This is a genomic window from Xanthomonas sp. BRIP62411 (assembly GCF_003993525.1).
Lineage (GTDB): Bacteria > Pseudomonadota > Gammaproteobacteria > Xanthomonadales > Xanthomonadaceae > Xanthomonas > Xanthomonas euroxanthea.
Genome location: NZ_QEZI01000022.1, coordinates 1 through 57,671, shown reverse-complemented (window position 1 = coordinate 57,671; position 57,671 = coordinate 1). Strand labels below are relative to the sequence as shown.

Genomic DNA, 57,671 nt, shown 5'->3' with positions numbered 1-57,671 from the left:
GCGCAAGGTACCGGCCGCCAGACGCGCGGCGACCACCGGCTGCGTGCGCAGATGGTCCAGCTGCGAGACCACGTTCTCCTCGGTCATGCAGCTCAGCGCTTCCTGGCTGTGCGGGTCGTGTCCGTGATGGGCCGTGACGTGACGCGCCGCATCGGTGTGCTTGAGCCAGGCCGCCACGGACGGCACGTCCTCCAGCGATTCCGGCTTGAGCACGGCCTTCATCGCGCCGCAGTCGGTATGGCCGCAGATCACGATATGCCGCACGCCCAGTACGGCGATGGCGTACTCGATCGCCGCAACCACGCCGCTGACGTGCTGGGAGTAAGGCGGCACCACATTGCCGATATTGCGATAGACGAACAATTCGCCCGGTTGTGCGGAGAAGATCAGCTCCGGCATGACGCGCGAGTCGGCGCAGGTAATGAACAACGTGTGCGGACTCTGGCCGCCGGCCAGTTCCTGAAAGCGCGCACTCTGGCGCGGATACACTTCCTTACGGAAATGACGAAAACCTTCTAGCAAACTTTCCATGGGAGATACCTCTAGGCAACGAATGGCCATCCGCGGCGCAGGCCGCGAATTGCAAAGACGAACAAATCAAAGGAAGCCGGTGCGCTGCACCGGTTGACGCGACTAACGAAAGATCAGGCGCGCGCTGCGTTGGGAGGACGCAGTTGCGGGATCAGGTCGCGTTTTTGAGTTGCCGGCGCGTAGTGCGCGTACCAGGAGGGGAAATAACGTGCGACCACCGGCCATGCCTGGGAGAGCAAGGGGATGTCGTCTGCAGAGTGCGTATCGACCTGGGTCTGTGCGTCCCCGTCGTCCTGCAGATCATCGGCTGCGTCGCGTTCTTCACCAGCATCCGCCATCACCGCCACGCCGTCGCCCACAAGCGCATCGTGGATGCGGTCGTGCGCATCGGCCGCCGACCACGCAGTGAGCGCGAGCAGGCAGGCCAACAGCAATTGGAGGAATCGGGGAAACATGGCTTCGAAACTAACAATTTAGAACGCGCCTGTGCAAGTGGTGCGACGCACAAAGCGCCTGATACGCCGCCGTTCCACCTGGTTGGTTCAGGTCGCAATAAGCTTGAGCTCGCTGAAACGGTGAACCACGCCGCTGTCACATCTGTCATACGGCGCGGCCCGTTCAGACTCATGACACACGCTGACAAAAGACAAACACGTGTAAATCTTTGTCTTTGTTGACAAAAATCAGATTGCAATGCGATCTGAAGTTGTCACATTAACGCAACTTTCACGCCATAGCCTGCGCTCACTTTCTCAGGTCGCAAGGCACATATGAAACTTTCTCCCACCCTGCTGGGCGCTGCCCTATTGCTGGCGCTGGCCGCACCTGCCGCGCATGCCGAAATCGCCATCGACGTGATCGGCGGCTCGGAGATGTCGCTGGAAGGACTGGTCCAAGCTGATGGCAACTGGTTCCACAACGATGTGCAGGATCTCAATGGCCCGATCGGAGCCAATGGCGACAATTCCGAATTCAGCATCCGCCGTGCCGAGCTGGTGCTCAAGGGCAAGGGCCCGGGCAATTTCGAATGGGTGGCCGGTTACGACCCGAGCGTGCTGAAGGAGGTCACCATCCGCGGCACCACCATCCGCAGCACCGGGCGTTTCCTCGACAACAACATCAAGTACAAGTTCGCCGGCAACGCCAACAACTATCTGCAGATCGGCCAGTTCAAGCAGCCCAACAGCCTGGAAGAGCTGTCCAGCACCAAGAACAACGACTTCGTCTCCAAGGCCGCAGTGACCAACACCTACGGCATCTCGCGCCGGCTGGGCGTGGCCTACGGAATGGGCGACAACGACTGGAGCATCACCGCCAGCGCGTTCGGCCGCGAACTGACCCGCAACCAGGCACATGGCAGCGGCTACGGCGCACGCGGCACCTGGGCGCCGATCAACGAGAGCGGCAATGTGCTGCACGTTGGCCTGAGCTACCTGGGTTACGACACCGACGACGACACCCTGCGCCTGCGCGCGCGCCCGGACGCCGACCTGACCACGGTGCGCCTGATCGACAGCGGCGCCATCACCAACGTGGACAGCGTGGGCGTGGCCGGAGCCGAGGCGATGTGGATCACCGGCCCGTTCAAGCTGCAGGGCGAGTTCTTCCAGGAAAACGCCAAGCGCATCGGCAACAACGCCAACGATTACAAGAGTGACGGCTGGTACGTCAGCGGTGTCTGGAACATCACCGGCGAGACCTGGGGCTACAAGGCCGGCGTGCCGACCACCCCGCTGCCGAACGCGCCGGCCTCGGGGATGTGGCAGCTGGCAGTGCGCTACGACACCCTGGACCTCAACGACGGACACCTGGTCTCCAACGGCACCACCCCGTTCGTGGACGGCGTGCTGGGCGGCAAGATGGACGTGTGGACGGTCGGCGCCAACTGGTACTGGCGCTCCAACTTCAAGTTCGCACTCGACTACGCCAAGGTGGAAAGCACCCGCTACAACAGCGCCACGCGTGGCCTGGTCGACGACAACCCGTCGATCATCGAGGCACGTGCGCAGTTCTATTGGTAAGTGCGCGATCGATCCGGCCGCCCTGCCGCGCTGCTGTGAGCGCGCCATGGCGGCGACCCGCCTGGCCCGGCAATGCGCCCGGCCGCAACGCCGTCATCTGCATGTCATCTCTTCGACACCGCGCGGTCATGCCCCTGCCCTGCAATGGCACGACCGCGGGACGTCCTCATCCCTTCGCTACAGGAGCTGTTCCGTGATCCACTCTCTGAAGACCCGTCTGGCCGTCGGCGTGCTCACCGCCTCGCTGGCCTTGTGCGCCCAGGCCGCCGATGTCACCGGCGCCGGTGCCTCGTTCATCTACCCGGTGATGTCCAAGTGGTCGGCCGACTACAACGCGGCCACCAAGAAGCAGGTCAACTATCAATCGATCGGTTCGGGCGGCGGCATTGCCCAGATCAAGGCGGCCAGCGTGGATTTCGGCTCGTCCGATGCCCCGCTCAAGCCGGAAGAACTGGCCGCTGCCGGCCTGGCGCAGTTCCCGTCGGTGATCGGCGGCGTGGTGCCGGTGGTCAACGTGCCCGGCGTGGCGGCAGGCGCCCTGAAACTGGACGGCAAGACCCTGGGCGACATCTTCCTGGGCAAGGTCAGCACCTGGAACGATCCGGCGATCGCCGCGCTCAACCCGGGCGTGAAGCTGCCCGAGGGCAAGATCACCGTGGTGCATCGCTCCGACGGTTCGGGCACCAGCTTCAACTTCACCAACTACCTGTCCAAGGTCAACCCGGACTGGAAGAGCAAGGTCGGCGAAGGCACGGCGGTGCAGTGGCCGACCGGCATCGGTGGCAAGGGCAACGAGGGCGTGGCCGCGTACGTGAAGCAGATCAAGGGCGGCATCGGCTACGTCGAGCTGTCGTATGCGCTGCAGAACAAGATGGCCTACACCGCGATGAAGAACGCCGCCGGCAAGTTCGTGCAGCCGTCCGACGAGACCTTTGCCGCCGCTGCCAACAGCGCCGACTGGGGCAACAGCAAGGACTTCTACCTGGTGATGACCAACGCCTCCGGCGACAACGCCTGGCCGATCACCGCGACCAACTTCATCCTGGTGCAGAAGAAGCCCAAAAACCCGGCCGGCCTCAAGAACACGCTGGAGTTCTTCCGCTGGGTCTACAGCAAGGGCGATGCGCAGGCCAAGCAGCTGGACTACGTGCCGCTGCCGGACAGCCTGGTGACCCAGATCGAAGGCTACTGGGCCAAAAACCTGCCCAAGTAACGCCATGCACAGCAACAGGAACGACGCCGTCTCTCTCCCCGGCGTCGGCACCGGGACGCGGCCCCACGGGGGTCGCGTCTTTTTTGTGATGCCTTCTCCAAAAGGCACTGTCATGCACGTGTAACAAAAACATCATTTCATAGCGTGGTCTGCCGGGTCCCCCGGCCAATCCAGCCTCGGAGCTTCCATGAAACTGCAGTCGGCCAGCCTGACCGCCCTGTCCCTCACCATCGCCCTCGCCCTGGCCGCCTGCTCGCCCGGCAAGGATGCGCAGTCCGGCGATACCGCCAAGGGCGCGCCCAGCGCGGGCGCCACCGCCAGTGACAGCAAGAGCGCCGAGATCTCCGGCGCCGGTGCATCCTTCATCTATCCGCTGGTTTCCAAGTGGTCGGCCGACTACAACGCCGCCACCGGCAACAAGGTGAACTATCAGTCGATCGGCTCCGGCGGCGGCATCGCGCAGATCAAGGCCGGCACGGTGGACTTCGGTTCGACGGACAAGCCGCTGGACAGCGCCGAACTGCAGCAGGCCGGTCTGGGCCAGTTCCCGTCGGCTATCGGCGGCGTGGTGCCGGTGGTGAACCTGGAAGGCATCGCACCGGGCAAGCTGCGCCTGACCGGCGCGCTGCTGGGCGACATCTTCCTGGGCAAGGTCACGATGTGGAACGATGCGGCGATCGTGGCGGCCAATCCGGGCGTGACCCTGCCGGCCACCAAGATCAACCTGGTGCATCGCTCCGATGGCTCGGGCACCACCTTCAACTTCTCCAACTACCTGTCCAAGGTCAGCCCGGAGTGGAAGAGCAAGGTCGGCGAAGGCACCTCGGTGCAGTGGCCCGGCGGCGTCGGCGGCAAGGGCAATGAAGGCGTCGCGTCGTACGTGCAGCAGATCAAGGGCTCGATCGGCTATGTCGAACTGGCCTACGCCCTGCAGAACAAGATGCCCTACGCCTCGCTGCAGAATGCCGCCGGCCAGTGGGTGGAGCCGAACGCGGAAAGCTTCGCCGCCGCTGCGGCCAGCGCCGACTGGGCCAACGCCAAGGATTTCAACCTGGTGATCACCAACGCACCGGGCGAGAAGGCCTGGCCGATCACCGCCACCAACTTCATGCTGATGCACAAGCAGCCCAAGGATGCGGCGCGCAGCAAGGCGACGCTGGACTTCTTCAAGTGGGCGCTGGACAACGGCCAGGCCCAGGCCAGCGAACTGCATTACGTGCCGCTGCCGCCGGAGCTGGTGCAGCAGATCCAGGCCTACTGGGCCAGCGAGTTCAAGTGATGCCCTGCACCCGCTGTCGTGGCGGGATGCGCTGCGGTGAGGTGCCTGCGGGCGCCTCGCCGTTCCTGCTGTCTCACGCTCCCGCGGTTGCGCGGGTGACGAGTCCAATCGAATGAATGCCACCGCCATTCCCGAAGCGATGACCGCCCCGCGCGGCCGCGACCTGCGCGATGCGCGTGCCGATCGCCTGTTCAAGCTTGCGCTGGCCGCCACGGTCGTTTTCGTCCTGTTGGCGCTCGGCAGCGCCGCGCTGTCGATGCTGTGGGGCGGACGCCATGCCTTGCAGATGCAGGGCCTGAGTTTTTTCTATTCCGCCGACTGGAATCCGGTGGAAAACAAATACGGTGCGCTGGCGCCGATCTACGGCACCTTGGTCACCGCCCTGATTGCGATGGTGATTGCGGTGCCGGTGAGTTTCGGCATCGCGTTCTTCCTCACCGAGGTGGCGCCGCGCTGGTTGCGTGGCCCGGTCGGCACCGCGATCGAGCTGCTGGCCGGCATCCCGTCGATCATCTACGGCATGTGGGGCCTGTTCGTGCTGGTGCCGGTGATGACCGAGCACGTGACGCCCTGGCTCAACGATCACCTGGGCACGCTGCCGCTGATCGGCCCGTTGTTCCAGGGCCCGCCGCTGGGCATCGGTCTGCTGACCGCAGGCTTCGTGCTGGCGATCATGGTGATTCCGTTCATCTCCTCGGTGATGCGCGAAGTGTTCCTGACCGTGCCGACGCGCCTGAAGGAATCGGCGTACGCGCTGGGGTCGACCAAGTGGGAAGTCAGCTGGGACATCGTGCTGCCCTACACCCGCTCCGCGGTGATCGGCGGTGTGTTCCTGGGCCTGGGCCGTGCGCTGGGCGAGACCATGGCGGTGGCGTTCGTGGTCGGCAACACGGTGCGGCTGTCGCCGTCGCTGCTGGAGCCCGGCACCACCATCGCCGCGTTGATCGCCAATGATTTCGGCGAGGCCACCGAAACCTATCGTTCGGCATTGCTGCTGCTGGGGTTTGTGCTGTTTATCGTGACCTTCATCGTGCTGGCGATCGCGCGTTTCATGCTGATGCAGCTGTCGCGTCGGGAGGGCAACTGATGTCCTCGGTCTCGCAATCACTGTACAACCGCCGCCGCGTGACCAACGCGATCGCCCTGCTGCTGTCGTGCGTCACCGCGGTGTTCGGCCTGTTCTTCCTGGCCTGGATCCTGTGGACCCTGTTGTCCAAGGGTGTGCCGGGCATCGACGTCAACCTGTTCACCAAGATGACACCGCCGCCGATGCAGGAAGGCGGCCTGCTCAACGCCTTCTTCGGCAGTGCGGTGATGTGCGGGCTGGCGCTGGCGATCGGCACGCCACTGGGCATTGCCGCCGGCACCTGGCTGGCCGAATACGGCAATGCACGCAAGGCCGGGCTGGTGGTGCGCTTTGTCAACGACATCCTGTTGTCGGCACCGTCGATCGTGCTGGGGTTGTTCGTCTACACGCTGTACGTGATGCAGACCGGCGGGCGCTTCTCCGCGTTTGCCGGCGCGCTGTCGCTGGCCTTCATCGTGCTGCCGGTGGTGGTGCGCACCACCGACGAAATGCTGCGCCTGGTGCCGGCGCAGATGCGCGAAGCGGCGCTGTCGCTGGGCATTCCGCAGTGGAAGGTGACCGTGCAGGTGCTGTATCGCGCCGCCTCGGCCGGCATTCTCACCGGTATCCTGCTGGCCCTGGCCCGCATCAGCGGCGAAACCGCGCCGTTGCTGTTCACCGCCTTCGGCAACCAGTACTGGAACAGCAATGTGTTCCAGCCGATGGCCAGCGTGCCGGTGATCATGAATCAGTTCGCCGGCAGCCCCTACGAGACCTGGCAGACCCTGGCCTGGTCCGGCGCGCTGGTGCTGACCGTGTTCGTGCTGCTGGTGAGCCTGGGCGCGCGTGCCCTGCTATTGCGCAACAAGATCTCCAATGACTGACCTCTCCCTCCGGACACCCCACATGAACGATCTCCAAAACGCCATGCCGATGCATCGCATTGCCGTTCCGGCCGCCAAGGGGGCACCGACCGCACAGGCGCCGGTGAAGGTGGCCGCACGCAACCTGGATTTCTATTACGACAAGTACCACGCGCTCAAGGGCATCAACATCGAGATTCCGGAGAAGCGCGTCACCGCGCTGATCGGGCCGTCCGGTTGCGGCAAGTCGACCCTGCTGCGCATCTTCAACCGCATCTATGCGCTGTATCCGAAGATGGAGGCGCGCGGCGAAGTGTTGCTGGACAACGAAAACATCCTCTCGCCGAAGTACCCGATGAACCGGCTGCGCAGCAAGGTCGGCATGGTGTTCCAGAAGCCGGTGCCGTTTCCGATGACGATCTTCGAAAACGTCGCCTACGGCATCCGTCACCACGAAAAACTGTCCAAGGCCGACATGCAGAACCGTGTCGAGCAGGCGCTGCGCCAGGGCGCGCTCTGGGACGAGGTCAAGGACAAGCTGGGGCAAAGCGCGCTGGGCCTGTCCGGCGGCCAGCAGCAGCGGCTGTGCATTGCACGCGCCGTGGCGCTACGGCCGGATGTGTTGCTGCTGGACGAACCGACCTCGGCGCTGGATCCGATTTCCACCAGCCGCATCGAGCAACTGGTGGAAGAGCTCAAGCGCGAATACACCATCGTGATCGTGACCCACAACATGCAGCAGGCCGCACGCGTGTCCGACTACACCGCCTTCATGTATCTGGGCGACCTGATCGAACACGACCGCACCGAAACGATTTTCTCCCAGCCGTCCAAGCAGCAGACCGAGGACTACATCACCGGTCGTTTCGGTTGATGTAAGGCGGGCGCCGCATCCCGCATCGACGCCGCTTCGCCGCACCCTTGCCCGGCACGACATCCCCCTCACCTGCGATGTCGCCAAGGTGAAGGCGGACACCCACCACCGCCACGAATCGAGACCACGATGAACCAGCACCTCAACGACCATATCGTCAAAAGCTACGACGAGGAGCAGCACCGTCTTGTCGCCGAGATCGTGCGCATGGGCGACACGGCGGTGGCGCAGCTGGAAGCCGCATTGGATGTGGTGGAACGTCGCGACGACAACGCCGCACATCGCATCGTGGTCAACGACGAGGCGATCGATGCGCTGGAGCATGCGATCAGCCACGACGTGATGCGGCTGGCGTTGCGTGGCCCGATGGCGCGCGACCTGCGCGAGATCCTGGCCGGCCTGCGCATTCCGGCCGATATCGAACGCATCGGCGATTACGCGGCCAATGTCGCCAAGCGCTCGATCGCGCTCAATTCGGCACCGCCGCTGCCGCAGACGGTGGGCCTGCGTGCACTGGGCCAGATGGCGGCCGACGCCGTGCGCGAGGCGGTGCAGGCATACCGCAACAAGGATGCCGATGCGGCCATCCGCGTACGCGATGAAGATGCACGCCTGGATGCGCAATACACCGCGCTGTTTCGCGAGTTGCTGACCTACATGATGGAAGACCCGCGCAACATCACCCCGTGCACGCACCTGCTGTTCATGGCCAAGAACCTGGAGCGCATCGGCGACCACGCCACCAATATCGCCGAGAACGTGTGGTTCCTGGTCCATGGCGAGCAGCCGCTGCCGCCGCGCCTGAAGCGCGACGACACCAGCACCACCGGCGTCATCTGACCCCTCGCCTGCGACCCCCGCTGGCACGCCGCGAACACGCGCAGAGGCCCTGATCATTACGTATTCAGCAAATTGCGCCTAGGGTGCAATCACACAGGCTGTTCCTGTGACGCAGGAGTACGCAGATGAAACGCATCATCGGATCCCTCATGGTTGTGTCGCTGCTGACGTCCGGTGCAGCGTTCGCTGCGCCGCAACAGCATGACGACCGCGATCAGCGCGCGCAGCACCACGACGCGCGTGGTCCGGACCGTGGCGATGAGCATCGCGACGACAGGCACGATGACAGGCGTGACCACCGCCCTGGCGCGCACAACGACGACCACCGCAACGATCGTCGTGGCCCGCCCTATCGGCGCGGCGAACGTCTGGCACCGGACCATCGCGGCACGCGCGTGGCCGACTACCGCAAGCATCATTTGCATGCGCCGCAGCGCGGGCACGAGTGGCGCCGCGTGGACAACAACTACGTGCTGATTGCAGTGGCCACCGGCCTGATCGCAAGTGTGGTCGCCGCCCGCTGAGGCCAGCGCTTGCGATGCGAGGTTATCGGGCCCGATCCGTGGCAACACGGGTCGGGCTTTTGTTTGCCCGATTGCCAGTGCGGACGTGCGGGCAAGCTGCCGGCTGCCACGATCGGGCCGGTCGTGCGACCTGCTAGGCTATGCCGATGAACGCACCGGTCGACCTGCCACCTGCCCCCTCCTTCCTGCCCATGTCGCGGCGCTTTCGCGGCTACCTGCCCGTGGTGGTGGATGTGGAAACGGGAGGATTCGACTGGAACAGGCACGCCCTGCTGGAAATCGCCTGCGTGCCGATCGAGATGGATGCCGACGGGCGGTTCTTCCCCGGCGAGACCGCCAGCGCGCATCTGGTGCCGGCGCCGGGGCTGGAGATCGACCCGAAGTCGCTGGAGATCACCGGCATCGTGCTCGACCATCCGTTCCGTTTCGCCAAGCAGGAAAAGGACGCGCTGGACCACGTGTTCGCACCGGTGCGCGCGGCAGTGAAGAAGTACGGCTGCCAGCGCGCGATCCTGGTCGGGCACAACGCGCATTTCGATCTGAACTTCCTCAACGCCGCGGTTGCGCGCGTCGGCCACAAACGCAATCCATTCCATCCGTTCAGCGTGTTCGACACCGTGACCCTGGCCGGCGTGGCGTACGGGCAGACCGTGCTGGCGCGCGCTGCACAGGCCGCGGGCCTGGACTGGAACGCCGCCGACGCGCATAGCGCGGTCTACGACACCGAACAGACCGCGCGGCTGTTCTGCACGATTGCCAATGCGTGGCCGGGGCCTAGCGCGGGCTGATCGAGCCGGGAATCGGGAATCGGGATTGGGGAATCGCAAGAGCAGCGAGGCTTCCTGCTTGAGAAATCAGCAGTTAGTGGCGCCGCCGTGTGGCCGTGCCCTCATCCGCCCTTCGGGCACCTTCTCCCGCAGGAGAAGGAAAGCGCCAGGCACCTTGCTCTGCGATTCCCGATTCCCGATTCCCGATTCCCGACTCCCCAATCCCAGCACCTAACCCACACAGATCCGGTCGCGCCCCGCGCTCTTGGCCTGGTACAGCGCGTGATCGGCGCGCTGCATCAGCGATGAGCCGGTGTCGTCATCGCGCAATTCGGCCACGCCGGCACTGAAGGTCACCTGCAGGCCGTCCACGCCGCCCCAGTCGTGGCGCGCATGGAACAGCTCGCGGATGCGCTGGCATAGCGCCTGCGCATCGTCCAGCGTCGTATCGGCCAGCAGCAGCGCGAACTCTTCGCCGCCCAGGCGTGCCGGCAGGTCCGATGCGCGCGCGGCGGCCGTCAGCAGCACGCCGACGTCGTGCAGCACCGCATCGCCGCTGGCGTGCGAGTAGTGGTCGTTGATGCGCTTGAAGTGGTCGATGTCCAGAATCGCCAGCACCAACGGGCGCGTGCTGCGGCGTGCGCGGCTGATGTCGCGCGCCAGTGCCTCGTCGAAATGCCGGCGGTTGGGCAGCCCGGTCAGGGCGTCCTCGTGCGCCTGGCGCTCGAACACGTCGGACTTGATGCGCAGCCGCGTCAGCAGCTCGCTCTTTTCCTGGTTGGCCTGCAGCAGGCGCTGTGCCTGCAATTGCAGATCTTCGGTGCGTATGCGCACCAGTTCGGCCAGGCGCGCGTTATGGGTCTTGTAGCGGCGCAGCAGGAAGCGATACACCAACGCGAGTGCAAACATCGCGCCCAGCACCGCGGCAAAGCGCACGTCCTGGCGCTGCCACCACAGCGGCAGCACCTCGAACGCCCACATCGCCTCGTGCGTGCTCCACGCACCGCCGGGGTGACGGGCCGCCACATGCAGACGGTAGCGTCCCGGCGGCAGGCCGATGAACTCCACGCTGCGTTGCCGGCCACGCTCGATCCAGTCGTTGTCCAGGCCTTCCAGGCGCGTGCGGTACTCGATGCGCTCCGGCAGCAGGAAGCTCATGCCGACGTAGGACACGTTCAGCCGATGCCCGCCCGGTAGCCGTGCCTGCTGCCGCCATGTCAGCGGACGTGCGTCCTGTTGCACGCTCTCGATCACTGCAGGCGGTGCGCGCCGCTCGCGAAAGCGCTGCAGGCGCGCCGGGTCGACCGTGCTCACGCCACCGGCGGTGACCACCCAGATCGAGCCATCGGCACGCTTGATCATGCTCGGCCCGGAGCTGCCGTTGGCCTGCGCGTTGCCCATGCCGTCGATCTCGCCATAGCGCTCGATGACCAGCCGGCCGCGTCCATCGGCAACCGCGTCGAGCAGCGTCAGTGGCGTGCGCAGCACACCGCGATTGCTGCTGATCCAGGCGTTGCCGAATCGGTCGTCGACCAGCTGGAACACCGTATCGACCGGCATGCCCTGCTCCAGGCCCACGCGTGCGAGCCTGCCGTTGCGCATGCGGTACAGGCCGCGATCGGTGGAGATCCAGACAGCGTCACCGATGCGCTGAAAACCGAACACACTCCGCGCGCCGCCCCGGGCTTCCAGATCCAGCTGCTGCAGCTTTCCGTTGCGCAGCACCGCCGCGCCGTCGACCGAGCCGATCCACAGCGCGCCACCGATGCTGGCCAGTGCGGTCACGACCCCGTCGGGCAGGCCTTCGACGGCCAGGGACTGGCGCCTGCCGTCGACCAGCTTCACCACCCCGCGCTGCGTGGCCAGCCACACCACGCCGAGGTCTTCGGTCACGATGGCGCGGATATGCCCGCTGGGAATGCCCTCGGCATCGCCGTAATGTTGCAGCAGACGTCCGTTGCGCAACACGAAGACGCCATCGGCATAGGTGCCCACCCACAGATCGCCGCGCCGATCCAGCGCCAGGCTGAGCACGGAGAGCTTGCGCCCGGATGGTGTGGCCACCGCCACCGGCACGATGCGTCCGTCCGGCAGCATGCGATCCAGGCCGGCGGTGCCGGCGATCCACAGACTGCCGTCGTGGTCTTCCAGCACGGCACGGGCGTAGTCGCCGCTCAGGCCATCGCGCTGGCTGTAGCTGCTGAACAGGGTTTCGCGCAGGCGAAACAGCCCGCCGTTGGCACCGACCCAGATGCTGCCTTCGGCATCCTCGCGCAGGCTGACGATGCGCCCGGTCGGCAGGCTGCGACCGGCCGGCAAGTGCTCCACCCCATGACTGCCGATGCGCAGCAGCCCCTGATTTTCGCTGCCCAGCCACAGGTCGCCGTGGCGATCCTGCAGCATCGCAGTGAAGTGGCCTTGCCCGGGCACACGATGCACCAATTCGGCGGACTCGCCCTGCAGCCGGTACAGCTGCTCGCCGGCGACGACCCACAGCGTGCCGTCCGCTGCGCGGTACGGCCATGCCAGCCCTGGCGGCAGGCCGAATGCGGCCGGGGCACGATGCATGCGTCCGTCCGGCTCGCGGTAGATCAGGCCGTCCAGCGTGCCGATCAGCAGCCGGCCCCGGTCATCGAACGCCATGCGCGGAAAGCTGCTCTGCAGCGGCACGCCATCACGCGGCGGAAAGTACTCAAAGCGCCCATCCGGCCACAGGCAGCCCAGCCCGTGCCCCTCGAACAGCAGCCACATGCGCCCACGCGCATCCATGGTCATCGCATGGATCAGCGCCTGCGGCCACTGCCCTTGCCGCTGCCAGTGCCGCCACTGCCCATCGCTGCCATGACGCACCAGATTGCCGCGCGCATCGCTGAGCCACAGCGCACCATCGCGGTCGACGTACAAGGCACCGACGCCGTTGTCGGGCAAGCCCGGACGCGTGCTGCGGTCGATGATGCTGAATTCCAGGCCGTTGTAACGCACCAGCCCTTCCCAGGTGGCGAACCACAGGTAGCCGTCGCGGGTCTGGGCGATATCGCGCAGCGAGTTGTGCGGCAGGCCGTTACGCGAGCTCCAGCTGTCGATTGCGTAATCGCGCAGTGGCGCCGTGCCGGCCGGTGCAGCCAGTGCCACGAGCGAGCACAGCGCCAGCAGCATGCAGACAACGGCACCGAGCCAGCGCTGCGGCCGCTTGTCTCCCCGTGCCGACGCCTTGGCATCGCATCCGTTCTCGCCCGTCGACCAGGCCCCCGCCCCATCTCTCATCAGACATAACACGCCGTTCGCTGGCGATATGGTAGGCAAAAACGGGCACGCGCGCCGGTGGATCTCCACATGCCTGGACGAAAGTCATCTGCAGCGCGCTACCTGCGCGCCCGGCACTGCAGCGGCAAGTGCACCGGCGCCATGGTTTGCGCAGATCGGCTGCTGCGTGAGTGCGCGGATCGCGCCGCGCCGCACGCGCGATCTCGCCATGCCGATCGACCTGCGCGGTTCGCCATTGGCACGCACGTGCAATTCAAAGTGGTTTGCAACACAGGGCGAACAGTCGCCAGCCGGATGCGGACGACGCGCAGCAAGCGCAGTGCACGTTGGCGCATGCCGAGCCAGGGCATCGGCCGCTTCCGCGCCCACCTAGCGGTGAGCGCAGTCGTTTCGGTCGCCGCTTCAGGCGCCCAGGCGCTGGCGCACGGCTTCGAACAAGGTCACGCCGGCCGCCACCGACACGTTGAGGCTTTCGATATCGCCCGGCATCGGAATCTTGACCAGGCCGTCGCAGTGCTCGCGGGTGAGACGCCGCAGGCCATCGGCCTCGCCACCAAGCACCAGCCCGACATTGCCGCGCAGGTCCACGCTGTACAGCGAGGCCTCGGCTTCGCCGGCCAGGCCGTACAGCCACACGCCCTGCTTTTGCAGGTCGCGCAGGCAACGCGCCAGATTGGTCACCGCCACCACCGGAATACGGTCGGCCGCACCGGCCGAGGTCTTGCGCACGGTCGCGTTGACCGTGGCCGACTTGTCCTTGGGAATGACCACCGCCGTGACGCCGGCGGCGGCAGCGCTGCGCAGGCATGCACCGAGATTGTGCGGGTCCTGCACGCCGTCGAGGATCAGCAGCAGCGCGCGTCCCTCGGCCGCGGTTACCAGCGCCTCGAGCTCGTTCTCGGCCCACAGCCGCGCTGCCGCATAACGCGCGACCACGCCCTGGTGGCGCACCTGGCCACCGACGCCATCGAGTGCCTGGGTGTTGACCCGGCGCACATCGATACCCTTGCGGCGGGCCTGCTCCTCGATCTCGATCAGGCGCGGATTCTTGCTGCCGGCCTCGATCAATACCTCGCGCACGTTGTCGGCGTCGTTCTCGACGGACGAGGCGACGGCGTTGACGCCGACGATCCACTGATTCTGCTTGCTCATTGCGCGGGAATACGAAGCGATAAAGGGAGAATGGTAGGGCCTGCGGCCTGCCACGTCACGGCCGGACCCTCCCTACGAGCACCACGTGCCAACCGCGGCGCAACGGAAGTGGCCGTCGCCGCGACGCGCAGTTCAACGCGCCAGCTCGACAAACGCCGATGCGGCTGCCAGGGTCACGCAGGCCAGCGGTCGGTATCGTGATCCGGATGCTGGCGCGACACCAGTGCAGCCAGAAACGCAGGCGCCTGCGGGTCGTCCTCGGTGCGATGGGCCGGCAACGCGCCCAATGTGTCGACAAACGGCAGTTTGCCCTCGACCCCGTACTGGATCACCGGCGGCAGCAACGCGGGCGTGTCGAAGCTGCCGGCGGCAATGGCCAGGCCGTCGGGCGCCTCGTAGGTCAGCGGCGTTCCGCAGTCGGCACAGAATCCACGCTGCACCAGCGACGAAGACGCAAAGCGCCTGGGCTCGCCGCGTGTCCAGGCGAACTCGGCGCCACGCACCGACACCAGCGGCGCGTAATACGCACCGAAGGCCTTCTGGCACATGCGGCAGTGGCAGATCGAGGCGTCCGACAACCGGCCGCGCACGTGGAAACGCACCGCACCGCATTGGCAACCACCGCTGTACCCGATTGCTGTGTCCATCGTTGCCTCTGCGCCGTTGAAGACGGGTGACCCGTGCGTTTTGCGCGCTTGTTACACGCAACACCCTGCACGCGTGGCCAGCGATCGCTACGCATCGCGAGCGGCCACCAGGCGACGGCTCGCGATGGTGTCACCGTGCTAGTGCTGCTTCTTCCTGCGCTTGGCCGGCTGATCGCGCGGCGGCAGCGGCGGTTCGGGCGAATCGCCACGGTCCTCGGCCAGGCGGAAGTCGATCTTGCGTTCTTCCATGCTGGCCTTGAGCACCAACACCCGCACCGGGTCGCCCAGGCGGAATGCGCGGCCGCGGCGCTCGCCACTGAGCGTCTTGCGGATCGGATCGAACTGGTAATAGTCCTGCGGCAACTGGGTGACATGCACCAGGCCGTTGACCTTGGATTCGTTCAATTCCACGAACAGGCCGAATCCGGTCACGCCACTGATCACGCCGTCGAACTGGCCGCCGACATGCTTTTCCATCCACGCGGCACGATAACGCTCGTCGACTTCGCGTTCGGCTTCGTCGGCACGCCGTCCACGCTCGGAACACTGCAGCGACAACGCCGCCATCTGACGCGGGGTGTAGATGTACTTTTCCGGGCTGGCGCCGGTCAAGGCGTGCTTGATCGCGCGGTGCACCAGCAGGTCCGGATACCGGCGGATCGGCGAGGTGAAGTGCGCATACGCCTCCAGCGCCAGACCGAAGTGACCGTTGTTGTCGGGCGAATACACCGCCAGGCTCTGGCTGCGCAGCAGCACCGACTCCAGCAGCGCCGCATCGGGGCGCGCACGCACCTTCTTCAGCAACTTGGTGTAGTCGCCGGGACGCACCTTGCTCCATGCCGGCAGGCTCAGCTGGAATTCCTTGAGGAACTCCAGCAGGTCTTCGTACTTGCTCTCCGGCGGCCGCTCGTGCACGCGGTACGGTGCAGGCACATGCATGCTCAGCAGGTAACGCGCGGCTTCGACGTTGGCGGCGATCATGCATTCTTCGATCAGCTTGTGCGCGTCGTTGCGCACAAGCATGCCGGCCTGGGTGACCTCGCCGGTATTATCGAGCACAAAGCGCACTTCGGAGGTTTCGAACTCGATCGCGCCGCGCTGCGTGCGCGCCTTCGACAGCACGTTGTACAGCTGATGCAGGCGCTGCACCTGCGGCAGCAACGGGCCGATGAAGGCCTTGGTATCGGCATCGTCTTCGCCGACCGCCTTCCAGACCTGGTTATAGGTCAGGCGCGCATGCGAGTTCATCACCGCTTCGTAGAAACGCGAGCCGGTGACTTCGCCGTCGCGACCGACCTGCATGTCGCAGACGAAGCACATGCGGTCGACCTTGGGCATCAGCGAGCAGATGCCGTTGGACAGCGTCTCCGGCAGCATCGGCACCACGAAACCCGGGAAGTACACCGAGGTGGCGCGCTTTTGCGCCTCGTCGTCCAGTGGCGTGCCGGGACGCACATAGTTGGACACGTCGGCGATCGCCACCACCAGACGGAAGCCGTCGGCATTGGGTTCGCAATACACCGCGTCGTCGAAATCCTTGGCGTCCTCGCCATCGATGGTGACCAGCGGCATCTGCCGCAGATCCACACGCCCGCCGACCATCTGCGGCTCGACCACCAACGGCACCGCCGCGGCTTCGTCCAGCACTTCCTGCGGGAATTCGTGCGGCAGCTCATGGCCATGGATGGCCATCTCCACCACCAGCGACGGCGTCAGCTTGTCGCCGAGCACCGCGATGATCTTGCCGATCGCCGGGCGCCGGGCGTCCGGCGGCGCGATCAGTTCGCACACCACCAGTTGCCCCTCGCGCGCCTCGCCGATGCCGTCCGGTGCGATCTGCACGTTGCGTTGCACGCGCTTGTCGTCCGGGTCGACATAGGCCACGCCATGCTCGTAGAAAAAGCGCCCGAGCATGCGTGACATGCGGCGTTCGAGCACGCGGGCAATCGCACCTTCGCGACGGCCGCGGCGGTCGATGCCGGTGACATTGGCCAGCGCACGATCGCCGTGCATGACCTTGCGCATTTCGTACGGCGGCAGGAACAGGTCGTCCCCACCTTCGTCCGGCTTGAGGAAGCCGAAGCCTTCCGGGTTGGCGATCACCACACCTGCAATCAGGCTGGTCTGCTGCACCGGCGCGTAGCCGCCGCGGCGGTTCTGCACCAGCTGCGCTTCGCGCACCATCGCCGCCAGGCGCTTGCCCAGCGCGTCGATGCGGTCGCTGAGGTTGAGTTGTTCGGCAATTTCCTCGGCGGTCTGTGGGCCGTCGCAGGCGTCGAGCAGCTGCAGGATGGCCTCGCGGCTGGCGATCGGCTCGGCGTAGCGCAGTGCTTCGCGATCAGCATGCGGGTCCTTGAACCCGGCCGCCGGCGCAGGCGCTTCGGCCGGCGCCTGTTGGAAGCGTTCCGGCGGCGGCGCCGGCGGGCCGCTCTTGCGCGGATGCGGTGCACGTGGTGCCGGCGGCGTGGGCAGCGCGGGCGCTACCGGCAGCTCGGGCGAGGCGTTGGCGGCCTTGTCGGCAGCGCGTTTGTTCGCGGACTTGGTCGACGCGCCGGCGGCGGCGCGGACCAGGAAGTCCGGCATCCAGCCCGGCAACTTCTGTTTTTCGGCGGTGGTGGCATCGCCCGGGCTGGTGGACTTGCGGCGACTGGGCCGATCGGAATCTGGGGTGTTTTTCTTTGTCATTGCTTACATGGTACCCCTTGCGGCCGCGACATGGGCAGCACGCCTTGCCCGGTCGGTCGCAATTGCTGCGTGCCAGGCATTGACAAGCCTGCCGGGAGTCTGCAAAATTCGCGGCTCACCTGCCCAGGTGGCGGAATTGGTAGACGCACTAGCTTCAGGTGCTAGCGGGGGCAACTTCGTGGAGGTTCGAGTCCTCTTCTGGGCACCAGTTTAAAAAGACCTCCGAGCAATCGGGGGTCTTCTGGTTTCTGGGGTCTGGAAAGTTGTGGTCGGGGCCCTGCGCCCGCGTTACCCGCCGGCGGGAACACGCTGTCGATCGGCGACCGAAGCTTGATTTGCTCACGCCGTAGCGCGGGAACGGCGCAACCGGCAAGCCTTCCGCGCGACAGCAGCGCCCTTTAGACGCCACTGCCCCGCCCTTCCTCTGCAGCGGAGGGCCGTTATGGCGCCGCCGTAATACCCGCCTCGCGCAGCGCCGTCGCCCAGATCGCGTACCCGGTCTCACTGGGATGGGTGCCGTCGGGCATCAGCGCCTCGGGCAAGGTTCCGTCCGGTTGCAGCATCCGAGGGCCGATATCGAGCAGACGCACCGACGGATCCTTGCCGTAACGCGCGGCCAGCAGCCGGTTGGTCTCGGCAATGGGTGCGCGCTGCGCATCCCCGGCATGGCGACCGCGCGGCATGATCGCCATCAGGATCAGCTGGCTCCTGGGCAAACGACGACGCACCTCGCTCACCACCGCCTCCACGCCCTGTGCGGTCTCGGCCGGCGTGGCCGCGCGCGCTTGCGCGGTGCCGGTGAGGTTGTTGGTACCGATATGCAGCACCACCCAGCGCGGGTCCAGGCCGTCGAGTTCGCCCTGGCGGATCCGCCACAGCACATTCTGGGTGCGATCCCAACCGAAGCCCAGATTCAGCACCGGGCGCCGGCCGTACAACCAGCGCCAGGACTCGGGCCCGCTGACACGCGTGGCCAGCGGCGGGCCCGCCCAGAAATGCGTGATCGAATCGCCGATCATCACCACCTGGGGCGTAAGCGCGCGCGCTTCAGCCAGCGCCGCATGGTGACGTGCATACCAGTCGTAGGAATCCTGCTCCAGCCGGTCGACCGGAATCAGCGAGGTCGCAAAGTCGCGGCCCAGCTGTGCAACCGGCTTGACCGGCGGCTCGCCGAGCAGGCGCGCCAGGGTCGGTTCGATCGCCTCGGCCAGCATGCGTTGACCTTGCGTGTCCGGATGCAGGGCACCGGCCGGCGGACGGAGGCGGGTGTCGTAGAACAGCTCGGTGCGCAGCTTGCCATCGCGCCGGAAGATCGACCCCACATCCAGATAGGTCACGCGCGGATTGTCGCCGTAGCGCACCGCCAGGCCCTGGTTGATCTGCGCATCGCGGCGCGACTTCTCGCCGGAGATGTCGCTGGGCAGCACGCCCACCAACAGGATCTGCGTGCGCGGCAATTTCTGCTCGATCGCCGCGACCACCGCATCGATGCCGAGCTGGGCCTGCTCTGCGGTCTGGCCGAGATGGCCGGTGTTGTTGGTACCGATCAGCACCAGCGCGACCTTGGGTTGCAGACCGTCGACCTCGCCATTGGCCAGCCGCCACAGCACGTTCTCGGTGCCGTCGCCGCTGAAGCCCAGGTTGAGCGCGCCACGGCTGCCGTAGAAGGTCTGCCAGGTCGGCTGGAAATCTTCGTCAGGCGCCTTGGCCTTTTCGTAGTTCTGGGTGATCGAATCGCCGATCAACAGCAGCGGGGTGTCAGGGTGCTGGCGCACCTGCTCCAGCACCTGCGCATGCCGCTGCGCCCACCACGCCTCGTGCAGGCGGTCGGTGGGCACGATCGAAGGTGGCGGCGTCTGTGCGCTTGCCGCGGCGCAGACCAGCAACAGGCCACAACACACCAGCACCGGCGCGATGGCAGACAGCGAAAGACGAGGAAACACAGCGTGCAAAGACCGGAGCATGCGCGCACCAGAGGCTGGAGAAGCCACGATTGTGATCCGCGCGCGCCGCGCACCACAAGCGTGGACGCAGCCACCCGCCATGTCAGGCTGCGACGTGCCTGTGGTGTGTCGGCGCCAGGCCACTGACACGGCGCATCTGTGATGCCGGATCGCTCACGCTTGCGTAGGAGCGCGCTTGCGCGCGATGCGGCGTCATCGATAACGCTTCATCGCGCGCAAGCGCGCTGTTACCTGGCAGTGGGAAGCAATCGCCTCCATCAAGGCACCGGATCGAGCGCTGCGCACCTCGGGCCAATGGAGTCGGCACCCGGCGGCGCGCTGCCGAACTAGTTACTCAGCGCAGGCCGGTCTCGGCGCGCGCAATCACCAGGCGCTGGATTTCCGAGGTGCCCTCGTAGATCTCGGTGATCTTGGCGTCGCGGAAGTATCGCTCCAGCGGCATTTCCTTGGAATAGCCCATGCCACCATGGATCTGTACCGCCTGATGGGTGATCCACATGGCCGCCTCCGAGGCGGTGAGCTTGGCCACGGCCGCTTCGGTGCCGAACTTCTGGCCCTGCCCCTTCAACCAGGCCGCGCGCAGCGTCAGCAGCAACGCTGCGTCCAGCTTGCACTTCATGTCGGCGATCTTGGCCTGGGTCATCTGGAAGGTACCGATGGCCGCGCCGAACGCCTTGCGCTCCTTGACATACGCCAGCGTGGCTTCGTACGCCGCACGCGCGATGCCAACCGCCTGCGAGGCGATGCCGATGCGCCCGGCATCGAGCACGCTCATCGCGGTCTTGAAGCCCTCGCCCTCCACGCCCAGCACTTCATCGGGCTGGGCGATGTAATCGGCGAACTCGATCTCGCAGGTGGCCGAGGCGCGAATGCCGAGCTTGGGCTCGGTCTTGCCGCGATGGAAACCGGCGCGATCGGCATCGACCATGAAGGCGGTGATGCCGCGCGCGCCCTTGTCCGGCTCGGTCACCGCAAACAACACGATGTACTTGGCGACCGGGCCGGAGGTGATCCAGCTCTTCTTGCCGTTGATCACGAAGCTGCCATCGGCCTGCTTGACCGCGCGGCACCGCATCGCCGAGGCATCCGAGCCGGACTGCGGCTCGGTCAACGCGAATGCGCCAATCTGCGCACCTTCGGCAATCGCGCGCACGTACAGCTGTTTCTGCGCTTCGCTGCCGTTCTTCAGGATACCGGTGCAGAACAGCGAGTTGTTGACCGACACGATGGTGGAATGCGCGCCGTCGGCAGCGGCGATCTCGATCATCGCCAGTGCATAGCTGATCGGGTCCATGCCGGCGCCACCGTACTCGGCCGGCACCTCGATGCCCATCAGGCCGTTCTCGCCGAGCAGGCGGATGTTCTCCAGCGGGAACTCGCCGCTGCGATCGAACTGTTCCGCGCTGGGCGCGATCTTTTCCTGGGCGATGCGGCGCGCCACATCCTGGATCATCAATTGTTCTTCGGTAAAGCTGAAATCCACGTGGCACCCCTCCAGGCCTAGGCTGAGCGCCCATTGTAGCCCCAACCATTCGCATGCGTATGTAGTTGACCCCACACCCTGCCCGGTCGAAAATATCTCCATATCGCGATATAGAGATATTCATGGATCTGGAAGACTGGTCGGCGCGCCTGAAGGTATTTGCCGACGCCACCCGCGTCCGCCTGCTGACCTTGCTGGAGCAGGAAGAACTCACCGTGGCCGAGCTGTCGGCGATCACCCGCCTGGCGCAGCCGCGCGTGTCCACGCATCTGGCCAAGCTCAAGGAAGCGGGGCTGGTGCGCGACCGCCGCGCCGGCGTGTCGGCCTATTACCGTTTCGACGAGGTGTCGCTGGACCCGGCGCAGCGCGCCCTGTGGCTGGCGCTGAGCACCGGCAGCGACGATCCGCTGCTGCGCCAGGACGCCGAGCGCGTGGCCGCGGTGCTGGCCAACCGCGCCGCCGACCAGAACTGGGCCGATTCGGTGGCCGGCGACATGGAGCGGCATTATTCCCCCGGTCGCACCTGGGAAGCGCTGGCGCGCACCGCCCTGCCCTTGCTGGAAACCGGCGACGTGCTCGACATCGCCTCCGGCGACGGCGTGCTGGCCGAGCTGGTGGCACCGCATGCCACCCGCTACATCTGTATCGACACCAGCGCGCGCGTGGTCGCCGCGGCCAGCGAGCGCCTGCGCAAGCTGCGCAATGTGGAAGTGCGCGAAGGCGACATGCATGCGCTGCCGTTTCCCGATGCCAGCTTCGACCTGGTGGTGCTGATGCATGCGCTCACCTACGCAGCCAAGCCCGCGCAGGCGGTGGCCGAATCCGCGCGCGTGCTGCGCCCCGGCGGCCGGCTGCTGCTGTGCAGCCTGGCCAAGCACGAACACCGCGCCGCGGTGCATGCCTATGGCCACGTCAATCTCGGCTTTGCGGCCAAGGAACTGCGCAAGTTCGCCGAGAAAGCCGGGCTGGACGTGTCCAGCCTGGAAACGGTGACGCGCGAGAAGCGCCCGCCGCATTTCGAGGTGATTTCGTTGATTGCGGTGAAGCCGGGGATCGGGAATCGGGAATCGGGATTGGTTGAAAGCAAAGGCGCTGCTTTGCGGAGAGCTGAATCATGACGCATGTATCCAATCCCCAACCTCCAATCCCGTTTGCACTGCCGTGGCTGCATCCGGAGCGCGCTGCCAGGCTCACTGCCGCGCTTGCCGAACGCATCCTCATCATCGATGGCGCAATGGGCACCATGATCCAGCGCCACGATCTGCAGGAGCCCGACTATCGCGGCACCCGCTTTGCCGACGGGTACGACAGCACGCAGGTACACGTGCATGGCCCCGGCTGCGATCACGCACACGCGCCGCAGGGCCACGACCTGAAAGGCAACAACGACCTGCTGTTGCTGTCGCGCCCGGAGATCATCGCCGGCATCCACCGCGCCTATCTGGACGCCGGGGCCGACCTGCTGGAAACCAACACCTTCAACGCTACCTCGGTGAGCCAGGCCGACTATCACCTGGAACATCTGGTCTACGAATTGAACAAGGCCGGCGCGCAGGTCGCGCGCGCGTGCTGCGACGAGGTCGAGGCGCTGACCCCGCACAAGCCGCGTTTTGTGATCGGCGTGCTCGGCCCCACCAGCCGCACCGCCTCGATCAGCCCGGACGTCAACGACCCCGGCTATCGCAACACCAGCTTCGACGCATTGCGCGACACCTATCGCGAGGCCATCGACGGCCTGATCGACGGCGGTGCCGACACATTGATGGTGGAAACCATCTTCGACACACTCAACGCCAAGGCCGCGTTGTATGCGATCGAGGAAGTGTTCGAAGCGCGCGGCGGGCGCCTGCCGGTGATGATCTCCGGCACCATCACCGACGCATCCGGACGCACCCTGTCCGGGCAGACGGCCGAGGCGTTCTATGCCTCGGTCGCGCATGGCAAGCCGCTGTCGGTGGGCCTGAACTGCGCGCTGGGCGCCAAGGATCTGCGCCCGCATGTGGAAACCTTGTCGCAGATCGCCGACGCCTATGTCAGCGCGCATCCCAACGCCGGCCTGCCGAATGCCTTCGGCGAATACGACGAAACCCCGGAAGAAATGGCGCAAACCTTGCGCGAGTTCGCGCAGGCCGGCCTGCTCAACCTGGTCGGCGGCTGCTGCGGCACCTCGCCGGATCACATCCGCGCCATCGCCGAGGCGGTGGCCGACCTGCCGCCGCGGCAGTTGCCTGGCGCGCAGGAGCTGGCCGCGTGATGCGGCAGGCACACCCTCATCCGCCCTTCGGGCACCTTCTCCCGCAAGCGGGAGAAGGGCAGCGCATGGCTTGGCTTGCCACAAGAACGCCCCGTGCGCAGCACAGCACCCTTCTCCCGCCCGCGGGAGAAGGACAGCGCATGGCGTGGCTTGCCACAAGAACGCCCCGTGCGCAGCCAAGCACGCTTCTCCCGCTCGCGGGAGAAGGTGGCGCGCAGCGCCGGATGAGGGCCGCAGTGTCTCGCGCCCCATGGCCAGGCCGCGAGGAACGCCCACGCACCAAGACCAATCGCGCCGCCGTCAACGTCCAGCAGAGCCTCGCATGAGCACTCCCCGCTACACCCGCTTGTCCGGCCTGGAACCGCTGGTCATCACGCCGGACCTGTTGTTCGTCAACGTGGGCGAGCGCACCAACGTCACCGGCAGCGCGCAGTTCCGCAAGCTGATCAAGGAGGAGCGCTACGAAGAAGCAGTGGAAGTGGCGCGCCAGCAGGTCGCCAACGGCGCGCAGATCCTCGACGTCAACATGGACGAGGGCCTGATCGATTCGGAAAAGGCGATGACGCGCTTTCTCAACCTGATCATGTCCGAACCTGACATCGCGCGCATTCCGGTGATGGTGGATTCGTCCAAGTGGAGCGTGATCGAAGCCGGCCTGAAGTGCCTGCAAGGCAAGAGCGTGGTCAATTCGATCTCGCTCAAGGAAGGCGAGGCGTTGTTCATCGAACAGGCACGCAAGGTGCTGCGCTACGGCGCCGCCGCGGTGGTGATGGCCTTCGATGAAGTGGGCCAGGCCGACACCTGCGCGCGCAAGGTCGAGATCTGCACGCGCGCCTACAAGGTGCTGACCGAACAGGTGGGCTTCCCGCCGGAAGACATCATCTTCGACCCGAACATCTTTGCCGTGGCCACCGGCATCGAGGAGCACGACAACTACGCGGTGGACTTCATCGAAGCCACCCGCCAGATCAAGCGCACATTGCCGCATTGCCATATTTCCGGCGGCGTTTCCAACGTGTCGTTCTCGTTCCGCGGCAACGAAATGGTGCGCCAGGCGATCCACTCGGTGTTCCTGTTCCATGCGATCAAGGCCGGCATGGACATGGGCATCGTCAACGCCGGCGGCATGCCGATCTACGACGAGCTGGACCCGGAACTGCGCGAACGCGTGGAGGATGTGATCCTCAATCGGCGCAAGGACGGCACCGAGCGGCTGCTGGACATCGCCGAACGCTACAAGGGCAGCAAGGGCGCGGCGAAAGTCGAGGACCTGGCCTGGCGCGAGAAGCCGGTGCGCGCACGGCTGGCGCATGCGCTGGTGCATGGCATCGACGCATTCGTGGAAACCGATACCGAGCAAGCGCGCCAGCAATCCACGCGCCCGCTGGATGTGATCGAAGGGCCGCTGATGGACGGCATGAACGTGGTCGGCGACCTGTTCGGCGCCGGCAAGATGTTCCTGCCGCAGGTGGTCAAGTCCGCGCGCGTGATGAAGAAGGCGGTGGCATATCTGCTGCCGTTCATTGAAGCGGAAAAACTGCGTACCGGCGATGTCGGCAAGTCCAACGGCAAGATCATCATGGCCACCGTCAAGGGCGATGTACACGACATCGGCAAGAACATCGTCGGCGTGGTGTTGGCCTGCAACAACTTCGATGTGGTGGATCTGGGCGTGATGGTGTCGGCGCAGGTGATCCTGGACCGGGCGCGTGCGGAGAATGCCGACCTGATCGGCCTGTCCGGCCTGATCACGCCGTCGCTGGAAGAGATGTCGCATGTCGCGCGCGAGATGCAGCGACAAGGTTTCGAGATTCCGCTGTTAATCGGTGGCGCCACCACTTCGCGCGCGCACACCGCATTGAAGATCGACCCGCATTACACCGCCCCCACCGTGTGGGTGAAGGATGCCTCGCGTGCGGTAGGCGTTGCGCAATCGCTGATCTCGCGCGACCTGCGCCAGGCCTTTGTCGCCGCCAACGATGCCGACTACGCGGAGATCCGCGCGCGCCATCGCAATCGCGGCGACGCCAAGCGCCTGGTGCCGCTGGAAAAGGCACGCGCACAGCGTTTCGATGGCGACTGGGACAGCTACACACCGCCCGCCCCGCGCCAGCCCGGCCTGCACGTGTTCGACGATTACCCGCTGCAGGAGTTGATCGAGCTGATCGACTGGACCCCGTTCTTCCAGGCCTGGGAACTGGCGGGCAAGTTCCCGGCGATCCTCAGCGACGCGGTGGTCGGCAGCCAGGCCAGCGAGTTGTACCGCGACGCACGCAAGATGCTGCGCACCATCGTCGCGGAAAAATGGCTGACCGCCAAGGCCGTGTTCGGGCTATGGCCGGCCAATGCCGTCGGCGATGATGTCGTTGTGCTGACCGATCCTGCGGAATCGGGAATCGGGAATCGGGAATCGCAAGGCGATCCTTCGGCGCCGGACCATTCCCGATTCTCCATTCCCCATTCCCTGCACTTCTTACGCCAGCAGGTCGACAAACCCATCGACCGCCCCGACTTCTGCCTGGCCGATTTCATCGCGCCCAGAAGCAGCGGCAAGCAGGACTGGATCGGCGCGTTTGCGGTCACCGCCGGCATCGGGATCGACCCGCATGTGGCGCGGTTTGAAGCCGCGCACGACGACTACAACGCGATCCTGCTCAAGGCCCTGGCCGACCGCCTGGCCGAGGCGTTGGCCGAGCGCCTGCATCAACGCGTGCGTACCGAGTTCTGGGGTTATGTGGACGACGAGACGCTGGACAACGAGGCACTGATCGCCGAACGCTATCGCGGCATTCGCCCGGCACCGGGGTACCCGGCCTGCCCCGAGCATAGCGAAAAGCGCACCCTGTTCGACCTGCTCGATGCCGAGCGCCACACCTCGATCACGCTGACCGAAAGTTTCGCGATGCTGCCTACCGCAGCGGTTTCCGGCTATTACTTCAGCCATCCCAGGAGCCAGTACTTCGTGGTCGGGCGCCTGGGCAAGGAACAGGTGGCCGATTACGCCAGGCGCAAGGGCATCACTTTGGCACTGGCCGAGCGCTGGCTGGCATCGAACCTGGATTACGACCCGGAATAAGCGCCGCCGCAAACACCGTAGGAGCGCACCCGGGCGCGACAGGGCATTACCAGTAATGCCTTGTCGCGCCCGGGTGCGCTCCTACGGTGGGGCCGCCGACCTTCGACAGCGGCGCTTTGATCACATCAACATCAGGCAGCCGGGCGCAACACGTTCAAGACCTCGTAGCACGCGCCCATGGTGTGGTAATCGGTCTTGCCGGCGGGGCTTTTTTCATCGCTGTACTTGCGGTTGTCCGCATCCAGGATGCGATACCACGCGCCATAGCGGTGGTCGACCATGTGTTCCCAGGAATACGCCCAGAGCTTGTCGTACCACTGCCAGTAGCGCTCCTGGCCGCTGCGCTGCGCCAGCAACGCCGCCGCCGCCAGCGATTCGGCCTGCACCCAGAAGTACTTGTCGTCGTCGCAGACCTTGCCGTCCGGGTCGAAGCCGTAATACAGCCCGCCACGCTGTGCATCCCAGGAGCGCTCCACCGCCACATCGAACAGATGCTGCGCGGTCGGCAGCAACCAGTCGCTCGGCGCGTAGCGATCCAGCAGCATCAGCAGCTTGGCCCACTCGGTCTGATGGCCGGGCTGGAAACCCCAGGGGCGGAACAGGTGCTTGGGATTGTCGCGGTTGTAGTCCCAGTCGATGTTCCACTGCGGATCGTAATGTTCCCACACCAGGCCGTCGGCCTTGGCCGCCTGACGCCGGGTCATGGTGTCGGCCAGCGACAAGGCGCGGTCCAGATAACGCTGCTCGCCACTGGCTTCGTACGCGGCGATCATCGCCTCGCACATGTGCATGTTGGCGTTCTGGCCGCGGTAGCTGGTGAAGTTGAACTGCGCATCGGCTTCATCGCGGTACAGGCCGAATCCCGGCTCCCAGAAATGTTTTTCCAGCAGCTGCCAGGTCTCGTCCATCCATGCGCGCGCGTCTTCGATGCCGGCCTTCAGGCCGCACGAATACGCCAGCAGCACGAACGCCACGCCGTAGCAGTGATTCATGTCGTCTTCGACCACGCCATCGCGCAGGGTCCAGGCATAGCCGCCAGTGGCCGGATTGCGGTGCACCTTGCGCAGGTAATCCAGGCCGTGATGCACTGCCTGCAGGTATTGCGCATCGCCGAATTCGCGATACGCCATCGCGTAGTTGAAGACAAAGCGCGTACTGCTGACCAGATGTCGGTGCCCGGCATCGTAGATCGCGCCATCATCGCGGAAATACTGGAAGAATCCGCCCGCCGGGTCGATCGCGCGCGGATGGTAGAACGCCATGGTGTCGGCGATATGCTGACGCAGCACATCGGCCGAACGGAAATCGGGTGCGGGGGTCGCAGGCAAACGGCTCATGGTTGTTCCTGGATCAGGGAATGGACTTCATCGACGCTCGGCATCGCCGCAAACGCGCCCTTGCGCGTCACCGCCAGCGCACCGACCGCCGCAGCAAAGCGGATCACCGCGGTCATCGCAACCGCATCGCCACACAGCTGCTCCAGCGTGGACGCGCGCGCAGCCAGCTGAAACAGCAGGCCGCCGACGAATGCATCGCCCGCTGCCGTGCTGTCACGCACCTGCACGTCGAAGGCCGGCACCTGGCCGGAATCGGTGCGTGTCTGCCAATGCACCGGCCCGCCGCCGTCGGTGACCAGCAACCAGCTGGCCTGGCCCTGCCAGAGCTTGCGGGTGACCGTGCTGGCATCGCCATCGAGCGTGCCGGCCAGGTAATCGAGTTCCTCGCGCGAGAGCTTGACCACGTCGGCCAGTGCCAACGCCTCCCACAGCAGCGCGGCCGGGTCCACATCCTGCGGCCACAACATCGGGCGCAGGTTGAGATCCAGGCTGACGATGGCGCCATCGGCGCGAGCGCGGCGCATGCCGTCCAGCGTGCACTGCGCGATCGCAGGTTCGGTCATGCTGTTGGAGCACACATGCAGCACGGCGGCCTGCGTGAAGGCGTCCGCGGCGAAATGCTCGGGGCGGAACAACAGGTCCGCCGCAGGCGGACGATAGAAACTGAAACTGCGCTCGCCGGCTTCATCCAGGGCCACGAAGGCCAGCGCGGTCTTGGCTTGATCAGTGCGCACGATGCCATCGGTGGCGACGCCGGCGTGCTGCAGACTCTGCAGCAAGAAGTCGCCGAACATGTCGCGCCCCAGCATGCCGACAAAATGCGCCGCGCCACCCAGCCGCGCCACCGCAACCGCGACATTGGCCGGCGCACCGCCGGCGTATTGCGCAAACGTACGTGCCTCGTCGGGGCCGGCGGATGGCAATGCCAGCATGTCGATCAAGGCCTCGCCGAAACAGACCACCCGGTTCTTGGCCGCACTCATGCGTGCGCCTCCGCCAGTGCGCCACGCAGGCGCGAGCCCCAGATGCCATAGAACACGATGTACAGGTAGCACACCAGCGGCAGCACGAACGACTCGTGCAAGCCGATGCTGTCGGCCAGCAGACCTTGCAGATACGGCACGATGGCGCCGCCGACAATGGCCATGATCAACAGGCTCGACGCGCGACCGGTCAGCGGACCAAGCCGCTCGATGCCCAGCGTAAAGATGGTTGGGAACATGATCGAATTGAACAGGCCGATCGCCACCAGCGCATACACCGCCAGCATGCCACCACTGGCCATGGTCAGCACCAGCAGCAGCGCGTTGATCCCTGCGAACACCGACAACAGCACGCGCGGCGACAACTTGGCCAGCAGCGCCGAGCCGATGAAGCGGCCGATCATTGCCAGCGTCCAGTAGGCCGACACGTAGTGGGTCGCCTCGCGCTCGGTGAACCCGCCGATCTGCGGCAACGAGAAATAGTTGACCATCAGGCTGCCGATCGCCACTTCCGCGCCGACATAGAAGAAGATCGCCAGCACACCGAAGCGCACGTGCGGATGCGCCAGGGCGTCCAGCAGCGAATGCCTGCTTTCGTCCTTCTGCGCGCCCGCGTCGGTCAATGCCGGCAGACGGAACAGGAACACGAAGATCGCCAGCAGGAACAGCACGATGCCCAGACCGATGTACGGCCCCTGCACGGCCTGCGCTTCCTGTACGCGATAGGCCAGCTGCTCGGCTTCGGGCAGCACCTTGAGCTGGTCGCCGCTCATTACGGTGTTGGACAGGATCAGCCAGCCACCGAACAGCGGTGCGATCGCAGTCCCCAGCGAATTGAGCGCCTGCGCCAGCGTCAACCGGCTGGAGGCACTGCGCTCCGGACCCAGCAGCGCAACATATGGGTTGGCGGCCACCTGCAGGATGGTGATGCCGGTTGCCAGCACGAACAGTGCGCCGAGAAATGCGCCATAGACGCGCAGTTCTGCCGCAGGCCAGAAGCCCAACGCACCGACCGCGGCAACCGCCAGCCCGGCCACGATACCCTGCTTGTAGCCAAGCCTGGCCACCAGCCAGCCAGCCGGCAACGACATCAGGAAGTACGCGCCGAAGAAGGTGAACTGCACCAGCATCGCCTGCGCGAAGTTGAGTTCAAACACCGCCTTCAGATGCGGAATCAGGATGTCGTTGAGGCAGGTGAGAAAGCCCCACATGAAGAAGATCGTGGTGACGACCGACAACGCAACGCCGTTGTTGACGGGCGCCTTGTTGCCACTTGGCACTGTGGATTGCGTGGAAAGGGAAACCATAGGAATTGCCTGGTCAGCGGCCTGAGGCCTTGGTGGGGGAATGTGCGGGGGAATCGCTGGGGGAGTGAAGCGAAACGATGGAACTCGACGCGCCGGCGCTGCTGGCGCGGATCTTCAATTCGACCGCGGCGGTCAGGCGTTGCGATGCAAGGTCGGGACTGCCGATACGCTGCAGCACCAGCTGCGCCGCCTGGCGGCCGCGCGCGCGCGGATCGGCGGCCAGGGTGGTCAGCGCGGGGGTAAACAATGCGGCTTCGGCGATATCGTCGAAGCCGGTCACCGCGAAGTCACGCCCCGGCACGATGCCGTGCATCGCCAGCGCGGCCATCAGGCCCAAGGCGACACTGTCGTTGTAGCAGACCGCCGCGGTTGCGCGATCGTGTTCGGCACGATCCAGCATGCGACCGGCGCATAGCGCAGCCTCCTGCCGGTTCGGTGCGGATTCGACATAGTGCGCGGGCAGGCCGGCATCGGCCATCGCGCGCGCATAACCGGCACGGCGTTGCCTGCAGGAACTGGATTCGGCATGCCCGCCGAAGAACACGATGCGCCGATGGCCTTGCGCAATCAGATGCGTGCAGGCAAGCAACGCGCCCTGCTCGTTGTCCAGCGCCAGCAGATCCCAGCCCGCGCCCTCCACTTCGCGGTTGAACAACACCACGTTGTGTTGACGCCCCAGCACCTGGGTCAAGGCCTGCGCCTGGCTGCCTTCGGCCGGCGACAGGATGATGCCGGCAGGCGTGTGCTCCATCAGCGAGGTCAACACCGCCTGCTGGCGCTGCGTCGATTCGCCGGTGCTGCCGAGCAGGGTCACATAACCGGCTGCGCCCAGCGCCTCGTCCACGCCTGCGGCAAATTCGGCAAAGAACGGGTTGGACAGATCGTTGATGACCAGCGCGATGCTGGATGACGTGCGGCGGCGCAGATTGGCGGCGGCACGGTTATAGACGTAGTGCTGCCGATCCAGCTCGGCCTCCACGCGCGCGCGCGTGGCCGCGTGCACCAGCGGGCTGCCACGCAGCACCAACGACACCGTCGCACGCGACACGCCGATGGCGCCGGCGATATCGCGCAAGGTCACCGCACCGCGTCCGCCGCGACGGGCATCGCCGTCCTCCGCAGCGGGCGGAGTCGGTTTGGCACGCGTCACGCTGCCGACCTTGCAATGGAAGAAGTGCGCATGCATCTGGCGTCGATTGGATCGATCCAATTAGGCCTTTTCCGCGCACCCAATGCATGCGGCAGTGCAACATAACCAGCAGCCGCGCCGATCCTGACTGCAGTCGCCTCCTTACTGGAATGCGATCGACAGGCCGATCCCGCCCTGCCAGTCCGGGCTTTCGGAGGTCAGCCCGCGCAGCACCGAGACATCCAGTTGCATCGCATGCGGCAACTGCCAGGCACCACCGGCGCCGGCCACGCGCGAGTGCTCGCTGCCGGTGTCGAAGCCCGCTTCTACGTAGCTGCTGAAATGCTCGCCGGAGAAGAACGTGTAGTTCGGCGAGAAGGTCCAGGTATGCCCGTCGCTGTCGCGTGCGTAGTTCACGTACAGCGCCAGGGCGCGCTGCTGCGCCAGATCCCAGGACGCGGTCACGCCCAGTTCGCGCGCATAGCCCTCGCTGAAGGCGGGGCTGCCGGTCGGCACGCTGTAGCTGCCGAGCGCGGCCCAATGAAAGCTGTCCGACTGCGACGGCAATGCCACCTTCAGGCCGATATGGCTATCGCCCCCGCCACGCACACGCTCGCCGCCACCGTGCTGCCAATTGTAGCTGTCGCTACCCACCTGCAGCTCCACGTTCTGGAACAGCCCCAGGCGCAGTAGCGTATCGGCGGTGTACTGCGTGGTGCGTTGCCCGTCGCTGCGATCGGTACTCGCGTCCGGCAGGCCCTGCTCCCAGGCGAACGCGCCAGGCTGCAGCACTTCGGCAGCAAACGGAATACCGGGACGGTCGAACGCCGGTGCGTCCTCCGCCTGTGCAGCGGCCTGCTGACTCACCACGCACAACCCAAGCATCACCGCGGCCGGCCCCAAGGCGCGCGTCGCCTGCAAACCCGAAGCGCCGCGCGCGGTGGATGTGGCCGATGCAACAACGCAGGCCTTCAACATTTTCGACAACATGGACATACACGGCACCATCGGCAGGGAATGAGCGGCAACACAATAGGCACCATGCCCGGAGGCGTTGACCGGTGAGGCCGCGATGGTGCCGCGCGCGCCGTGACCGGCCCGTGTATCGCCCACGCCGCGTCTGCTGCATGGCTCGGCCGGACCGCGCGCAGTAACGATCAGGTGCGCACCACGCAAGGCAACGCACCAAATAACATGGGCACCCATCAGGTGCCCATGACCAACAACACCTAGCGCACGCAGGGTTACCAGACCAGGTCGTCGGGCACCTGATACTGGGGGTCGGCATACGGGTCTTCGCCTGCCGGCGCATTCGGGTCCACCTTCAATGCGACCGATGGCGCGAACACCGCTTCGGCTTCTGCCAGTACCTCGGCGGTGACCAACAGATAGCGGCCGTTGAGCTGCAGCACACCCAGCTCACCGGCGTTGAGCGCCTTGAGCTGATCGGCAGTCACGTAGATACGCTTGATCTTGCCGCCATACGGGAAATGCCGGGCGATGTCCGCATCGGCATGATTCAGCCCCTTGTCCTTGAGCAGCTCTTCGAGCTTGGCCTTCGCTTCGCGACGCAGGCGTGCTTCTTCCTGCTTCAGCCGCTCGGCTTCGATGCGCTCGTCCTTCTCGCGCTGCGCGCGGATCGCATAGGCCTTGGCCAGATCGATGTCTTCGCGCGTGCGTGCCGGCCTGGGTCCGCGACGCTCGGCAGTGGACTGCTGCGGACGCGGCGATGCCGCCGGCTTGCCATCGTTGCGACGCTCGGGCCGGCCATCGTGTTTGCGCTCGCCCCTGCCGTCGGTCGCCGCAGCGGCATGCGGCCGCTGCGGTCCCCTGCCCTGGCCGCCCGGCTTGTTGCCGCCGGGCGCAGGCCTGCCACCGTTGCCATGTTGACGCGCGGTAGGCCGTGCGTCGGGTTTGCGTTCGGGCTTGGGTGCGGACTTGAAGCCCAACCCAAGCAACTGGTCACGTAAGGTATCGCTCATGGCGGTGGCAATCTGCAATCAATAGTGCGGAGGCGGCGGTTCATCCGCAGCGTCGGCAAACAACGTGGAGCGCACCTTGCCCAGATCCTCGAGCAGGTGGCGGATCAGCTCGGCGTTGCGGGCGCCCGTCAAACGGGCGTCCGCAAGTGCTTCACTCAGTTCGTTGAGCGCCTGCTCCTGAAAGGACAGGCGCGTTTCCAGTTCAACCAACCGCGCGTCCAGTTCCTGGTCGCGCGGCGAGAGTTGCTCATGCATGCAACGAACGGCCTCGTCCGATGGCGTAGTAGGCCAGACCTGCGGCTTCGATTTCCTGCGGGTCGTAAAGGTTGCGACCGTCGAACACGACGTCGTCCTTCAAGGCCTGCTTGATCTTGCCGAAATCCGGGCTGCGGAACTGCTTCCACTCGGTGACCACGACCAGGGCATCGGCGCCTTCCAGCGCGGCAAATGCCTCGTCGCAGAAGGTCAGGTCGTCGCGCTCGCCGAAGATGCGCTTGGCTTCGTGGGTCGCTTCCGGGTCGTAGGCACGCACGGTGGCACCGGCTTCCCACAACTGCTCCATCAAACGCCGGCTGGACGCAGCACGCATGTCGTCGGTATTGGGCTTGAATGCCAGGCCCCAGACCGCGAAGGTCTTGCCGGCAATGCTGCCGGTGCCTTCGGCGCCGTAATGACGCTGCACCAGTTCGAACAGGTGACCCTTCTGCGCATTGTTGACGCTTTCCACCGCGTTGAGCAGGGTCGGCTCCATGCCGTACTGCTCGGCGGTCTTGGCCAATGCCTGCACATCCTTCGGGAAGCACGAGCCGCCATAGCCGGCACCGGGATAGATGAAGTGCCAGCCGATGCGCGGGTCCGACCCGATGCCGTTACGCACGTGCTCGACGTCCGCACCGACACGCTCGGCAATGTTGGCGATCTCGTTCATGAAACTGATCTTGGTCGCCAGCATCGCGTTGGCCGCGTACTTGGTCAGCTCGGCCGACCGTACGTCCATCTCCACGATGCGATCGCGGTTGCGGTTGAACGGCGCATACAGACGGCGCATGCGTGCAATGGCCGCCGGCTTCTTGGCACCGATGACGATGCGGTCCGGACGCATGCAGTCGGCCACGGCGTCGCCTTCCTTGAGGAACTCGGGGTTGGAGACCACGTCGAATTCATGGTCCACACCGCGTGCGTCCAGCTCTTCCTGGATCGCGACACGCACCTTGTCGGCGGTGCCGACCGGCACGGTGGACTTGTTGACGACCACCGACGGGCCGTCGATATGCCGGCCGACGGTACGCGCAACCGCCAGCACGTACTGCAGGTCGGCACTGCCATCCTCGTCCGGCGGCGTGCCCACCGCGATGAAGGTGATTTCGCCGTGCGCAATCGCCTCGGCCGCATCGGTGGTGAAGCGCAACCGGCCAGAGGCGTGGTTGGCTTTCACCATCGGCTCCAGGCCGGGTTCATAGATGGGAATCACCCCACGATTGAGACCATCAACTTTCGCCTGGTCGATATCCACGCAGATAACGTGATGACCTACTTCCGCCAGACAGGTACCGGTGACAAGACCAACATAGCCGGTACCAAAGATCGCAACTCGCATGGGTGGGGGTACTCCTGTGGGGGATCAGGGAAGGATACCCATCAGTTCGACATCGAACGTCAACGTTGCGTCTGGTCCGATCGGCCCCCCCTGCGTGCCGTTCGGGCCATAGGCCAAGTTGGATGGAATCCAGAAACGATACTTCGAACCGACCGGCATCAAGGCGACGCCCTCGGTCCAACCTGCAATGACTTGATTCAGACCGAACTCGGCCGGCTGGCCGCGCTGGTACGAGCTGTCGAAGACCTGCCCGTTGAGCAGCTTGCCTTCGTAGTTCACGCGCACCGTGTTGGTGGGCATCGGACGCTCGCCGCTGCCCTGGCGCAGCACCATGTACTGCAGGCCCGATGCGGTGGTGATCACGCCCTTTTCGGTCTTGTTCTTGGCCAGGAAGGCATTGCCTTCCTCGCGGTTCTTGGCACCGGCAGCGCCCTGCTTGGCAGAGGCGAACGCCTGCATGGTGGCCGCGGCTTCCTGCTGGGTCAGGCGCGTGGTGCCCTTGGCGAACACGGTGCGGACGGCTTCCATCAGGATCGACAGGTCGATCTCGTCCTTGATGCCGGCCAGCGAGGGACCGACTGCGCGATCGCCCAGCATCAGGCCGACATTTTCCTTGGACGGCGCGGCCGGCGCGCTGCCCGGGGCCATGCCCGGAACCTGCTGCCCGTTACGTGCCGCCAGCGCGGTGCGCAATGCGGTATCGGTGGCTTGGGTCTGCTCGTCGGACAACAGCGGCTTGCCGCCCTTGAATGCATTCTCGATGGCGCGTTGCAGTGCGCTCACATCGATGTCCTGGGCAATCGGCTCGAACGAACGTGCCACATCCATACCGATGGCGTAGCTGACGTTGTCGCGCGTGCTCTTCTCAGACGATGCATTCAAAACTGGCTTCTCCTTGGTGGCCGCTGCGGCCGGTTGCTGCGACATCGCCGGCATCGATGCCGACAGTGCCACCATCAGTAGCGACGCCGCCGCGCCGCGCTTTCCCATCTTCATTCGATGCACTTCCCGAAAGTGAAAAGACACGCCGACGCCGGCGCTGAATGCGCATTGTCGCATGTGCGCGTGGCGTTGCGAGCGCCGCGCTCAGCGCGACGGCGCGTTGAGCTCGCGTTCGATTGCCGCCAGCACGCTCGGATCATCCGGTTTGATCTTGCTGGGGAACTGCGCCACCACGCGTCCATCGCGACCAATCAGATACTTGTGGAAGTTCCAGCCCGGCGCCACGCCCGTGGCCTGCGTCAACCGCTGATACAGCGGCGTGGCTTGCGCGCCCAGCACATGCACCTTCTCAAACATCGGGAACTTGACGCCATAGGTCAGCGTGCAGAATTCCTGGATCTGCTTCTCGGATCCCGGTTCCTGCCCCTGGAAATCGTTGGACGGAAAGCCCAACACCGAAAAACCGCGACTGCCGAAGCGCTGGTTCAGCGCCTCCAGCCCTTCGTACTGCGGGGTGTAGCCGCATTTGCTGGCGGTGTTGACCACCATCAGGACCTTGCCGCCGTAGGTTCGGTTCAGGTTGATCGGCGCCTTGCCGGCCAGCGGCCGGTAGTCCAGATCCAGCACCGGCGCGCCTGCGGCCAGCGCCGCGGCGGAAAAAAAGCCAGCGAATACAACCACCAGCAGACGTTTGAGCAACATGGGCGATCCCTTTCGATAGGTCCGGGCCACCCGCGGGTGCGGGGTGCCATCAGTTGGGTATGACAGGCAGTTGACTGCCTGCGTGTCGGTGTTATAGTTGAATACAACACCAGTCATCCAACGCAGGGGGAAAGCATGAACAGCACACGCTTCACGCGACCAGCTCCATTGCTGCTGTTCGGCAGCGCCCTGTTCGTCATTGGTTGCCTGGGAGCCGCTTCCAGTCAGGTTACGGAGTCCGGCGCCGATTATGGCGTGTCGGAGGCGGTTACGGAAAACGCGACGACTCCCCCCGAAGCGCGTACCCGGCCCGGCCGGCACCTGCGTGCTTCGCTGTCGATGCCCTATTTCTCCTTCGCGCAGGTCCTGCGTCCACGGAGCTGACCATGAACGACATCCAATGGAGCGACGGCGCTCCCATCTACCGCCAACTCAAGGAACGGGTGATTGCCATGATGCTCGATGGAATCCTCAAGCCGGGCGACGCCCTGCCCTCGGTACGGCAGGTGGCGGCCGACTACCAACTCAACCCCATCACCGTCTCGCGTGCCTATCAGGAACTGGCCGACGAGAACCTGGTGGAGAAACGCCGCGGCCTGGGCATGTTCATGACCCCGGAGGCCGCGCAGAAATTGCGCGGCAGCGAACGCGAGCGTTTCCTGAATGAAGAATGGCCCGCGGTGCTGGAACGCATCCAGCGCCTGGGACTGTCCATCGACGATCTGTTGCCACAGGGAAAAACACCATGACCGCCGTCTCCTCCGACCATGTGGTCGACGCACGTGGCCTGCGCAAGGCCTACAAGCATCGGCTCGCGCTGGACAACACCAGCTTCACCATCGCTGCCGGGCGCATCGTCGGCCTGATCGGCCCCAATGGCGCCGGCAAGACCACCGCGCTCAAGGCGGTGCTGGGGCTGACCGATTTCGACGGCGAGCTGAGCGTGCTCGGCATGGATCCGCGCACCCAGCGCAACGCGCTGATGAACGAGGTCTGCTTCATCGCCGACGTGGCAGTGCTGCCACGCTGGCTGCGGGTTGGCGAGGCGATCGACTTCGTCGCCGGCGTGCATCCGCGCTTTGATCGCGCCAAGTGCGAACGTTTCCTGGCCAATACGCAGCTCAACCGCAAGTCGCGGGTGCGCGAACTGTCCAAGGGCATGATCGTGCAGCTGCACCTGGCGCTGGTGATGGCCATCGACGCGCGCATCCTGGTGCTGGACGAGCCCACCCTGGGCCTGGACATCCTGTATCGCAAGCAGTTCTACCAGCGCCTGCTGGAGGACTACTTCGACGAGCAGAAGACCATCATCGTCACCACCCACCAGGTCGAGGAAATCGAACACATCCTCACCGATGTGATGTTCATCCGCGACGGCCGCATCGTGCTGACCGCCGACATGGAGAACGTGGCCGAGCGTTACACCGAAGTATTGGTGGGTGCCGAACATCTCGACGCCGCCAGAGGCCTGACGCCGATCGACGAGCGCGGCCTGCCGTTCGGCAAGACCGTGATGCTGTTCGATGGCGTGCCCAAGGCGCAGCTCGCCCGTTTTGGCGAAACCCGCAATCCCGGCCTTGCCGACCTGTTCGTTGCGGTCATGAAGGGGACCTACGCATGAAGACACTCACCCACCAAGCTTCTCCCGCACGCACGTTCGGCTGGCTGCTCAAGCGCGAGTACTGGGAACACCGCGGCGGTTTCGTCTGGGCGCAGGTCATCACCGGCGGCATCGCGGTGTTCTTCGCGCTGCTGGGCGCGGTGATCGGCGCGATCAGCGCGCGTCGCAACATGATCGGCGACAGCATCACGATGGACGATCTGGCCGAGTACACGCGCACGCTGGGCCAGGTCGGCGACGGCCTGCTGCTGGGCGGCATCGGGATCGCCTCGGTGGTGCTGGCATTCGTGGTGTTCTTCTACTCGCTGGGCAGCCTGTACGACGACCGCCGCGACCGCAGCGTGCTGTTCTGGAAGTCGCTGCCGGTGTCCGATGTGCAGACGGTGCTGTCCAAGGCGGCCTGGGCGTTGTTGCTGGCGCCGCTGATCGCCATCGCGATCGGCGTGCTGGTCGGCCTGGCACTGTGGCTGATCGCCATCGTGGGCGCCTCGATCGCCGGCGTCCCCAGCCCCTGGGCACTGGCAACCCATTCGCATCCCTTCTCGCTGCTGTGGCTGTTGCTGAAGACCGTGCCGATGAGTCTGCTGTGGGCGTTGCCGACCGTGGGCTGGCTGATGTTCTGCTCGGCCTGGGCCACCAGCAAGCCGTTCCTGTGGGCGGTGCTGTTCCCGCTACTGGCCTGCGTGATGTTGAGCATCCTCTCGGCGATGCCGGGTGTCTCGCTGCCGATCGGCTGGATCTGGTACATCGTCGGCTACCGCGGCCTGCTCAGCGCCCTGCCCGGCACCTGGTCGCCACGTGCGGTCAGCGGCAACCTCGACAGCAGCGCGATGCAGAACCCCAGCGACCTGGTGCAGTGGGCGCTGCAGCACACCGACAGCGCACTGGTCTACGGCAATCCGGACATCTGGATCGGCGCCGCCATCGGCGTGGTGCTGATCGCTGCCTCCATCTACCTGCGCCGTCGGCGCTCCGAAGCCTGAAGGACATCCCATGCGTCGTCTGCTGAGTCTGGCCATCCTGTGCGCAGTGCCCGGCGCTGCGTTTGCCGAGGAGCAATGCACATTCTCCGAACCGCGCAGCCTGGAGTTGAAACTGAGCGGAGTGAAGTCGGTGCTGTTCGAGGTCGCCTCCAACGACCTGCATCTGGACGCCGCGCCAGGCAACGGCGGCCGTCTGAGCGGCCGCGCCTGTGCCGCCAGGGCCGACCTGCTCGAGGGCCTGACGGTCACCCAGAAGCGCGTCGGCGACAAGCTGGTGGTGACGCTGGCCGATGACCGCCCGTCGCGCATCTCCATCGGCGACAGCTACGCGTACCTGGACCTGCGTGGCAACGTGCCCGACACGCTGCTGGTGCAGTTCGACGTGGGCTCCGGCGACGCCGAGATCAGCGGCGCGGCTGCCGTGAGTGCCGATGTCGGCTCCGGCGACATGGCCATCCACCGCACCAAGGGCCGGGTGACCGCCAAGGTCGGTTCCGGCGACATCGAAATGGAGGACATGGGGGCATTGCGCGTGCTGGCAGTCGGCTCCGGCGATCTCAAGGCGCGCCGGATTCGCGGCGCGGCAGAGGTCGGCAAGGTCGGCTCCGGCGACGTCAAGCTGCGCGGCGTTGCCGGCCACGTCAAGCTCGGCACGGTCGGCTCCGGCGATGTCGATATCGACGATGTACAGGGCGATGTCGGCGTGGAAGCGGTCAACTCCGGCGCCCTGAGCGTGCACAAGGTGCGCGGCGACGTCAGCGTGGCGCGCAAGGGCAGCGGCGACATCGACGTGAGCGATGTTGCCGGCACCACCCGCGTACCGACCGACAACTGACCACTGCATTGACCATTACTGAGGGGGACTGCTGATGAAACTGTTGATTTGTGCGGTATTGGCGGGTGCGCTTCTGGTCGGTTGCGGCAAGTCCGAACCCACCGTCGTGGTATCGGGCAAGGCCAACGCGCGCGGGGTGAGCTTCAACGGCAAGAGCCTGACGCTCCACCGCGACGGTCTGCCTGCCGCCACCATCGGCGCGGATGGCGCGCTCAGCGTCGCCGGCAAGCCGGTGAGCCTGAACGATGCGCAGCGCCAGGCGATGCGCACTTTCTATGTGCAGATCCAGGGCGTCGCCGAAAAAGGCATCGACATCGGCACGCAGGGCGCGGCCTTCGGTGCACACGCCGCCGGCGAAGCGCTCAAGGGCGTGCTCAGCGGCAACACCGACCAGATCGGCGACAAGATCCAGGCGCAGGCGGAAACCTTCAAACGCAATACGATGCAGATCTGCGACCAGCTGGCCACGCTGCGCAACGCGCAGGACGCCGCCGCGCAACTGGTACCGGCATTCGCGCCGTACTCGACCCTGACCCAGCACGACGTCGACGACTGCCGCAAGTAAGCGCGGCACCGACCGACGCTGCGCCCGTCGATGGGGGCGCAGCGGCGGACCGGAACCAGCTGGAGCGGCGTGTCGATTCCTGCGCGCACGCCAGGCAACCGATACCGGCCTGCGACATCTTGTCAGCGGCGCCATGTGCCGCCGGCACTGATCGGCTGCCGGAGCGGGATTACACTAATGCGCTCCCCAGACCCCAGCGACCCCATGAACAAGTTCGTGATGCTTTGCATGGCGCTCCTGCTATGCGCCCTGACCGCCTGTGGCGACCAGTCGTCGCGGCGCGCCGAACGCGGCAAGCCGCGCGTTGCCATCACTACCCAGTCGGTGATGATCCGCCGCCCACCGGCCGCCAATGCGGAAATCACTCCGGACGGCACGCTGAAGATCGACGATATCGCGCTGCCGCAGAAGGAACCGACGCGCGCCAAATTGCAGTTGCTGTTCGGGCATCTGCAGATGCTGCGCCAGCAGGCCGTCAACGAGGCCGGCGCGGATCCGGAGTACAAGTCGATCAAGCTGACCGCCACGCCGGAGATCCAGCGGCTCAGCGGCGAATTGCTGGACGAGATCCCGTCGCTGCAACCGTATCGCGAGAGCTTCGGCAACGTGCAGGCCGAGCGGCACTGAGTCGCTGGCGACGCCGCGGACTCGCGCAAGCCCGTGTAGGAGCGCACCTGGGCGCGACGGGGCTGTATCGACAACGCCCGTCGCGCCCAGGTGCGCTCCTACACACACACGCTGTCAGTGATCAGCCACCGCCGCCACTGCTGCCGGCCTGGATGCCACCACGCGTCAGCGCGGCCGGGTCCAGCAAACGGCGCAGATCCGCCTCAGTGAGCCCGCTGTCTTCCAGCGCCACGTCCAGTACCGGGCGCTGCTCCTTGTAGGCACGCTTGGCGATCGCGGCGGCATTCTCGTAGCCGATGATCGGATTGAGCGCGGTGACCAGGATCGGATTGCGGTCCAGCGCCTCGCGCACGCGCTCCTGGCGCACCTTCAAGCCGGCAATCGCGCTGTCGGCCAGCAGCCGCGACACATTGCCCAGCAGGTTGATCGAATCCAGCAGGTTGTAGGCGATCAGCGGCAGGGTCACGTTCAACTGGAAGTTGCCGGTCTGCCCGGCCACGGTAATCGCCGTATGGTGGCCGATGACCTGCGCGCAGGCCATCACGGTGGCTTCGGGAATCACCGGATTGACCTTGCCCGGCATGATCGAACTGCCCGGCTGCAACGCCGGCAGCTCGATCTCGCCCAGCCCGGCCAGGGGGCCGGCATTCATCCAGCGCAGATCATTGGCAATCTTGATCAAGGCCACCGCCAGCGCATTGAGCTGGCCGGACAACTCCACCGCATCGTCCTGCGCGGCCAGGCCCTCGAACTTGTTGTCGGCACTCTCGAACTTGACCTTGCTCAATCCCGACAGGGCCTTGGCCACCTTGCCGCCGAAACGCGGATCGGCATTGATGCCGGTGCCGATCGCGGTGCCGCCCAGCGGCAGCCGCCGCAGGCGCTTGAGGGAATCGTCGATGCGCTCCTGCGCCGAACTCAGCTGCGCCGACCATGCACCGAATTCCTGGCCGAAGGTCAGCGGCATCGCATCCATCAGATGCGTGCGCCCGGTCTTGACGACCTTCTCCAGCCCCTTGGCGCGCTTGTCGATGGTCTTGCGCAGATGCTTGAGCGCCGGTTGCAGGTGTTCCTGCACCGCAAGCAGCGCAGACACGCGGATCGCGGTGGGCACCACGTCGTTGGAACTCTGCCCGAGATTGACGTGATCGTTGGGATGCACCGCGTCCTTGCCGGCGCGCGTGGCCAGCGTGGCGATCACCTCGTTGGCATTCATGTTGGACGAGGTGCCCGAGCCGGTCTGATAGACATCGATCGGGAACTGCGCGTCATAGGTGCCGTCGGCCACCTGCAGCGCCGCGTCCTGCACGGCCTTGCCGATCGACTTGGGCAGCAACCCGAGCTCGGCGTTGACGCCGGCCGCGGCGGCCTTGATCAAGCCCAGCGCGCGGATGAAGCCGCGCGGCATCGGCTGGCCGGAGACCGGAAAATTCTGCACGGCACGCTGGGTCTGCGCGCCCCACAAGGCATCGGCGGGCACCTGCAATTGCCCCATGCTGTCGTGTTCGGTCCTGAAACGTTCGCTCATCTGCACTCTCCGCACATGGTTGGTCTGTGGTGATGGATGGCTGGCAGCGGGCGCACCCACGCTGGCGAGACTGCCTACGATACTCGCTCGCGGCGTTGCGACCGTGTCGTCGCAAGCCGTGGGCTAGACTGCCCATCGATCCATACGAGGTACCACGCTGCCATGGGCGACGACCCTGACTGTAGCAACGCATTGGTTGCGTCCTTGCTGCCCGCACACCGCCCAACCCCTCACGCGCAACGGCGGACACGCGGCATGACCGCCGCTGCACGGCACCGGGGCCGACGCCATGCTGGGTAATGTGCTGCTGTTGTTCGTCGCGTTGCTGCTGGTGCTGCTGAACGGCTTCTTCGTGGCCGCCGAGTTCGCGCTGGTCAAGCTGCGCCACACGCAGGCGGTGGGCCTTGCGCAGACCAACGGGTGGCGTGGGCGTCTGTTGCTCGGGGTGCATGCGCACCTGGATGCCTACCTGTCGGCCTGCCAGCTCGGCATCACGCTGGCCTCGCTCGGCCTGGGCTGGGTCGGCGAGCCTGCGTTCGCGCACCTGCTGCAGCCGCTGTTCGACAGCGCCGGCCTGTCGCCGGAAGCGGCGCAGTTCACCGCGCTGGCGATCGCCTTCAGCCTGATTTCGTTTCTGCACATCGTGCTGGGCGAACTGGCACCCAAGACCATGGCGATCCGCCGCCCGGAGCGGATGTCGCTATGGACCGCCGCGCCGCTCTACGTGTTCTATTGGCTGATGTATCCGGCGATCTGGGTGCTCAATACCAGCGCCAACCGCCTGCTGCGGGTACTGGGCTGGGGCGATGTGGAACATCAGTCGCATCGCTATTCGCGCGAGGAGCTGATGCTGATCGTCGGCCGCCAGGATCCGAACGCGGCCACGCCCGATCACGGGCTGGCCCTGATGAGCCACGCGCTGGAATTGCCCGACCTGGTCGCCGGCGACCTGATGCGCCCGCGCGAGCACATGCGCAGCCTGCGCGAGGGCATGACGCTGGAATCGGTGCTGGCCGAGTTCAGCGAGTCGCGCTACAGCCGCTACCCCTGGTTCGACGCCGATGGCGAGCAGGTGCTGGGCATTCTGCATACCAAGGATCTGCTGGTGGCGATGGCGCGCAGCCAGGACCTGGACGATCTGCGTCCGTTGCTGCGCCCGCCCACCCTGCTGACCTTGGAAACCCCGATCCCCAGCGCGCTGGAGCAGTTCCGCACCGGCACCACCCATCTGGCGCTGTGCGTGGAGGACCAGGGCCGCATCCTGGGCTTCTTCACCCTGGAAGACCTGCTGGAGGTGGTGGTCGGCGAGATCGAGGACGAGCACCGCCACGTGGTGCGCGACGCCCCGATCCGTAGCCAGGATGGCTCGCTGCTGGTGGCCGGCAGCACCTCGATCTTCCGCCTGGAGCGCCTGCTCGGCCGGGATCTGAGCGCGCCGGACCACGTCAATTCGGTCGGCGGGCTGATCGTGCACCGGCTGCAGCGGCTGCCCGAAGAAGGCGAGACCCTGGAGCTGGACGGCCATGCACTGACGGTGCGGCGCATGGCCGGGCACCGGATCCAGGCGATCACGGTGCGGCCGATCGGCGAAGCCGGCGCCGGGGCGGCGTAGAATACGCACCCCCGCCAGCCTCCCAGTGCCCTGCCCATGTCGGATTCCGCCCTGCTCGCCCTGTCCCCGCTCGACGGCCGCTACGCTTCCAAAGTGGATGCGCTGCGCCCGATCTTCTCCGAATACGGCCTGATCAGGGCACGGGTCAAGGTCGAGATCGAATGGCTGCTGGCACTGGCGGCCGAGCCGGGCATCGCCGAGCTGGCGCCATTCTCGGCCGCCGCCACCCAGACCCTGCGCCGCCTGGCCGACGATTTCAGCGTGAGCGATGCCGCACGCGTCAAGCAGATCGAGCGCACCACCAACCACGACGTCAAGGCGGTGGAGTACTTCATCAAGGAACAGCTCAAGGACGATGCCGAGCTGGGCCCGGCGCTGGAATTCGTGCATTTCGCCTGCACCAGCGAGGACATCAACAATCTCAGCTACGGCCTGATGCTGGAACAGGCACGCCGCGAGGTGCTGCTGCCGACGCTGGACGGCATCACCGCCACGCTGCGCAGCCTCGCCCATGCCCAGGCCGGCCAGCCGATGCTCTCGCGCACGCATGGCCAGACCGCCTCGCCCACCACGCTGGGCAAGGAAATCGCCAACGTGGTCGCGCGCCTGGAGCGTCAGCGCAAGCAGATCGCCGCGGTCGAGCTGACCGGCAAGATCAACGGTGCGGTCGGCAGCTACAACGCGCACCTGGTGTCGTACCCGGAGCTGGACTGGGCCGCGTTCGCGCAGCGCTTCGTCGAGAGCCTGGGCCTGGTGTTCAACCCCTACACCACCCAGATCGAGCCGCACGACAACGTGGCCGAGATCGGCGACGCCAGCCGTCGCGTCAACACCATCCTGATCGACCTGTCGCGCGACATCTGGGGCTACATCTCGCTGGGCTACTTCAAGCAGAAGCTCAAGGAGGGCGAAGTCGGCTCCTCGACCATGCCGCACAAGGTCAACCCGATCGACTTCGAAAATGCCGAAGGCAATTTCGGCATCGCCAACGCCTTGTTTGAGCATTTCTCGGCCAAGCTGCCGATCAGCCGCTGGCAGCGCGATCTCACCGACTCCACCGTCCTGCGTGCGCTCGGCACCGCATTCGGCCACACCCAGGTGGCGCTGGATTCGCTGGCCAAGGGCCTGGGCAAGCTGACCGTCAATCCGCAGCGCCTGGATGCGGACCTGGACGCGGCCTGGGAAGTGCTGGCCGAAGCCGTGCAGACGGTGATGCGTCGCCACGGCCTGCCCAACCCGTACGAACAGCTCAAGGCATTGACCCGCGGCCAGGGCATCACCGCCGCGTCCATGCAGGCGTTTGTCGAGAGCCTGCAGCTGCCGGAGCAGGACAAGCAGCGCTTGCGGGCGTTGACGCCGGGCGCCTACACCGGCCTGGCCGAGCAGCTGGCGCGCGCGATCTGAACCAGCGGCAGTCAACGACCGGCATCGCGACGCTACATCCAGCCGTCAGGAGGAGTGCCATGGCATTGCGCTCACTGCTGTCTGTGCCCCTGCTGTCTGCGTCCCTGCTGGCATCGGTCGCCTGCGGGAGGCAGGCCGCTGCCGCTTCCACCGCTGCCGCGTCGCAAGCGCTGGCAGGCGTGTCGACCACACGGTTGCATCGGTGCCTTCGCCCAGCGACAGCCAGCTCTCCATCCACTGACCCGCCGATGCCGGCATCCCCCGTGCATGCCGGCCACGCATGGCAGGCACAGGTGCACTGAAATCTCCGCCACAGCCGCCAGCAAGGCATCGCATGGCGGGCTGGGCGACAATAAGCCACTCCGCCGGCCGCACAGCGCCGGCCCTCCTGTCGGACCCGTGACATCATGAAAAAGACCGCCGCAAAAAAGATCGCCGCCAGGAAAGGCGCGCCGCTGCCCTTCGAGGTCCACGCCACCGGCGACCAGCCCCTGGGCATGCCGGTCGAGCGCTTCCTGCGCAACTACTGGCACAAGCACCCGCTGCTGATCCGCAACGCGTTTGCGGACTTCCAGTCCCCGCTGCAGCCCGAAGACCTGGCCGGCCTGGCCTGCGAGGACGGCGTGCTGGCACGCCTGATCAGCCACGACCGCGCCACCGACGGCTGGGACGTACGCACCGGCCCGTTCCAGGAAACCGACTTCCCCGGCCTGCCCGACCATGACTGGACCCTGCTGGTACAGGACGTGGACAAGTGGGACGCCGACGTGCGCGCGCTGCTGGAACAGTTCCGCTTCCTGCCGCGCTGGCGCATCGACGACATCATGATCAGCTTCGCCGCCACCGGCGGCTCGGTCGGCGCGCATGTCGACCATTACGATGTCTTCCTGCTGCAGGGCCAGGGCCACCGCCGCTGGCAGATCGACGCCCGCGCGCAACAGGGCCGCAAGGCCGCGCCGCTGGCGTTCCGCGACGATGTCGAGCTCAAGCTGCTGCGCGACTTCAAGCCCACCCACGACTGGGTGCTGGGCCCGGGCGACATGCTGTACCTGCCACCGCTGGTGCCGCACCACGGCGTTGCCGAGGACGCCTGCCTGACCTTCTCCATCGGCACCCGCGCGCCGTCGTCGGCCGAGCTGATCGGCGACTATCTGGATACGCTGATCGCCGATGCCGACGAGGCCGTGCGGTATCACGACGAAGACCTCAAGGTGCCGGCCGACCCGTACGAGATCGACGTCACCGCGATGAACCGCGTGGTCGAAGCGCTCAACGCCCTGCGCATGAACGACCCGGATCGGCTGGGCGACTGGTTCGGCCGCTTCATGACCACCTACCGCGCCTCCGGCGACGTGGTGCCGGCCCCCGAACCGATTCCGCGCGAGGCGGTCGAGCAGGCCCTGGAGGAAGGCGTGCTGCTACACCGTCACCCCTGGTCGCGGCTGGCCTGGCGGCGCGCCAAGCGTGGCGCCACCCTGTTCTGCAGCGGCCTGGAGTTCGCGCTGTCGGCCAAGGACGCCGCGCGCCTGGCCGCGGCCGAAGAGATCGACGGCACGCTGTATGCGCAGTTGTCCAACCGCGGCCGCGAGGTGGTGCTGGAGCTGCTGGCGCAGGGCCACTACCAGCGCGCCCACGAGGACGCGGAAGACGACATCCAGGACATCGACGACGACCAGGCCCATGGCCTGAGCCTGTCGGCCGACCAGGACGACGCCGAGGCCGACGCGCCGGACGCAGACGACGAGATCGACGCGGAGGCCGACGTCGAGCAGGTCGCCGATACCGCCGACGGCCCGACCCAGGCTGATGAGGACGAACCAGCTGCCGACGCCGACCAGGACGACGACAGCGAGCTCGCCGACGACGCGGCAACGGACGCTGGCGACGACGGGTCCGACAACCGCGCATGAGCCCCCAGGCCGGCCCGCAGATCGTCTCGCTGGACCCGGCGTCCGACGCCGCGGCCCTGCGTGCGCTGCGCCTGGCCTGCGGCAGCGGCGACAGCGGCGCTGCCGAATGGGACGCACTGGACCCGCTCAGCCTGCACCTGGCCCTGCGCAGCGAGGACGGCCAGTTGATCGGCTCGGTGCGGCTGACCGCGGATCGGCGCATCGACAGGCTCGGCATCCTGCCTGGCTGGCGCCGCCGCGGCCTGGCCGACCAGTTGCTCGCAGCCGCCGTCGCCACCGCGCAACAACGCGGCTGGCCCGGTGTACGGGCCCGCGTCAATGCAGATGCCGGGGCGGTGTTCGCACGCCTGGGCTTCCTGCCGGACACCTCTTCCGACCCGCATCCCGATCGCGCCGCAACGGCGGGCGATCGGCCTGACGGGCCGTTGCACCGCCGTCTCGACGGCCCGATGGCGGTGGACGACCTGCGCGCGGCGCAGGCCGCCACCACCGGCCTGCTGTGCGCCGCACGCCGCCAGGTCCTGATCTATACGCGGGCACTGGATCCGCCGCTGTTCGACAACGCCGCAGTGCTCGATGCGCTGCGCCGCTTCGCCACCGCCCGCCACGACAAGCGCGTGCAGGTGCTGGTGCAGGACACCGCCATTGCCGGCGCCAGCAGCAGCGCGCTGCTGCGGCTGGCCCAGCGCCTGCCCAGCGTGTTCCGCTTCCGCGCGGTCAGCGATCCGGTCGACAGCAGCTATGCGTCGGCCTATGTGGTGGGCGATGACGCCTACTACTTTCGTCCAACAGGCCATCGCTTCGACGATGGCGAAACCTGGCTGTCGGGCGCGGCGCGCAGCCGCCAGCTGGAGCGCGAATTCGCGCAGATATGGGAGCGCAGCGCGCTCTGGAACGAACCGCGCGCACTCGGCATCTGAGACCGCAGCGCCTTTCGCGCCTGGGCGCCAGGCGGCCGCACCTACCCGCTCGGTCAGCTTGCAGACGCCCCCTCACTGGCGCAAGGGGGTATAATTTTTCGAGATTTGAGACCGACCGATGGGGCATCTCGCCCTGCCGCTTCCGCACAATCATCCCCACAGCAGACCCGACTTACCATCGTGGATAATCTCCTAAAGCAGTTCGCACAGTCATCGCAGCTCGCCGGCGGCAACGCCGCCTATATCGAGGATCTGTACGAGCAGTACCTCGTCGCCCCGGACAGTGTCGACCCGAAGTGGAAGAGCTATTTCGATGGCTTCAAGGGTCGCGATGCCGGTGATGTGCCGCACTCGGCGGCCATTGCCCACATCCTCGCCGCCTCCAAACAGGCCGCCAATGCCGGAACCGGCGCAGGCGCCAGTGACGAGCGCGAGCGCAACGTCGGCCGCCTGATCACCGCCTATCGTGCGCGTGGTCACCTCGGCGCGCAGCTCGACCCGCTCGGCCTGACCCCGCCGGTCAACCCGCCCGATCTGGACCTGCCGTTCCACAGCCTGTCGCAGGCGGACCTGGACAGCGAATTCAGCACCGGCGGTGTCGGTGGCCAGCCGCGCATGAAGCTGAAGGATCTGCTGACCCGCCTGAAGGCGACCTACGCCAGCACCATCGGCGCAGAGTTCATGCACATCCAGGAATTCGACCAGCGCCAGTGGATCTACAAGCGCCTGGAAGATGCCGGCGGCAAGATCGCCGGCGACGCGGCCAGCCGCAAGCGCACGCTGGAGCGGCTCACCGCTGCCGAAGGCCTGGAGCGCTACCTGCACACCAAGTACGTCGGCCAGAAGCGCTTCTCGCTGGAAGGCGGCGACGCGCTGATCCCGATGATGGACGAGATCATTCGCCAGTCCGGCAACGATCAGGTCAAGGACATCGTGATCGGCATGGCCCACCGCGGCCGTCTCAACGTGCTGGTCAATACGCTGGGCAAGAATCCGCGCAAGCTGTTCGACGAGTTCGAAGGCAAGTTCGAGCACGCCCACGACGACCGCGCGCACACCGGCGACGTCAAGTACCACATGGGCTTCTCGGCCGATATCGCGGTCGGTGGCGACAAGCAGGTGCATCTGGCACTGGCCTTCAATCCCTCGCACCTGGAAATCGTCGACCCGGTCGTGGTCGGCAGCGTCCGGTCGCGCCAGGAACGCTTCGGCGATGCCGAGCGCAAGACCGTGCTGCCGATCCTGATCCACGGCGATGCCGCATTCGCCGGCCAGGGCGTGGTGATGGAGCTGTTCCAGATGTCGCAGGCGCGCGGTTTCGCGGTCGGCGGCACCGTGCACATCGTGGTCAACAACCAGATCGGTTTCACCACCAGCGCCCGCGACGACGCCCGCTCCACGCTGTACTGCACCGACGTGGCCAAGATGATCGGCGCACCGGTCTTCCACGTGAACGGGGACGACCCGGATGCGGTGATGTTCGTGTCCAAGCTGGCCTACGAATTCCGCCAGCAGTTCAAGAAGGACGTGGTCATCGACCTGGTCTGCTACCGCCGTTGGGGCCATAACGAGGCCGACGAGCCGGCAGCGACCCAGCCGGTGATGTACCAGACCATCCGCAAGCACAAGACCACCCGCGAGCTGTACGCCGCCAAGCTGGAAAGCGACGGCGTGCTGAGCGCCGACGAGGCCAAGGCGCTGGTCGACGGCTACCGCAACAAGCTCGATTCGGGCGAATACACCACCGAACTGGCGACGCGCAAGCCGGACGAATTCGCTATCGACTGGTCCAAGTACCTGGTCGGCACCGCTGCCGATCCGGTCGACACCCGCGTCAAGCGCGAGCAGCTGGATCGTCTGGCCAAGCTGATCACCACGATCCCGGAAGGCGTGGAGCTGCATGCCCGCGTGGCCAAGATTTACGAAGACCGCGTCAAGATGGCCGCCGGCGACCAGGCCGGCGACTGGGGCTTTGCCGAGAACCTGGCCTACGCCACCTTGCTGGCCGAAGGCCACAAGCTGCGCCTGGTCGGCCAGGACGCCGGTCGCGGCACGTTCTTCCATCGTCACGCGATCCTGCATGACCAGAAGACCGACAGCTACTACCTGCCGCTGCGCCAGCTGGTGCAGAACCCCGAGGACGCCACCATCATCGACTCGCTGCTCAGCGAAGAAGCAGTGATGGGCTTCGAGTACGGCTACTCCACCACCGACCCGAATGCACTGTGCATCTGGGAAGCGCAGTTCGGCGATTTCGCCAACGGCGCGCAGGTGGTGATCGACCAGTTCATCGCCGCCGGCGAAGCCAAGTGGGGCCGCATCGCGGGCCTGTCGCTGTTCCTGCCGCACGGCTACGAAGGCCAGGGCCCGGAGCACAGCTCCGCGCGTCTGGAGCGCTTCCTGCAGCTGTGCGCGTTGGAGAACATGCTGGTCTGCGTCCCGACCACCCCGGCGCAGTGCTTCCACATGATCCGCCGGCAGATGCGCATGACCACCCGCAAGCCGCTGGTGGTGATGACGCCCAAGTCGCTGCTGCGCCACAAGCTGGCGGTGTCGAGCCTGGAAGAACTGGCGGAAGGCGAGTTCCAGCATCTGATTCCCGACGCCAAGGCCGATGCCGGCAAGGTCAAGCGCGTGGTGCTGTGCTCGGGCAAGGTCTATTACGACCTGCTCGAAGACCAGACCAAGCGTGGCCAGGACGACGTCGCCATCCTGCGCGTGGAGCAGCTGTATCCGTTCCCGCGTGCGCAGCTGGCCGCCGAGCTCAAGGCCTATGCCAACGCCACCGACGTGGTGTGGTGCCAGGAAGAACCGCAGAACCAGGGTGCGTGGTACCAGATCCGTCACCACCTGAACTTCTGCCTGGCCAGCGGCCAGAGCCTGCATTACGCCGGCCGTGCCCGTTCGCCCTCGCCTGCCGCCGGCCATATGGCCGACCACATCGTCGAACAGCAGAAGCTGGTCGCCGATGCGCTACTCAATCCGTTCAACGACCAAGTCGCTGAATAACTCCTCTTCCCCAAAGAACGAAAACCCTAGGACGCTCCCCGAATGGCCACCGAAGTCAAAGTTCCGGTACTGCCCGAATCCGTTTCCGACGCCACCATCGCCAGCTGGCACAAGAAGGCCGGTGAAGCGGTCAAGCGCGACGAGAATCTGGTCGACCTGGAAACCGACAAGGTCGTGTTGGAAGTTCCTTCGCCGGTCGACGGCGTGCTGAAGGAAATCAAGTTCGAAGCCGGCAGCACCGTCACCAGCAACCAGATCCTGGCGATCATCGAGGAAGGCGCCGTGGCTGCGGCCGCACCGGCCGAGGAGAAGAAGGCCGATGCACCGGCACCTGCCGCTGCTGCACCGGCCGCAGCGCCGGCGCCGGCTGCTGCCGCTGCGCCTGCTGCTGCCTCCAAGTCGGCTGCCGATGCGTTGCCCCCGGGTGCGCGTTTTTCCGCGATCACCCAGGGCGTGGATCCGGCCCAGGTCGAAGGCACCGGCCGTCGTGGCGCGGTGACCAAGGAAGACATCGTCAACTTCGCCAAGGCCGGCGGCGTGGGCAAGGCGTCCGGCGCCCGTCCGGAAGAGCGCGTGCCGATGACCCGCGTGCGCAAGACCATCGCCAAGCGCCTGATGGAGTCCAAGAACTCCACCGCGATGCTGACCACCTTCAACGAAGTGAACCTGGCCAAGGTCTCGGCCGCACGCAAGGAACTGCAGGACGAGTTCCAGAAGGCGCACGGCATCAAGCTCGGCTTCATGAGCTTCTTCGTCAAGGCGGCCGCCAACGCGCTGCAGCGCTTCCCGCTGGTCAACGCCTCGATCGACGGCGACGACATCATCTATCACGGCTACAGCGACATCTCGATCGCCGTCTCCACCGACAAGGGCCTGGTCACGCCGGTGCTGCGTAACGTCGAGCGCCAGTCGTTCGCCGACGTCGAGCAGGGCATCGCCGACTACGCCGCCAAAGCGCGCGCCGGCAAGCTGGGCCTGGACGACCTGCAGGGCGGCACCTTCACCATCACCAACGGCGGCACCTTCGGCTCGCTGCTGTCCACCCCGATCATCAACCCGCCGCAGAGCGCCATCCTGGGCATGCACGCGATCAAGGAACGTCCGATCGCCGAAAACGGCCAGGTCGTGATCGCGCCGATGATGTACCTGGCGCTGTCCTACGACCACCGCATCATCGACGGCAAGGATTCGGTGCAGTTCCTGGTCGACATCAAGAATCAGCTGGAAAACCCGGGCCGGATGTTGTTCGGTCTGTGATGAAAGCCGGGATTGGGGATTCGGGATTGGGGATTGGCGAGAGCTACCCCTTCCTGAGCACCCCGCCTTTGCGAATCCCCAATCCCCAATTCCCAATCTCGTGAGCGAAGAATGAGCGAACAAGAACAATTCGACGTCGTCGTCATCGGTGCCGGCCCGGCCGGTTATCACGCTGCGATTCGCGCGGCCCAGCTGGGCATGACGGTCGCCTGCATCGACGCGGCCATCGGCAAGGATGGCAAGCCTGCACTGGGCGGCACCTGCCTGCGCGTGGGCTGCATTCCGTCCAAGGCGCTGCTGGATTCCTCGCGCCAGTTCTGGAACATGGGCCACCTGTTCGGCGACCACGGCATCAGCTTCAACGACGCCAAGATGGACGTGCCCACCATGATCAGCCGCAAGGACAAGATCGTGAAGCAGTTCACCGGCGGCATCGCGATGCTGTTCAAGGCGAACAAGATCACCCCGTTTTACGGCTTCGGCCAGCTGCTGCCGGGCAACATCGTCAAGGTCGCCCAGCACGAAGGCGGCGAGATCGAGCTCAAGGGCACCAACGTAATCCTGGCGCCGGGTTCTGAATCGATCGAGCTGCCGTTCGCCAAGTTCGAAGGCGACACCATCGTCGACAACGTCGGCGGCCTGGATTTCACCGCCGTTCCCAAGCGTCTGGCAGTGATCGGCGCCGGCGTGATCGGCCTGGAGCTGGGCAGCGTGTGGAAGCGCCTGGGCGCCGAGGTCACCATCCTCGAGGCACTGCCGGACTTCCTGGCGCTGGCCGATGCCGAAGTGGCCAAGACCGCGCTGAAGGAATTCAAGAAGCAGGGTCTGGACATCAAGCTCGGTGCCAAGGTCAGCAAGACCGAGATCACCGGCAGCGGCGATGCCAAGCAGGTGGTGGTCAGCTACACCGACGCTGCCGGCGAGCAGACCCTGACCGTGGACAAGTTGCTGGTGGCCGTGGGCCGCAAGGCCGCGACCAAGAACCTGCTGGCTGAGGGCACCGGCGTCAAGCTCAACGAGCGTGGCCAGATCGAAGTGGACGGGCATTGCCACACCGGCGTCGATGGCGTGTGGGCGATCGGCGACTGCGTGCGCGGCCCAATGCTGGCGCACAAGGGCTTCGAGGAAGGCATCGCGGTGGCCGAGCTGATCGCCGGCCTGCCCGGCCACGTCAACTTCGACACCATCCCGTGGGTCATCTACACCGAGCCGGAGATTGCCTGGGTCGGCAAGACCGAGCAGCAGCTCAAGGCCGAAGGCGTCGCCTACAAGGCCGGCAGCTTCCCGTTCGCGGCGATCGGCCGTGCGGTGGCCATGGGCGAGCCTGCCGGCTTCGTCAAGGTCATCGCCGACGCCGAGACCGACCGTGTGCTGGGCATGCACCTGGTCGGCGTGGGCGTGTCCGAGCTGGTGCACGAAGGCGTGCTGACGATGGAATTCAACGGCTCGGCCGACGATCTGGCACGCATCTGCCACGCGCACCCGACGCTGTCCGAGGCGGTCCACGATGCCGCAATGGCAGTGAGCAAGCGCGCGATTCATAAGGCTAACTAAGCCGGGAATCGGGAGTGGGGAATCGGGAATCGTAGAAGCATTCCCATTACCTCACTCCTCATGCTGACGCCGGACTTAGGTCCGGCGTCATGCGTTCTGGCTTCCGCTGTGCTTCGACCCATTCCCTATTCCCAACTCCCGATTCCCGTTCCCATGAAAAGCATCTGCGTCTACTGCGGCTCCAATGCCGGCAACAAACCCGCCTACGCCGAGCGTGCCACTGCGTTGGGGCAGCGCATCGCCGCGCAGGGCCTGCGGTTGGTGTATGGCGGGGGCAACGTCGGCCTGATGGGCACCGTGGCCAATGCGGTGCTGGCAGCCGGTGGCGAGGTGACCGGCGTGATTCCGCAGCAGCTGGCCGATTGGGAAGTGGCGCACCGTGGGCTGACCACGCTGGAAATCGTCGGCTCCATGCATGCGCGCAAGATGCGCATGTTCGAGCTGTCCGATGCGTTTGTCGCCCTGCCCGGTGGCTTCGGCACCATGGAAGAGATCTTCGAGATGCTGACCTGGCGGCAGCTGGGCATCGGCAACAAGCCCTGTGCGTTCCTGGATATCGAAGGCTTCTACGCGCCGCTGATCGGCATGATCGACCGCATGGTGGAAGAACGCTTCCTGCATCCGGACCAGCGCACCGACCTGTGGTACGGCGCCGACATCGAGCAGATGCTGGAGTGGATGCAGCACTACACGCCGGCGCAGGCCTCCAAGTGGATCGACGAGAAGCGTCGCTCCACCCTGGTATAAAACGGCAGCGCCTGCGCTCACCGCACCCCCGGGGACTGCGCGCGCCCATCGCGCGCCCAGCCCGTCTCAATGCATCATCGAACACCCTCGATCTGCCGGCTTGCAACGGCAGTCACGACGGCCGCAGCGTCCGGCACGACCGGCTCGCATAGAATGGCGACGATGCTCGATACCCTCGCCGCTGACGCGCACCACAGCCTGGACATCAAGCACAGTCGCTTTGTGGCCAATGCTGCGGCACTGGACTCTCCCGCGCACGCGCTGGAGATCGTGCAGCGCGTGTCCGTCGCCGATGCCACCCACAATTGCTGGGCCTATCGCTACGGGCAGGACTACCGGTCCAGCGACGATGGCGAGCCCAGCGGCACCGCCGGGCGGCCGATCCTCGCGGCCATCGATGGCCAGGGCTACGACCGCGTGGTCGTGGTGGTCACCCGTTGGTATGGCGGCATCAAGCTCGGTGCGGGCGGTCTGGTGCGTGCCTACGGCGGCACCGCAGCCGAATGCCTGCGGTTGGCGACGCGACAGCCGTTGATTGCGTTGTCGCTGCTCGATCTGCAGTGTCAGTTCGACGACCTGGGCCTGGTGCATGCGGCCTTGAGCGCCTTCCGCGCCGACAAGCTGGATGAACGTTTCGACGCGCAGGGCGCCGCGCTGCGCGTGCAACTGCCTGCCGATCAACTGGCCAGCTTGAAAACACGCCTGTGCGACGCCACTCGCAACCGTGTCCATCTCTCATCACCGGAAGCCGCATGAACCAGCCAGCCGCCGCCAGGCCCAACCCATTGCGGAAGCTTGGCAGCCTGCGCACCCTGTGGCCGTTCGTGCAGCGCCAGCGTGGCCTGTTCGCCGCCTGGCTGATCGCACTGGCCATTTCCTCGGCCGCCACATTGAGCCTGCCGGCGGCAGTCAAGCAGATGATCGACCATGGGTTTTCCGGCGGCTCGCAGATCAACCACGCCTTCGCGCTGCTGTTCGCCGTGGCGGTGGTGCTGGCGGTGGCAACGGCCGCGCGCTTCTATTTCGTCGCGCTGCTGGGCGAAAAGGTGGTCGCCGATCTGCGCGGCCGCCTGTATGCGCATCTGATCGGGCTGGACGCCGGCTTCCATGATCGCAGCCGCAGTGGCGAGCTGGTGTCGCGGCTGTCGGCCGACAGCGAGCTGCTGCGCGGGGTGATCGGCACCACCATGTCGGTGGCGCTGCGCAGCTCGGTCACGGTGATCGGCAGCATGGTGATGCTGTTCGTCACCAGCCCGCGGCTGGCCGGCTTCACCCTGGTCGGCATTCCGCTGGCGGTGCTGCCGATCGTGCTGGGCGCACGCCGCCTGCAGAAGATCTCGCGCGCCAGCCAGGACCGCGTGGCCGATGCCAACACGCTGGCGGCCGAAACGCTGGGCGCGGTGCGCACCGTGCAGGCGCATGCGCGCGAGCGCTACGAGAGCCAGCGTTTCAGCCAGGCCCTGTTCGCCGCGATCGATACCGCGCGGCTGCGCATCCGCACCCAGGCCATGGTCACTGCGGTGGCGATCATGCTGATCTTCGGCGCCATCGTCGGTGTGCTGTGGCTGGGCGCGCACGATGTGATCGCCGGACGCATGACGCCCGGCACGCTGGGACAGTTCGTGCTGTACGCACTGATCGGTGGCGGCTCGGTGGGTGCGCTGGCCGAGGTCTGGAACGAGTTGCAGCGCGCGGCCGGCGGCATGGGCCGGGTCGGCGAATTGCTCGACGAGCAGCCGGCGATCGTCGCGCCGGCCACGCCGCAGCCCTTGCCGCAGCCGCTGCGTGGTGCGATCCATTTCGACCAGGTGGTGTTTCATTATCCGCAGCGCCCCGATGCGCCGGCGTTGGACGGCTTCGACCTGCATGTCCATCCGGGCGAAACCGTGGCGCTGGTCGGACCCTCCGGCGCCGGCAAGAGCACGGTGCTGGCGATGTTGCTGCGCTTCCACGACCCTGTCAGCGGCAGACTGCGCATCGACGAGGTGGACCTGCGCCAGACCGACCCGGTGCTGCTGCGCGAACGGATTGCATTGGTGCCGCAGCAACCCACGTTGTTTGCCGCCAGCGCCGCCGACAACATCCGCTACGGGCGTCTGGATGCCAGCGACGCGGAGGTGCAAGCCGCCGCGGCGGCCGCCGAGGCCGATGGGTTCATCCGCGCCCTGCCGCAGGGCTACGCCAGCGAACTCGGCGAACGCGGCACGCGCCTGTCGGGCGGCCAGCAACAGCGTGTGGCGATCGCGCGCGCCCTGCTCAAGGACGCGCCGATCCTGCTGCTGGACGAGGCCACCAGCGCGCTGGATGCGCAGAGCGAACGCGCGGTGCAGCAGGCGCTGGACCGCTTGATGGAAGGCCGCACCACGCTGGTCATCGCCCATCGCCTGGCCACCGTGCTCAAGGCCGACCGCATCGTGGTGATGGAGGCCGGCCGCATCGTCGCGCAGGGCACGCATGCGCAATTGATCGCCGAAGGCGGCCTTTACGCCGAACTGGCGCGGCTGCAGTTCATCGATCAGTGACGCCTGGGTGACACCGGCGTGTGCTGTCATGCCGGGGTATCCGCGGCAGCGGCCCGGGCCGACCCTGCGCCCCCACGCGCCCCACCCCTGACGAC

At 66.0% G+C, this 57,671-nt stretch carries 48 protein-coding genes, 1 tRNA gene and 1 other RNA gene (1 of these 50 running past the window's edge); 30 read left to right on the top strand and 20 right to left on the bottom strand.

Annotated features, from left to right (window positions below; translation table 11 throughout):
- A protein-coding gene (locus EO139_RS16940) for a carbonic anhydrase (RefSeq protein WP_016902474.1) crosses the window boundary here: on the bottom strand, positions 1–531 show its 5' portion. The gene continues 150 nt to the left of window position 1, outside the view; 531 of the gene's 681 nt are visible here — the first part of the coding sequence; it begins with the start codon at positions 529–531; its stop codon lies off the left edge, out of view.
- Positions 532–644: 113 nt separating this feature from the next.
- The gene (locus EO139_RS16935; protein ID WP_181116173.1) at positions 645–965 is read right to left on the bottom strand and encodes a hypothetical protein; all 321 of its coding nucleotides are present in this window, start codon (positions 963–965) and stop codon (positions 645–647) included.
- Between the two features lie 336 nt (positions 966–1,301).
- Here EO139_RS16935 and EO139_RS16930 point away from each other — a divergent pair, with 336 nt between their 5' ends.
- The 9 genes from EO139_RS16930 to rnt all read left to right on the top strand — a co-directional run bounded on the left by EO139_RS16930 (position 1,302) and on the right by rnt (position 9,999).
- Positions 1,302–2,552, top strand: a complete 1,251-nt coding sequence (locus tag EO139_RS16930) for an OprO/OprP family phosphate-selective porin (protein WP_126941756.1) — start codon at positions 1,302–1,304, stop codon at positions 2,550–2,552.
- 193 nt (positions 2,553–2,745) lie between these two features.
- Complete coding sequence (gene pstS / locus EO139_RS16925) at positions 2,746–3,765, top strand: phosphate ABC transporter substrate-binding protein PstS (protein ID WP_115676666.1); 1,020 nt, start codon at positions 2,746–2,748, stop codon at positions 3,763–3,765.
- 187 nt (positions 3,766–3,952) lie between these two features.
- Complete coding sequence (gene pstS, locus EO139_RS16920; RefSeq protein WP_104648424.1) at positions 3,953–5,044, top strand: phosphate ABC transporter substrate-binding protein PstS; 1,092 nt, start codon at positions 3,953–3,955, stop codon at positions 5,042–5,044.
- A 112-nt stretch (positions 5,045–5,156) separates the two neighbouring features.
- Positions 5,157–6,131, top strand: a complete 975-nt coding sequence (pstC, locus tag EO139_RS16915; RefSeq protein WP_006450306.1) for a phosphate ABC transporter permease subunit PstC — start codon at positions 5,157–5,159, stop codon at positions 6,129–6,131.
- The gene (gene pstA / locus EO139_RS16910; RefSeq protein WP_039511726.1) at positions 6,131–6,994 is read left to right on the top strand and encodes a phosphate ABC transporter permease PstA; all 864 of its coding nucleotides are present in this window, start codon (positions 6,131–6,133) and stop codon (positions 6,992–6,994) included. The genes pstC and pstA overlap by 1 nt, the downstream gene beginning before the upstream one ends.
- Positions 6,995–7,016: 22 nt before the next feature.
- Positions 7,017–7,847, top strand: a complete 831-nt coding sequence (gene pstB, locus EO139_RS16905; RefSeq protein WP_104582775.1) for a phosphate ABC transporter ATP-binding protein PstB — start codon at positions 7,017–7,019, stop codon at positions 7,845–7,847.
- Positions 7,848–7,976: 129 nt separating this feature from the next.
- A complete protein-coding gene (gene phoU / locus EO139_RS16900; RefSeq protein ID WP_005994733.1) occupies positions 7,977–8,687 on the top strand; it encodes a phosphate signaling complex protein PhoU in 711 nt (236 codons plus the stop codon).
- Between the two features lie 125 nt (positions 8,688–8,812).
- Positions 8,813–9,211: an RcnB family protein gene (locus EO139_RS16895; protein ID WP_119132255.1), complete on the top strand. Its 399-nt coding sequence runs from the start codon at positions 8,813–8,815 to the stop codon at positions 9,209–9,211.
- A gap of 140 nt (positions 9,212–9,351) precedes the next feature.
- The gene (gene rnt, locus EO139_RS16890; RefSeq protein WP_104582773.1) at positions 9,352–9,999 is read left to right on the top strand and encodes a ribonuclease T; all 648 of its coding nucleotides are present in this window, start codon (positions 9,352–9,354) and stop codon (positions 9,997–9,999) included.
- 210 nt (positions 10,000–10,209) lie between these two features.
- Here the strand turns inward: rnt and EO139_RS16885 are convergent, their stop codons facing one another.
- The 5 genes from EO139_RS16885 to rnr form a co-directional block, all read right to left on the bottom strand.
- Positions 10,210–13,242 (bottom strand): ligand-binding sensor domain-containing diguanylate cyclase, encoded by a 3,033-nt coding sequence (locus EO139_RS16885; RefSeq protein WP_126971578.1) that lies wholly within the window; start codon positions 13,240–13,242, stop codon positions 10,210–10,212.
- A 260-nt stretch (positions 13,243–13,502) separates the two neighbouring features.
- Positions 13,503–13,577: non-coding RNA, sX9 sRNA (locus EO139_RS16880), on the bottom strand.
- A 67-nt stretch (positions 13,578–13,644) separates the two neighbouring features.
- The gene (rlmB, locus tag EO139_RS16875) at positions 13,645–14,394 is read right to left on the bottom strand and encodes a 23S rRNA (guanosine(2251)-2'-O)-methyltransferase RlmB (RefSeq protein WP_104532424.1); all 750 of its coding nucleotides are present in this window, start codon (positions 14,392–14,394) and stop codon (positions 13,645–13,647) included.
- A 173-nt stretch (positions 14,395–14,567) separates the two neighbouring features.
- Positions 14,568–15,041: a GFA family protein gene (locus tag EO139_RS16870; RefSeq protein ID WP_126941751.1), complete on the bottom strand. Its 474-nt coding sequence runs from the start codon at positions 15,039–15,041 to the stop codon at positions 14,568–14,570.
- Between the two features lie 138 nt (positions 15,042–15,179).
- On the bottom strand, positions 15,180–17,726 hold the full coding sequence (gene rnr, locus EO139_RS16865; RefSeq protein WP_126971576.1) for a ribonuclease R: 2,547 nt from the start codon (positions 17,724–17,726) through the stop codon (positions 15,180–15,182).
- 121 nt (positions 17,727–17,847) lie between these two features.
- On the opposite strand from rnr, the gene EO139_RS16860 reads away from it, so the two are divergent.
- Positions 17,848–17,934 (top strand) — tRNA-Leu (locus EO139_RS16860).
- A 232-nt stretch (positions 17,935–18,166) separates the two neighbouring features.
- Here the strand turns inward: EO139_RS16860 and EO139_RS16855 are convergent.
- Positions 18,167–19,690 (bottom strand): platelet-activating factor acetylhydrolase IB subunit, encoded by a 1,524-nt coding sequence (locus EO139_RS16855; RefSeq protein ID WP_164739896.1) that lies wholly within the window; start codon positions 19,688–19,690, stop codon positions 18,167–18,169.
- A 334-nt stretch (positions 19,691–20,024) separates the two neighbouring features.
- Positions 20,025–21,143: an acyl-CoA dehydrogenase family protein gene (locus EO139_RS16845; protein WP_235858439.1), complete on the bottom strand. Its 1,119-nt coding sequence runs from the start codon at positions 21,141–21,143 to the stop codon at positions 20,025–20,027.
- Positions 21,144–21,295: 152 nt separating this feature from the next.
- On the opposite strand from EO139_RS16845, the gene EO139_RS16840 reads away from it, so the two are divergent.
- From EO139_RS16840 to metH, 3 genes are all read left to right on the top strand, one after another.
- On the top strand, positions 21,296–22,291 hold the full coding sequence (locus tag EO139_RS16840; RefSeq protein WP_164739894.1) for a metalloregulator ArsR/SmtB family transcription factor: 996 nt from the start codon (positions 21,296–21,298) through the stop codon (positions 22,289–22,291).
- Entirely contained in the window at positions 22,288–23,427 is a 1,140-nt protein-coding gene (locus tag EO139_RS16835) for a homocysteine S-methyltransferase family protein (protein WP_126971570.1), read from the top strand. The genes EO139_RS16840 and EO139_RS16835 overlap by 4 nt, the downstream gene beginning before the upstream one ends.
- Before the next feature lie 250 nt (positions 23,428–23,677).
- Positions 23,678–26,503 carry a methionine synthase gene (gene metH, locus EO139_RS16825; RefSeq protein WP_126971566.1) on the top strand — a complete coding sequence of 942 codons (2,826 nt, stop codon included), beginning with the start codon at positions 23,678–23,680 and terminating at the stop codon, positions 26,501–26,503.
- A 131-nt stretch (positions 26,504–26,634) separates the two neighbouring features.
- On the opposite strand, the gene EO139_RS16820 is transcribed toward metH, so the two are convergent.
- From EO139_RS16820 to EO139_RS16775, 10 genes are all read right to left on the bottom strand, one after another.
- The gene (locus EO139_RS16820) at positions 26,635–27,840 is read right to left on the bottom strand and encodes an AGE family epimerase/isomerase (RefSeq protein WP_126971564.1); all 1,206 of its coding nucleotides are present in this window, start codon (positions 27,838–27,840) and stop codon (positions 26,635–26,637) included.
- Positions 27,837–28,823, bottom strand: a complete 987-nt coding sequence (locus EO139_RS16815) for a carbohydrate kinase (RefSeq protein WP_164739892.1) — start codon at positions 28,821–28,823, stop codon at positions 27,837–27,839. Before EO139_RS16815 ends, EO139_RS16820 begins: the two co-directional genes overlap by 4 nt.
- On the bottom strand, positions 28,820–30,130 hold the full coding sequence (fucP, locus tag EO139_RS16810; protein WP_104648410.1) for an L-fucose:H+ symporter permease: 1,311 nt from the start codon (positions 30,128–30,130) through the stop codon (positions 28,820–28,822). Before fucP ends, EO139_RS16815 begins: the two co-directional genes overlap by 4 nt.
- Before the next feature lie 13 nt (positions 30,131–30,143).
- Positions 30,144–31,316 carry a LacI family DNA-binding transcriptional regulator gene (locus EO139_RS16805; protein WP_164739912.1) on the bottom strand — a complete coding sequence of 391 codons (1,173 nt, stop codon included), beginning with the start codon at positions 31,314–31,316 and terminating at the stop codon, positions 30,144–30,146.
- 105 nt (positions 31,317–31,421) lie between these two features.
- On the bottom strand, positions 31,422–32,267 hold the full coding sequence (locus EO139_RS16800; RefSeq protein ID WP_126971795.1) for a transporter: 846 nt from the start codon (positions 32,265–32,267) through the stop codon (positions 31,422–31,424).
- A 236-nt stretch (positions 32,268–32,503) separates the two neighbouring features.
- Positions 32,504–33,241, bottom strand: a complete 738-nt coding sequence (locus EO139_RS16795; RefSeq protein WP_342344526.1) for a DUF2058 family protein — start codon at positions 33,239–33,241, stop codon at positions 32,504–32,506.
- Between the two features lie 18 nt (positions 33,242–33,259).
- Positions 33,260–33,496 (bottom strand): SlyX family protein, encoded by a 237-nt coding sequence (locus EO139_RS16790; protein ID WP_024939344.1) that lies wholly within the window; start codon positions 33,494–33,496, stop codon positions 33,260–33,262.
- A complete protein-coding gene (locus tag EO139_RS16785; protein ID WP_024939343.1) occupies positions 33,489–34,838 on the bottom strand; it encodes a UDP-glucose/GDP-mannose dehydrogenase family protein in 1,350 nt (449 codons plus the stop codon). Before EO139_RS16785 ends, EO139_RS16790 begins: the two co-directional genes overlap by 8 nt.
- A gap of 24 nt (positions 34,839–34,862) precedes the next feature.
- Positions 34,863–35,834 (bottom strand): FKBP-type peptidyl-prolyl cis-trans isomerase, encoded by a 972-nt coding sequence (locus tag EO139_RS16780; protein WP_016901531.1) that lies wholly within the window; start codon positions 35,832–35,834, stop codon positions 34,863–34,865.
- Positions 35,835–35,924: 90 nt separating this feature from the next.
- Complete coding sequence (locus EO139_RS16775; RefSeq protein ID WP_104648406.1) at positions 35,925–36,482, bottom strand: glutathione peroxidase; 558 nt, start codon at positions 36,480–36,482, stop codon at positions 35,925–35,927.
- Between the two features lie 135 nt (positions 36,483–36,617).
- Between EO139_RS16775 and EO139_RS16770 the strand changes: the two genes are divergently transcribed.
- The 7 genes from EO139_RS16770 (at position 36,618) to EO139_RS16740 (ending at position 41,113) form a co-directional block, all read left to right on the top strand.
- Positions 36,618–36,866: a hypothetical protein gene (locus EO139_RS16770; protein ID WP_104582755.1), complete on the top strand. Its 249-nt coding sequence runs from the start codon at positions 36,618–36,620 to the stop codon at positions 36,864–36,866.
- A gap of 2 nt (positions 36,867–36,868) precedes the next feature.
- Positions 36,869–37,231: a GntR family transcriptional regulator gene (locus EO139_RS16765; RefSeq protein WP_003483692.1), complete on the top strand. Its 363-nt coding sequence runs from the start codon at positions 36,869–36,871 to the stop codon at positions 37,229–37,231.
- On the top strand, positions 37,228–38,103 hold the full coding sequence (locus tag EO139_RS16760) for an ABC transporter ATP-binding protein (RefSeq protein WP_104582754.1): 876 nt from the start codon (positions 37,228–37,230) through the stop codon (positions 38,101–38,103). Before EO139_RS16765 ends, EO139_RS16760 begins: the two co-directional genes overlap by 4 nt.
- Entirely contained in the window at positions 38,100–39,086 is a 987-nt protein-coding gene (locus tag EO139_RS16755; RefSeq protein WP_126971558.1) for an ABC transporter permease, read from the top strand. The genes EO139_RS16760 and EO139_RS16755 overlap by 4 nt, the downstream gene beginning before the upstream one ends.
- Before the next feature lie 10 nt (positions 39,087–39,096).
- Complete coding sequence (locus EO139_RS16750) at positions 39,097–39,921, top strand: DUF4097 family beta strand repeat-containing protein (protein WP_126971556.1); 825 nt, start codon at positions 39,097–39,099, stop codon at positions 39,919–39,921.
- Positions 39,922–39,955: 34 nt separating this feature from the next.
- Positions 39,956–40,486: a DUF2884 family protein gene (locus EO139_RS16745; protein WP_126971554.1), complete on the top strand. Its 531-nt coding sequence runs from the start codon at positions 39,956–39,958 to the stop codon at positions 40,484–40,486.
- A 204-nt stretch (positions 40,487–40,690) separates the two neighbouring features.
- Positions 40,691–41,113 (top strand): hypothetical protein, encoded by a 423-nt coding sequence (locus EO139_RS16740; protein ID WP_104574109.1) that lies wholly within the window; start codon positions 40,691–40,693, stop codon positions 41,111–41,113.
- Positions 41,114–41,234: 121 nt separating this feature from the next.
- Here EO139_RS16740 and EO139_RS16735 read toward each other — a convergent pair whose 3' ends face one another.
- Complete coding sequence (locus EO139_RS16735) at positions 41,235–42,641, bottom strand: class II fumarate hydratase (protein ID WP_126971552.1); 1,407 nt, start codon at positions 42,639–42,641, stop codon at positions 41,235–41,237.
- A gap of 289 nt (positions 42,642–42,930) precedes the next feature.
- On the opposite strand from EO139_RS16735, the gene EO139_RS16730 reads away from it, so the two are divergent.
- The 10 genes from EO139_RS16730 (at position 42,931) to EO139_RS16685 (ending at position 57,576) form a co-directional block, all read left to right on the top strand.
- Positions 42,931–44,253, top strand: coding sequence for a hemolysin family protein (locus EO139_RS16730; RefSeq protein ID WP_104648400.1), 1,323 nt, complete (start codon positions 42,931–42,933; stop codon positions 44,251–44,253).
- A gap of 36 nt (positions 44,254–44,289) precedes the next feature.
- A complete protein-coding gene (gene purB / locus EO139_RS16725) occupies positions 44,290–45,657 on the top strand; it encodes an adenylosuccinate lyase (protein WP_126971550.1) in 1,368 nt (455 codons plus the stop codon).
- Between the two features lie 431 nt (positions 45,658–46,088).
- Entirely contained in the window at positions 46,089–47,567 is a 1,479-nt protein-coding gene (locus EO139_RS16720; RefSeq protein ID WP_164739911.1) for a cupin domain-containing protein, read from the top strand.
- A complete protein-coding gene (locus tag EO139_RS16715) occupies positions 47,564–48,487 on the top strand; it encodes a GNAT family N-acetyltransferase (RefSeq protein ID WP_126971548.1) in 924 nt (307 codons plus the stop codon). The genes EO139_RS16720 and EO139_RS16715 overlap by 4 nt, the downstream gene beginning before the upstream one ends.
- Before the next feature lie 105 nt (positions 48,488–48,592).
- The gene (locus tag EO139_RS16710) at positions 48,593–51,496 is read left to right on the top strand and encodes a 2-oxoglutarate dehydrogenase E1 component (protein WP_181116133.1); all 2,904 of its coding nucleotides are present in this window, start codon (positions 48,593–48,595) and stop codon (positions 51,494–51,496) included.
- Between the two features lie 42 nt (positions 51,497–51,538).
- A complete protein-coding gene (gene sucB / locus EO139_RS16705) occupies positions 51,539–52,753 on the top strand; it encodes a dihydrolipoyllysine-residue succinyltransferase (RefSeq protein WP_104582743.1) in 1,215 nt (404 codons plus the stop codon).
- Between the two features lie 111 nt (positions 52,754–52,864).
- Positions 52,865–54,307 carry a dihydrolipoyl dehydrogenase gene (gene lpdA, locus EO139_RS16700; RefSeq protein WP_126971546.1) on the top strand — a complete coding sequence of 481 codons (1,443 nt, stop codon included), beginning with the start codon at positions 52,865–52,867 and terminating at the stop codon, positions 54,305–54,307.
- Positions 54,308–54,460: 153 nt separating this feature from the next.
- The gene (locus EO139_RS16695) at positions 54,461–55,054 is read left to right on the top strand and encodes a TIGR00730 family Rossman fold protein (protein ID WP_104648393.1); all 594 of its coding nucleotides are present in this window, start codon (positions 54,461–54,463) and stop codon (positions 55,052–55,054) included.
- A gap of 153 nt (positions 55,055–55,207) precedes the next feature.
- Complete coding sequence (locus tag EO139_RS16690; protein ID WP_164739891.1) at positions 55,208–55,810, top strand: YigZ family protein; 603 nt, start codon at positions 55,208–55,210, stop codon at positions 55,808–55,810.
- Positions 55,807–57,576 (top strand): ABC transporter transmembrane domain-containing protein, encoded by a 1,770-nt coding sequence (locus tag EO139_RS16685; protein ID WP_104582740.1) that lies wholly within the window; start codon positions 55,807–55,809, stop codon positions 57,574–57,576. Before EO139_RS16690 ends, EO139_RS16685 begins: the two co-directional genes overlap by 4 nt.
- Positions 57,577–57,671: the final 95 nt, after the last annotated feature.

Bases quoted from the DNA above. Each gene is read 5' to 3' on its own strand.
- EO139_RS16760 (WP_104582754.1), top strand. From the start codon at position 37,228: ATGACCGCCGTCTCCTCCGACCATGTGGTCGACGCACGTGGCCTGCGC.
- EO139_RS16800 (WP_126971795.1), bottom strand. From the start codon at position 32,267: ATGGTGCCGTGTATGTCCATGTTGTCGAAAATGTTGAAGGCCTGCGTT.
- EO139_RS16735 (WP_126971552.1), bottom strand. From the start codon at position 42,641: ATGAGCGAACGTTTCAGGACCGAACACGACAGCATGGGGCAATTGCAG.
- EO139_RS16765 (WP_003483692.1), top strand. From the start codon at position 36,869: ATGAACGACATCCAATGGAGCGACGGCGCTCCCATCTACCGCCAACTC.
- lpdA (WP_126971546.1), top strand. From the start codon at position 52,865: ATGAGCGAACAAGAACAATTCGACGTCGTCGTCATCGGTGCCGGCCCG.
- EO139_RS16685 (WP_104582740.1), top strand. From the start codon at position 55,807: ATGAACCAGCCAGCCGCCGCCAGGCCCAACCCATTGCGGAAGCTTGGC.
- EO139_RS16815 (WP_164739892.1), bottom strand. From the start codon at position 28,823: ATGAGTGCGGCCAAGAACCGGGTGGTCTGTTTCGGCGAGGCCTTGATC.
- EO139_RS16770 (WP_104582755.1), top strand. From the start codon at position 36,618: ATGAACAGCACACGCTTCACGCGACCAGCTCCATTGCTGCTGTTCGGC.
- fucP (WP_104648410.1), bottom strand. From the start codon at position 30,130: ATGGTTTCCCTTTCCACGCAATCCACAGTGCCAAGTGGCAACAAGGCG.
- EO139_RS16785 (WP_024939343.1), bottom strand. From the start codon at position 34,838: ATGCGAGTTGCGATCTTTGGTACCGGCTATGTTGGTCTTGTCACCGGT.
- EO139_RS16895 (WP_119132255.1), top strand. From the start codon at position 8,813: ATGAAACGCATCATCGGATCCCTCATGGTTGTGTCGCTGCTGACGTCC.
- EO139_RS16715 (WP_126971548.1), top strand. From the start codon at position 47,564: ATGAGCCCCCAGGCCGGCCCGCAGATCGTCTCGCTGGACCCGGCGTCC.
- EO139_RS16840 (WP_164739894.1), top strand. From the start codon at position 21,296: ATGGATCTGGAAGACTGGTCGGCGCGCCTGAAGGTATTTGCCGACGCC.
- EO139_RS16805 (WP_164739912.1), bottom strand. From the start codon at position 31,316: ATGCATGCGCACTTCTTCCATTGCAAGGTCGGCAGCGTGACGCGTGCC.
- EO139_RS16885 (WP_126971578.1), bottom strand. From the start codon at position 13,242: ATGAGAGATGGGGCGGGGGCCTGGTCGACGGGCGAGAACGGATGCGAT.
- phoU (WP_005994733.1), top strand. From the start codon at position 7,977: ATGAACCAGCACCTCAACGACCATATCGTCAAAAGCTACGACGAGGAG.
- EO139_RS16870 (WP_126941751.1), bottom strand. From the start codon at position 15,041: ATGGACACAGCAATCGGGTACAGCGGTGGTTGCCAATGCGGTGCGGTG.
- EO139_RS16855 (WP_164739896.1), bottom strand. From the start codon at position 19,690: ATGCTCCGGTCTTTGCACGCTGTGTTTCCTCGTCTTTCGCTGTCTGCC.
- sucB (WP_104582743.1), top strand. From the start codon at position 51,539: ATGGCCACCGAAGTCAAAGTTCCGGTACTGCCCGAATCCGTTTCCGAC.
- EO139_RS16750 (WP_126971556.1), top strand. From the start codon at position 39,097: ATGCGTCGTCTGCTGAGTCTGGCCATCCTGTGCGCAGTGCCCGGCGCT.
- EO139_RS16690 (WP_164739891.1), top strand. From the start codon at position 55,208: ATGGCGACGATGCTCGATACCCTCGCCGCTGACGCGCACCACAGCCTG.
- EO139_RS16745 (WP_126971554.1), top strand. From the start codon at position 39,956: ATGAAACTGTTGATTTGTGCGGTATTGGCGGGTGCGCTTCTGGTCGGT.
- EO139_RS16775 (WP_104648406.1), bottom strand. From the start codon at position 36,482: ATGTTGCTCAAACGTCTGCTGGTGGTTGTATTCGCTGGCTTTTTTTCC.
- EO139_RS16755 (WP_126971558.1), top strand. From the start codon at position 38,100: ATGAAGACACTCACCCACCAAGCTTCTCCCGCACGCACGTTCGGCTGG.
- pstS (WP_104648424.1), top strand. From the start codon at position 3,953: ATGAAACTGCAGTCGGCCAGCCTGACCGCCCTGTCCCTCACCATCGCC.
- EO139_RS16695 (WP_104648393.1), top strand. From the start codon at position 54,461: ATGAAAAGCATCTGCGTCTACTGCGGCTCCAATGCCGGCAACAAACCC.
- EO139_RS16845 (WP_235858439.1), bottom strand. From the start codon at position 21,143: ATGATCCAGGATGTGGCGCGCCGCATCGCCCAGGAAAAGATCGCGCCC.
- EO139_RS16730 (WP_104648400.1), top strand. From the start codon at position 42,931: ATGCTGGGTAATGTGCTGCTGTTGTTCGTCGCGTTGCTGCTGGTGCTG.
- rnr (WP_126971576.1), bottom strand. From the start codon at position 17,726: ATGACAAAGAAAAACACCCCAGATTCCGATCGGCCCAGTCGCCGCAAG.
- EO139_RS16790 (WP_024939344.1), bottom strand. From the start codon at position 33,496: ATGCATGAGCAACTCTCGCCGCGCGACCAGGAACTGGACGCGCGGTTG.
- EO139_RS16835 (WP_126971570.1), top strand. From the start codon at position 22,288: ATGACGCATGTATCCAATCCCCAACCTCCAATCCCGTTTGCACTGCCG.
- EO139_RS16930 (WP_126941756.1), top strand. From the start codon at position 1,302: ATGAAACTTTCTCCCACCCTGCTGGGCGCTGCCCTATTGCTGGCGCTG.
- EO139_RS16780 (WP_016901531.1), bottom strand. From the start codon at position 35,834: ATGAAGATGGGAAAGCGCGGCGCGGCGGCGTCGCTACTGATGGTGGCA.
- pstA (WP_039511726.1), top strand. From the start codon at position 6,131: ATGTCCTCGGTCTCGCAATCACTGTACAACCGCCGCCGCGTGACCAAC.
- pstC (WP_006450306.1), top strand. From the start codon at position 5,157: ATGAATGCCACCGCCATTCCCGAAGCGATGACCGCCCCGCGCGGCCGC.
- metH (WP_126971566.1), top strand. From the start codon at position 23,678: ATGGCCAGGCCGCGAGGAACGCCCACGCACCAAGACCAATCGCGCCGC.
- rnt (WP_104582773.1), top strand. From the start codon at position 9,352: ATGCCGATGAACGCACCGGTCGACCTGCCACCTGCCCCCTCCTTCCTG.
- rlmB (WP_104532424.1), bottom strand. From the start codon at position 14,394: ATGAGCAAGCAGAATCAGTGGATCGTCGGCGTCAACGCCGTCGCCTCG.
- EO139_RS16740 (WP_104574109.1), top strand. From the start codon at position 40,691: ATGAACAAGTTCGTGATGCTTTGCATGGCGCTCCTGCTATGCGCCCTG.
- pstB (WP_104582775.1), top strand. From the start codon at position 7,017: ATGAACGATCTCCAAAACGCCATGCCGATGCATCGCATTGCCGTTCCG.
- EO139_RS16820 (WP_126971564.1), bottom strand. From the start codon at position 27,840: ATGAGCCGTTTGCCTGCGACCCCCGCACCCGATTTCCGTTCGGCCGAT.
- EO139_RS16795 (WP_342344526.1), bottom strand. From the start codon at position 33,241: ATGAGCGATACCTTACGTGACCAGTTGCTTGGGTTGGGCTTCAAGTCC.
- purB (WP_126971550.1), top strand. From the start codon at position 44,290: ATGTCGGATTCCGCCCTGCTCGCCCTGTCCCCGCTCGACGGCCGCTAC.